This is a genomic window from Pseudomonas sp. MS15a(2019) (genome assembly GCF_013277805.1).
GTDB classification, from domain to species: Bacteria; Pseudomonadota; Gammaproteobacteria; order Pseudomonadales; family Pseudomonadaceae; genus Chryseomonas; species Chryseomonas benzopyrenica.
Genome location: NZ_VBTN01000001.1, coordinates 1 through 55,959, shown reverse-complemented (window position 1 = coordinate 55,959; position 55,959 = coordinate 1). Strand labels below are relative to the sequence as shown.

General features: G+C 65.7%; 50 protein-coding genes and 1 pseudogene (1 of these 51 only partly in view). 27 read left to right on the top strand and 24 right to left on the bottom strand.

What is annotated here, in order from left to right:
- From FEZ61_RS00250 to FEZ61_RS00240, 3 genes are all read right to left on the bottom strand, one after another.
- On the bottom strand, positions 1-583 hold the beginning of the coding sequence (locus FEZ61_RS00250; RefSeq protein ID WP_173146700.1) for a response regulator. It extends 1,829 nt beyond the left edge of the window; 583 of the gene's 2,412 nt are visible here — the first part of the coding sequence; its start codon is at positions 581-583; its stop codon lies off the left edge, out of view.
- Positions 584-685: 102 nt separating this feature from the next.
- Positions 686-1,147, bottom strand: a complete 462-nt coding sequence (locus FEZ61_RS00245; RefSeq protein ID WP_017638932.1) for a response regulator — start codon at positions 1,145-1,147, stop codon at positions 686-688.
- Between the two features lie 8 nt (positions 1,148-1,155).
- Positions 1,156-3,405: an ATP-binding protein gene (locus tag FEZ61_RS00240; RefSeq protein WP_017638933.1), complete on the bottom strand. Its 2,250-nt coding sequence runs from the start codon at positions 3,403-3,405 to the stop codon at positions 1,156-1,158.
- A 214-nt stretch (positions 3,406-3,619) separates the two neighbouring features.
- Between FEZ61_RS00240 and FEZ61_RS00235 the strand changes: the two genes are divergently transcribed.
- Positions 3,620-4,645, top strand: coding sequence for an alpha/beta hydrolase (locus FEZ61_RS00235; protein WP_173146698.1), 1,026 nt, complete (start codon positions 3,620-3,622; stop codon positions 4,643-4,645).
- Positions 4,646-4,750: 105 nt separating this feature from the next.
- Here the strand turns inward: FEZ61_RS00235 and FEZ61_RS00230 are convergent, their stop codons facing one another.
- From FEZ61_RS00230 to FEZ61_RS00220, 3 genes are all read right to left on the bottom strand, one after another.
- A complete protein-coding gene (locus tag FEZ61_RS00230; protein ID WP_173146696.1) occupies positions 4,751-9,598 on the bottom strand; it encodes an NAD-glutamate dehydrogenase in 4,848 nt (1,615 codons plus the stop codon).
- 192 nt (positions 9,599-9,790) lie between these two features.
- Positions 9,791-10,000, bottom strand: coding sequence for a SlyX family protein (locus tag FEZ61_RS00225; protein ID WP_017638936.1), 210 nt, complete (start codon positions 9,998-10,000; stop codon positions 9,791-9,793).
- The gene (locus FEZ61_RS00220; protein ID WP_017638937.1) at positions 9,997-10,413 is read right to left on the bottom strand and encodes an HIT family protein; all 417 of its coding nucleotides are present in this window, start codon (positions 10,411-10,413) and stop codon (positions 9,997-9,999) included. Before FEZ61_RS00220 ends, FEZ61_RS00225 begins: the two co-directional genes overlap by 4 nt.
- 368 nt (positions 10,414-10,781) lie before the next feature.
- Between FEZ61_RS00220 and FEZ61_RS00215 the strand changes: the two genes are divergently transcribed.
- Both FEZ61_RS00215 and FEZ61_RS00210 read left to right on the top strand, forming a co-directional pair.
- Positions 10,782-12,098 carry an OprD family porin gene (locus FEZ61_RS00215; protein ID WP_173146694.1) on the top strand — a complete coding sequence of 439 codons (1,317 nt, stop codon included), beginning with the start codon at positions 10,782-10,784 and terminating at the stop codon, positions 12,096-12,098.
- A gap of 154 nt (positions 12,099-12,252) precedes the next feature.
- Positions 12,253-13,959, top strand: coding sequence for a proline--tRNA ligase (locus FEZ61_RS00210; protein WP_173146692.1), 1,707 nt, complete (start codon positions 12,253-12,255; stop codon positions 13,957-13,959).
- A 16-nt stretch (positions 13,960-13,975) separates the two neighbouring features.
- Here FEZ61_RS00210 and FEZ61_RS00205 read toward each other — a convergent pair whose 3' ends face one another.
- The gene (locus FEZ61_RS00205) at positions 13,976-14,263 is read right to left on the bottom strand and encodes an acylphosphatase (protein WP_173146690.1); all 288 of its coding nucleotides are present in this window, start codon (positions 14,261-14,263) and stop codon (positions 13,976-13,978) included.
- Positions 14,260-15,510: a YihY family inner membrane protein gene (locus FEZ61_RS00200; RefSeq protein ID WP_173146688.1), complete on the bottom strand. Its 1,251-nt coding sequence runs from the start codon at positions 15,508-15,510 to the stop codon at positions 14,260-14,262. Before FEZ61_RS00200 ends, FEZ61_RS00205 begins: the two co-directional genes overlap by 4 nt.
- A 91-nt stretch (positions 15,511-15,601) precedes the next feature.
- Between FEZ61_RS00200 and arsC the strand changes: the two genes are divergently transcribed.
- Positions 15,602-15,955 (top strand): arsenate reductase (glutaredoxin), encoded by a 354-nt coding sequence (gene arsC / locus FEZ61_RS00195; RefSeq protein ID WP_068385227.1) that lies wholly within the window; start codon positions 15,602-15,604, stop codon positions 15,953-15,955.
- A complete protein-coding gene (wrbA, locus tag FEZ61_RS00190) occupies positions 15,952-16,551 on the top strand; it encodes an NAD(P)H:quinone oxidoreductase (RefSeq protein WP_173146686.1) in 600 nt (199 codons plus the stop codon). Before arsC ends, wrbA begins: the two co-directional genes overlap by 4 nt.
- A 15-nt stretch (positions 16,552-16,566) precedes the next feature.
- Here wrbA and hda read toward each other — a convergent pair whose 3' ends face one another.
- Positions 16,567-17,271: a DnaA regulatory inactivator Hda gene (hda, locus tag FEZ61_RS00185; RefSeq protein ID WP_017638945.1), complete on the bottom strand. Its 705-nt coding sequence runs from the start codon at positions 17,269-17,271 to the stop codon at positions 16,567-16,569.
- A gap of 97 nt (positions 17,272-17,368) precedes the next feature.
- Positions 17,369-18,457 (bottom strand): DUF2066 domain-containing protein, encoded by a 1,089-nt coding sequence (locus FEZ61_RS00180; RefSeq protein ID WP_068385222.1) that lies wholly within the window; start codon positions 18,455-18,457, stop codon positions 17,369-17,371.
- A 285-nt stretch (positions 18,458-18,742) separates the two neighbouring features.
- Between FEZ61_RS00180 and purM the strand changes: the two genes are divergently transcribed.
- The 3 genes from purM to FEZ61_RS00165 are packed head-to-tail and all read left to right on the top strand — an operon-like array spanning position 18,743 to position 21,198.
- Positions 18,743-19,804, top strand: a complete 1,062-nt coding sequence (purM, locus tag FEZ61_RS00175) for a phosphoribosylformylglycinamidine cyclo-ligase (protein ID WP_017638947.1) — start codon at positions 18,743-18,745, stop codon at positions 19,802-19,804.
- Complete coding sequence (gene purN, locus FEZ61_RS00170) at positions 19,801-20,469, top strand: phosphoribosylglycinamide formyltransferase (protein ID WP_173146684.1); 669 nt, start codon at positions 19,801-19,803, stop codon at positions 20,467-20,469. The genes purM and purN overlap by 4 nt, the downstream gene beginning before the upstream one ends.
- A gap of 15 nt (positions 20,470-20,484) precedes the next feature.
- Positions 20,485-21,198, top strand: coding sequence for a DUF3108 domain-containing protein (locus FEZ61_RS00165; RefSeq protein ID WP_068385216.1), 714 nt, complete (start codon positions 20,485-20,487; stop codon positions 21,196-21,198).
- A gap of 63 nt (positions 21,199-21,261) precedes the next feature.
- On the opposite strand, the gene FEZ61_RS00160 is transcribed toward FEZ61_RS00165, so the two are convergent.
- Entirely contained in the window at positions 21,262-21,630 is a 369-nt protein-coding gene (locus FEZ61_RS00160; protein ID WP_064306687.1) for a GFA family protein, read from the bottom strand.
- Positions 21,630-22,115 (bottom strand): GNAT family N-acetyltransferase, encoded by a 486-nt coding sequence (locus tag FEZ61_RS00155; RefSeq protein WP_337192793.1) that lies wholly within the window; start codon positions 22,113-22,115, stop codon positions 21,630-21,632. Before FEZ61_RS00155 ends, FEZ61_RS00160 begins: the two co-directional genes overlap by 1 nt.
- Before the next feature lie 177 nt (positions 22,116-22,292).
- Between FEZ61_RS00155 and FEZ61_RS00150 the strand changes: the two genes are divergently transcribed.
- Positions 22,293-22,472, top strand: coding sequence for a hypothetical protein (locus FEZ61_RS00150; protein ID WP_133859723.1), 180 nt, complete (start codon positions 22,293-22,295; stop codon positions 22,470-22,472).
- A gap of 223 nt (positions 22,473-22,695) precedes the next feature.
- Here FEZ61_RS00150 and FEZ61_RS00145 read toward each other — a convergent pair whose 3' ends face one another.
- The 3 genes from FEZ61_RS00145 to FEZ61_RS00135 are packed head-to-tail and all read right to left on the bottom strand — an operon-like array spanning position 22,696 to position 26,431.
- On the bottom strand, positions 22,696-24,921 hold the full coding sequence (locus FEZ61_RS00145; RefSeq protein WP_017638953.1) for a xanthine dehydrogenase family protein molybdopterin-binding subunit: 2,226 nt from the start codon (positions 24,919-24,921) through the stop codon (positions 22,696-22,698).
- Complete coding sequence (locus FEZ61_RS00140; protein WP_064306689.1) at positions 24,918-25,904, bottom strand: xanthine dehydrogenase family protein subunit M; 987 nt, start codon at positions 25,902-25,904, stop codon at positions 24,918-24,920. Before FEZ61_RS00140 ends, FEZ61_RS00145 begins: the two co-directional genes overlap by 4 nt.
- Positions 25,901-26,431 (bottom strand): (2Fe-2S)-binding protein, encoded by a 531-nt coding sequence (locus tag FEZ61_RS00135; RefSeq protein WP_173146682.1) that lies wholly within the window; start codon positions 26,429-26,431, stop codon positions 25,901-25,903. Before FEZ61_RS00135 ends, FEZ61_RS00140 begins: the two co-directional genes overlap by 4 nt.
- A gap of 316 nt (positions 26,432-26,747) precedes the next feature.
- Here FEZ61_RS00135 and paoA point away from each other — a divergent pair, with 316 nt between their 5' ends.
- From paoA to FEZ61_RS00120, 3 genes are read left to right on the top strand one after another with little or no spacing between them, the layout of a single operon-like run.
- On the top strand, positions 26,748-27,416 hold the full coding sequence (gene paoA, locus FEZ61_RS00130; RefSeq protein WP_017638956.1) for an aldehyde dehydrogenase iron-sulfur subunit PaoA: 669 nt from the start codon (positions 26,748-26,750) through the stop codon (positions 27,414-27,416).
- Positions 27,413-28,393, top strand: a complete 981-nt coding sequence (locus FEZ61_RS00125) for a xanthine dehydrogenase family protein subunit M (protein WP_160922821.1) — start codon at positions 27,413-27,415, stop codon at positions 28,391-28,393. The genes paoA and FEZ61_RS00125 overlap by 4 nt, the downstream gene beginning before the upstream one ends.
- Positions 28,394-28,403: 10 nt before the next feature.
- Positions 28,404-30,626, top strand: coding sequence for a xanthine dehydrogenase family protein molybdopterin-binding subunit (locus FEZ61_RS00120; protein ID WP_173146680.1), 2,223 nt, complete (start codon positions 28,404-28,406; stop codon positions 30,624-30,626).
- 16 nt (positions 30,627-30,642) lie between these two features.
- Here the strand turns inward: FEZ61_RS00120 and FEZ61_RS00115 are convergent, their stop codons facing one another.
- A complete protein-coding gene (locus tag FEZ61_RS00115) occupies positions 30,643-31,539 on the bottom strand; it encodes a DMT family transporter (protein ID WP_068385188.1) in 897 nt (298 codons plus the stop codon).
- Between the two features lie 22 nt (positions 31,540-31,561).
- A complete protein-coding gene (locus FEZ61_RS00110) occupies positions 31,562-32,464 on the bottom strand; it encodes a DMT family transporter (protein WP_064306693.1) in 903 nt (300 codons plus the stop codon).
- A 104-nt stretch (positions 32,465-32,568) separates the two neighbouring features.
- Between FEZ61_RS00110 and FEZ61_RS00105 the strand changes: the two genes are divergently transcribed.
- The 5 genes from FEZ61_RS00105 (at position 32,569) to FEZ61_RS00085 (ending at position 35,556) form a co-directional block, all read left to right on the top strand.
- The gene (locus tag FEZ61_RS00105) at positions 32,569-33,525 is read left to right on the top strand and encodes a LysR substrate-binding domain-containing protein (protein ID WP_017638961.1); all 957 of its coding nucleotides are present in this window, start codon (positions 32,569-32,571) and stop codon (positions 33,523-33,525) included.
- 53 nt (positions 33,526-33,578) lie between these two features.
- Entirely contained in the window at positions 33,579-33,959 is a 381-nt protein-coding gene (locus FEZ61_RS00100; RefSeq protein ID WP_173146678.1) for a lysozyme inhibitor LprI family protein, read from the top strand.
- A gap of 70 nt (positions 33,960-34,029) precedes the next feature.
- Positions 34,030-34,686 (top strand): DUF2726 domain-containing protein, encoded by a 657-nt coding sequence (locus FEZ61_RS24560; RefSeq protein ID WP_173146676.1) that lies wholly within the window; start codon positions 34,030-34,032, stop codon positions 34,684-34,686.
- A gap of 16 nt (positions 34,687-34,702) precedes the next feature.
- Positions 34,703-35,029, top strand: coding sequence for a hypothetical protein (locus tag FEZ61_RS00090; RefSeq protein WP_160922814.1), 327 nt, complete (start codon positions 34,703-34,705; stop codon positions 35,027-35,029).
- A 53-nt stretch (positions 35,030-35,082) separates the two neighbouring features.
- Positions 35,083-35,556 (top strand): GNAT family N-acetyltransferase, encoded by a 474-nt coding sequence (locus FEZ61_RS00085; protein ID WP_173146674.1) that lies wholly within the window; start codon positions 35,083-35,085, stop codon positions 35,554-35,556.
- A 362-nt stretch (positions 35,557-35,918) separates the two neighbouring features.
- On the opposite strand, the gene FEZ61_RS00080 is transcribed toward FEZ61_RS00085, so the two are convergent.
- Positions 35,919-36,935 (bottom strand): LacI family DNA-binding transcriptional regulator, encoded by a 1,017-nt coding sequence (locus FEZ61_RS00080; protein WP_173146672.1) that lies wholly within the window; start codon positions 36,933-36,935, stop codon positions 35,919-35,921.
- A gap of 186 nt (positions 36,936-37,121) precedes the next feature.
- On the opposite strand from FEZ61_RS00080, the gene FEZ61_RS00075 reads away from it, so the two are divergent.
- Both FEZ61_RS00075 and FEZ61_RS00070 read left to right on the top strand, forming a co-directional pair.
- Positions 37,122-37,655 (top strand): gluconokinase, encoded by a 534-nt coding sequence (locus tag FEZ61_RS00075; RefSeq protein ID WP_064306699.1) that lies wholly within the window; start codon positions 37,122-37,124, stop codon positions 37,653-37,655.
- 203 nt (positions 37,656-37,858) lie between these two features.
- On the top strand, positions 37,859-39,211 hold the full coding sequence (locus FEZ61_RS00070) for a GntP family permease (RefSeq protein WP_017638968.1): 1,353 nt from the start codon (positions 37,859-37,861) through the stop codon (positions 39,209-39,211).
- A 4-nt stretch (positions 39,212-39,215) separates the two neighbouring features.
- Here FEZ61_RS00070 and FEZ61_RS00065 read toward each other — a convergent pair whose 3' ends face one another.
- From FEZ61_RS00065 to FEZ61_RS00055, 3 genes are all read right to left on the bottom strand, one after another.
- Complete coding sequence (locus FEZ61_RS00065; RefSeq protein ID WP_173146670.1) at positions 39,216-40,769, bottom strand: alkaline phosphatase D family protein; 1,554 nt, start codon at positions 40,767-40,769, stop codon at positions 39,216-39,218.
- Positions 40,770-40,831: 62 nt separating this feature from the next.
- On the bottom strand, positions 40,832-41,134 hold the full coding sequence (locus FEZ61_RS00060) for a putative quinol monooxygenase (RefSeq protein ID WP_064306701.1): 303 nt from the start codon (positions 41,132-41,134) through the stop codon (positions 40,832-40,834).
- Between the two features lie 88 nt (positions 41,135-41,222).
- Positions 41,223-41,627: an RcnB family protein gene (locus FEZ61_RS00055; protein ID WP_017638971.1), complete on the bottom strand. Its 405-nt coding sequence runs from the start codon at positions 41,625-41,627 to the stop codon at positions 41,223-41,225.
- Between the two features lie 325 nt (positions 41,628-41,952).
- Here FEZ61_RS00055 and FEZ61_RS00050 point away from each other — a divergent pair, with 325 nt between their 5' ends.
- The 5 genes from FEZ61_RS00050 to FEZ61_RS00030 all read left to right on the top strand — a co-directional run bounded on the left by FEZ61_RS00050 (position 41,953) and on the right by FEZ61_RS00030 (position 47,818).
- Positions 41,953-43,344, top strand: a complete 1,392-nt coding sequence (locus FEZ61_RS00050; protein ID WP_064306702.1) for an MFS transporter — start codon at positions 41,953-41,955, stop codon at positions 43,342-43,344.
- A gap of 122 nt (positions 43,345-43,466) precedes the next feature.
- Entirely contained in the window at positions 43,467-44,762 is a 1,296-nt protein-coding gene (locus FEZ61_RS00045; RefSeq protein ID WP_064306703.1) for an NCS2 family permease, read from the top strand.
- A gap of 60 nt (positions 44,763-44,822) precedes the next feature.
- Entirely contained in the window at positions 44,823-45,911 is a 1,089-nt protein-coding gene (gene trmA / locus FEZ61_RS00040; RefSeq protein ID WP_173146668.1) for a tRNA (uridine(54)-C5)-methyltransferase TrmA, read from the top strand.
- 298 nt (positions 45,912-46,209) lie between these two features.
- Positions 46,210-47,046: an AraC family transcriptional regulator gene (locus FEZ61_RS00035; RefSeq protein ID WP_173146666.1), complete on the top strand. Its 837-nt coding sequence runs from the start codon at positions 46,210-46,212 to the stop codon at positions 47,044-47,046.
- A gap of 163 nt (positions 47,047-47,209) precedes the next feature.
- Positions 47,210-47,818 carry a LysE family translocator gene (locus FEZ61_RS00030; RefSeq protein WP_064306706.1) on the top strand — a complete coding sequence of 203 codons (609 nt, stop codon included), beginning with the start codon at positions 47,210-47,212 and terminating at the stop codon, positions 47,816-47,818.
- 240 nt (positions 47,819-48,058) lie between these two features.
- Here FEZ61_RS00030 and FEZ61_RS00025 read toward each other — a convergent pair whose 3' ends face one another.
- Positions 48,059-48,979 carry a Gfo/Idh/MocA family oxidoreductase gene (locus tag FEZ61_RS00025; protein ID WP_173146664.1) on the bottom strand — a complete coding sequence of 307 codons (921 nt, stop codon included), beginning with the start codon at positions 48,977-48,979 and terminating at the stop codon, positions 48,059-48,061.
- A gap of 50 nt (positions 48,980-49,029) precedes the next feature.
- The gene (locus FEZ61_RS00020; RefSeq protein WP_017638978.1) at positions 49,030-49,914 is read right to left on the bottom strand and encodes a LysR family transcriptional regulator; all 885 of its coding nucleotides are present in this window, start codon (positions 49,912-49,914) and stop codon (positions 49,030-49,032) included.
- A gap of 102 nt (positions 49,915-50,016) precedes the next feature.
- On the opposite strand from FEZ61_RS00020, the gene FEZ61_RS00015 reads away from it, so the two are divergent.
- The 3 genes from FEZ61_RS00015 to FEZ61_RS00005 all read left to right on the top strand — a co-directional run bounded on the left by FEZ61_RS00015 (position 50,017) and on the right by FEZ61_RS00005 (position 55,514).
- Positions 50,017-51,165, top strand: a complete 1,149-nt coding sequence (locus tag FEZ61_RS00015) for a YbfB/YjiJ family MFS transporter (protein ID WP_173146662.1) — start codon at positions 50,017-50,019, stop codon at positions 51,163-51,165.
- Positions 51,166-51,317: 152 nt separating this feature from the next.
- Entirely contained in the window at positions 51,318-52,964 is a 1,647-nt protein-coding gene (locus FEZ61_RS00010; RefSeq protein ID WP_017638980.1) for an acetolactate synthase large subunit, read from the top strand.
- A 636-nt stretch (positions 52,965-53,600) separates the two neighbouring features.
- Positions 53,601-55,514 carry a methyl-accepting chemotaxis protein gene (locus FEZ61_RS00005; RefSeq protein WP_173146660.1) on the top strand — a complete coding sequence of 638 codons (1,914 nt, stop codon included), beginning with the start codon at positions 53,601-53,603 and terminating at the stop codon, positions 55,512-55,514.
- A gap of 315 nt (positions 55,515-55,829) precedes the next feature.
- Here FEZ61_RS00005 and FEZ61_RS24300 read toward each other — a convergent pair.
- Positions 55,830-55,959: pseudogene (locus tag FEZ61_RS24300) on the bottom strand (IS110 family transposase); the annotation flags it as partial.

Sequence of the window (55,959 nt, the reverse complement as noted above, 5' to 3'; positions counted from 1 at the left end):
CGCACAGCCGTGCGAACACCTCGAGATCGACCACCGCATCGGCTGGCAGGCCGAACATGGCCTTGCAGCGTTCGTCCCAGACCAGGGTACGGCTGGCGGGCAGGTATTCCCACATGCCCAGTCGCGAGGCGTCCATGGCCAGGCGCGATCTGACCTCGAGACTGTGCAGGGCTTCTTCGGCCCGACGCCGCTCGCGGCGCTCGTGCACCACCAGCAGCGCTCGCTCGACGGCCTTGGCCAAGAGCTCCATGCTCTGCTTGAGCACATAGTCGTTGGCCCCTAGGCGCATCATTTCCACGGCGTGCACTTCACCGAAGATGCCCGAGACGAAGATGAAGGGCGTTTCCGGAGCCAGCGCTCGCGCCACCCGCAAGGCCTCGGCACCCGAGAAGCCTGGCAGGATGATGTCGGAGAGGATGATGTCGTAGGTCTGCTGGCTCAAGGCCAGGGTGAGACCGGTACGCTCATAGACGATCTTGGATTGCAGCTCGAATCCATGTCTTTCCAGCTCGATCAGAATCAGCTCGGCATCGAGCTTGCTGTCTTCTACCAGCAGGATCTTGATCTGTTTCGAGAGAGGCATAAACGGGCGTCGGCCTTGAATCTGTTCGCTCAGGGGAACCGGTTCGCGCATGTCTGCCTGTCGCGGATAACTGGATACGGATGAACTGAGCTTGCTCACTCGCTAGCGGCCAGTCCGCCTGGTGACACGTCGCGATCCTGGGGGCGGCTCATTGAGCACAGCCCAGAATACGCCGAGATCACTGATCGCGGCGACGAAATCACGAAACTCGACCGGTTTGACCACGTAAGCGTTCACGCCCAGTTCGTACGCCTTCTCGAGATCAGGTTCTTCGCGTGACGACGTCAGCATGACCACGGGGATGCTGCACAATTCGGGGGTACCGCGCACCAGTTCGAGCACCTCGAGGCCATCGACCTTGGGCAGCTTGAGATCCAGTAGCATCACCGCCGGATTACCAGGCTCCCGGTCAGCATGAGGCTCTCGCCGCAGCAGATAGTTCACCGCCTCGGCGCCGTCGCGGAGCACCACGACATCGTTGGCCAGCTGGCTGCGCTCCAGAGCTACCAGAGTGAGCTCCAGATCGTGCGGATTGTCTTCGACCAGCACAATGGGTTTGAGCATGAACAGAACTACCTTTTGTGTACCGGCGACGGTCGTTGTTTGGGAAGGGCGAAATAGAAGGTAGCGCCCTCGCCGATGGCGCCCTCTGCCCAGACACGACCGTCATGGCGTTCGATGATGCGTCTGACGCTGGCCAGGCCGATGCCGACCCCTTCGAATTCGTCGGCGTGGTGCAGGCGCTGGAAGACGCCGAACAGCTTGCCCACGTAATCCATGTTGAAGCCGACGCCGTTGTCCCGGACAAAGACGATGTCCTCGGAATCGCTCGGCAAGGTGCCGATCTCGATCACCGCGGGGTCTTCGTAGCGACTGTATTTGATGGCATTGGCCAGCAGATTGCGCAAGGCGAGATGGACAAAGGCGGCGTCGGCGATGACCACCGGCAGGGGGCCGATGTGCCACTCCACCTGACGCTCTTCATAGTCCGGCGCCATTTCTTCACGGATGGCTTCCACCAAGGCCGTGAGGTTGACGTCGGAATAGCGAATAGCGGCCCGGCCCATCTGCGAAAAACTCAGCAGATTGTCGACCAGGCTGCCGGCGAAGCGCGCCGAGGAGCCAATGTTCTCCAGGAAGCGCCGACCGCGATCCGACAACTTGCCGCCTTCGATGTCGCCCAGCAGCTCGGCATAGCCGGCGATATGGCGCAACGGCGCACGCAGATCGTGGGAGACGCTGTAGGAGAAGGCCGCCAGCTCCTTGTTGCTGCGTTGCAGCTCTTCGGCCAGCTCGGCCATTTCTTCGGCCTTGCGCAGGACGATCCCGCGCACCGCGTTGCGCAGTTCGATGGCGCTTTCCAACTCCAGGGGGGACCAGGGCAGCGACAGACCACGTACCGTCTCCTGCCACAGCGCAAAGCTCTGTCGCGGCGACAGGCGCCCATCGCTGCCTTCCTGCTTGGTCGGGCGCCCCGCCCAGTTGACCACCTGGACCAGCTCGCTGCGGAACCAGATCAGGTAGTGGGAATGCAGTTCGGAAATGGGTACGGCGAGGACTCCGGCGGCATACCCGGCGAGCTCGGGCAGCTCGGCGATGTCCTTGGCCACGTTATCGGTGACGTAATGATCCTTGACGTTGACCGACAGCCATTCGACCAGGCTGTCCACCACCTCGCGCGGCGGCACCTGACCGATCAGCTCGGTACCGTCGGAGGAGATGATGGCGGCACCCTGGGCCCGGGCGAAATCCAGATAGACCTGCGGCAGTTCCAGCAGCCCCTGGCAGACACTGTCGCGGTCGGCCATGGCCGACAGCATCTGCACCATGGATTGGCGCAGGGCCAGACGGCGGTCGGATTCCGCGTGGGTCTCGGCCGCATCGATCTGCAGCGACAGCACCCGGCCGAACAGCTCGCAGGCGGTACGCGTCTGGAACGACACCCGCTGGGGCTGACGATCATGGCAGAGCACCAGCCCCCAGAGGCGGTCGCCGACCACGATGGAGATGGACATGGATGCCAGGGTGCCCATGTTTCTCATGTACTGCAGATGCACCGGTGACACGCTGCGCAGCTGCGCGAAGCTGAGATCCAGCGGTTGCCCGGTCGATGGATTGATCGGCGGCTGCAGCGGCGAGGGCTGATAGCAGGCATTGCCGATCACCCGAATACGGTTGGCCAGGTACAGGCGCCGGGCCTGGGCCGGAATGTCCGAGGCGGGGAATCTCAGCCCCAGGTAGGTGGGTACCCCTGGCGCGCACTCCTCGGCCAGGACCTGACCATGACCGTCGTCGTCGAAGCGATAGATCATGGTGTGATCGAAACCGGAGATACGCTTGGCTTCGCGCACGGCGAGCGTGGCGATGGCGTCGACGGTTTCCGCCTGATGCAGTTGCTCGATGAATACCCGCACCATGGGATAGAGGGTATTGAGGCCGAGTCGACTGTCTACCGGCGCCTCGAACTCGACGATCAGCACCCCGCCGAAACGATGCATGAACAGGGCGAAGGTCTGCTGTCGCGGTCCCAGGGTCACGTCACCCTGATAGATGGGATTCTGCTCTTCCTGGGCCAGGGCGCCGAGCATCGCGGGCAGATCCCGATCCGGCAGCAATTCGCCCAGGGTGCGTCCCAGCACCTCCTCCACGGCGATCCCGAGGTACTCGAGCACATTGGCGCTGGCCTGCACGATGCGCAGATCCGGCTCTTCCACGGCGAACAGGAAGCCATGTTCCTGGATACTGCCGGGAATGTGGATCGGCTCATTGGCACAATCGGCCAGAGCATCGGGCTGCGTCTTGGAGGGTGACTCGAGCGCCAAACCGGGAACCTCGTGTGATCGGGGAGAAACGCAGGAAAGAGGTGCGCAAAAAGGGAATCAAGAATCGTCCAGACTACCAGACCCTGGGCGGGAGGCGAAGCGAAACGGCACCCACCCTGACCACCTGCTCAAAAGGCGATAGCCCGTCCGGGGCAAGCCGGAATCTTCACCCCTGGCGTCTGGTCGGACCTGGTTTAGCCCCAGGAATCCATCCATGTCCCTGCGCCTCGCCCTCCCCCTGGCCACTCTGTTGCTGAGCCCACTCACTCAGGCGCAGTCCGTCTATGGCGAACGTCTCGAAGGCTTCGACTACGACTTTCCGGTCAAGACCTTCAGCTTCGACTCTCAGCGCCAAGCGTTGGAGATGGCCTATCTCGATGTCGCGCCGAGCGGAAAACCGAACGGCCGGACCCTGGTCCTGCTGCACGGCAAGAACTTCTGTGCCGGTACCTGGGCACAGAGCCTCCAGGTGCTGAGCGCTGCCGGCTATCGGATCGTGACCCCGGATCAGATCGGTTTCTGCAAATCCAGCAAGCCGGCGCACTATCAGTACAGCTTCCAGCAACTGGCCGCCAATACCCGCGCCCTGCTCGACCACCTGGGCATCGCCCGGGCGACGCTGATCGGTCACTCGACCGGCGGCATGCTGGCGACCCGCTATGCACTGCTCTATCCCGAGGCCACCGAACAGCTGGTACTGGTCAACCCCATCGGCCTGGAGGACTGGAAGGCCCTGGGCGTTCCCTATCGCAGCGTCGACCAGTGGTACGCCCGGGAACTCAAGACCTCCGCCGATGGCATCCGCGACTACGAGCGCAGCACCTATTACGCCGGCCAGTGGTCGCCGGACTACGACCGCTGGGTCGACATGCTCGCGGGTCTCAACAACGGGCCGGGCAAGGAGCGGGTGGCGTGGAACTCGGCACTGATCTACGACATGATCTACAGCCAGCCGGTGGTCTATGAATTCGCGCGATTGCGCATGCCCACCCTGCTGCTGATCGGCCAGCGCGACACCACGGCCATCGGCAAGGATGCCGCGCCAGCCGAGCTCAAGGCACAGTTGGGTCGCTATCCCGAATTGGGCAAGGCGGCGGCGCGGCGTATCCCCCAGGCGACCCTGGTGGAATTCGAGGATCTGGGCCATGCGCCCCAGATGCAGGCGCCGGAACGCTTTCACCAGGCACTGCTGCAAGGGCTGAGTACCCTCAAGGCTCCCTCGGCGCCGCCCAAACCCTGACCCGCTTCCGCCGGTAAAAAAGGCGGCGCACCCGCGGTACGCCGCCTTTTCATGGCGCTGTCGGATCAGGGCGCCCGCGAAATCCAGTCGCGGGTACCCGTCGCCTCAGACGCTGCTGCTGGCCAGATCCGCCAGTTCACGACTGGCGACGCTGTACATCGCATAGTCCTGGCCGCTGGCATTGCGCAGATCCACCAGCAGGCCCCGCCAGCGCTCCACCGCCGCCCGATGGCGTTCCAGCCACAGTGACAACCGGGCTTCCGGATCGCTCGGCGCCTCGCTCAGATTGAGCATGGCGACGGTGATGGTGCGCTGCTGCACATCCACCTCGTCGCGGAACGCCTCGCGGGCCAGGGCCTGCCAGGCATTGGCCACCGGCAGCTGGTTGAGTTGCTGCTGATACCAGGCCAGATCCAGCACATCGCCCGCCGCGAACCAGGTGGCCGCCACCGCCAGCGGATCCTGGGCAGTGACCTCCGCCGCCTGGATCACCGGCAGCAGCGTATAGATGTGGTTGGTCCCGGCGACCACGCGCGCCAGCAGCTCGGGTACGCCCGCTTCGGTATAGGCGCGGAAGCGCTCTTCCCAGTCCTGGCGCGGTTCGCCCTGCAGCAGTTCATCCAGGCGTACCCCCAGGGCGGCGATGCGTGGCCCGAAGAAGGCCGCCACGGCCCCGGCATCCAGGCCGTTGCGATGGCTGCGCAGGAACCAGCGGGTGGCCCGGCGCCCCAGGCGCATCAGTTCGCTCATCAGACGCAGCTGCAGGTCAGCCGGCACCTGATGATCCAGGGCTTCCACCTGACGCCACCAGTGCGGCAGGTGCAGCACGTCGCGCATCACCACATAGGCCCGGGCGACATCGGCCGCGCTCATGCCGGTGGATTCGCACAGGCGCTGCACGAAGGTGATGCCCATGTGGTTGATCAGGTCGTTGGCGATCTGGTTGGCGACGATCTCGCGCTTGAGGCGGTGGCGCGCCATGGCCTCGGGAAATTGCTCGGTCAGGCGTTGCGGGAAGGCGCCCTGCATGTCGCGGGCGAGGTACTCATCATCCGGCACCGAAGAGGCTAGCAACTGTTCCTTGAGGTCGATCTTGCTGTAGGAAATCAGCACCGACAGCTCGGCCCGGGTCAGCCCCTGTTCCTTGGCCGCGCGTTCGGCGAGCACCTCATCGCTGGGCAGGAATTCGAGGGTACGATCCAGCTTGCCGCGCCCTTCGAGATCCACGATCAGCCGTTGGTACTCGGCCAGGTGGGTCCGCGCGCGATGCTCCGCCAGGGACAGGGCCCCGGTCTGCATGTAGTTGTTGGCGACCACCAGCTCGCCGACCTCGTCGGTCATCTCGCCCATCAGCGTATTGCGCTGCTTGACGGTCATGTCGCCGGCGGAGACCACATCGCCCAGCAGGATCTTGATGTTGACCTCGTGGTCGGAGCAGTCCACGCCCCCGGCATTGTCGATGAAGTCGGTGTTGCAGGCGCCGCCGTGCAGGCCGAATTCCACCCGCGCCAGCTGGCTCATGCCCAGGTTGCCACCCTCGCCGATCACCTTGGCACGCAGGTCGCAACCGTCCACGCGCAGACCGTCGTTGGCCTTGTCGCCGATATCGGCGTGGGTTTCGAAGCTGGCCTTGACGTAGGTGCCGATGCCGCCATTCCAGATCAGGTCCACCGGCGCCTTGAGCAGGGCGTTGATCAGCTCGTTGGGCGTCAGGTGATCGGCGGTCAGGTCGAAGCGCGCCTTCATCTCGGGGCTGATGGCGATGCGCTTGGCACTGCGCGGGAAAATGCCACCGCCCTGGGAGATCAGGCTGGCGTCATAGTCGGTCCAGCTCGACCGCGGCAGGTTGAACAGCCGCTCGCGCTCGACATAGCTGCGCTCGGCGTCCGGGTTGGGATCGATGAAGATGTGCAGGTGGTTGAAGGCCGCCACCAGCTCCAGGCTGCGCGAACGCAGCAGGCCGTTGCCGAAGACGTCGCCGGCCATGTCGCCGATGCCCACCACGGTGACCGGATCGGTCTGGACATCGATGCCGCGCTCACGGAAGTGACGCTGCACGCTGACCCAGGCACCCCGCGAGGTGATGCCCATCTTCTTGTGGTCATAGCCCGCCGAACCACCGGAGGCGAAGGCGTCGTCGAGCCAGAAACCGTAGTCCTGGGCGATGCCGTTGGCGATGTCGGAGAAGGTCGCGGTGCCCTTGTCGGCCGCCACCACCAGATAGGGATCGTCGCCGTCGTAGCGCACCACCGCGGCCGGCGGCACCACCTCGCCATCCTTGAGATTGTCGGTGATGTCCAGCAGACCGCTGATGAAGATGCGGTAGCAGGCGATGGCCTCGGCCTGGATCTCGTCACGGGAGCCACCGGTGGGTAGCCGGCGCGGCACGAAGCCACCCTTGGCGCCCACGGGCACGATCACCGAATTCTTGACCTGCTGCGCCTTGACCAGGCCCAGCACCTCGGTGCGGTAGTCTTCCTCGCGATCCGACCAGCGCAGGCCGCCACGGGCGACGTTGCCGAAGCGGAGGTGCACCCCTTCCACGCGTGGGCTGTAGACGAAGATCTCGTAGCGCGGCACCGGGCGCGGCAACTCGGGAATGGCCTTGGGATCGAGCTTGAAGCTGAAGTAGGCCTTGGGCTTGCCGGCGGCATCGGTCTGGAACACGTTGGTTCTCAGGGTCGCCTTGATCAGGTCCAGATAGCGCCGCAGGATGCGGTCTTCGTTGAGCACCGCGACGTCGTCGAGGGCGCTGAGGATGGCCTGCTCCAGCCGCTGCTGCTTGTCGTCCAGGTCTTCGCTGGTCATGCGCCGCGCCAGATAGAACTTCATGCGGAACAGCCGCACCAGTTCCCGGGCGATATCGACATGGGCGTTGAGGGTGGCGGCGATGTAGCCGATGTCGAAGCCGATGCGAATCTGCTTGAGATAGCGCGCATAGGCGCGCAGCACCGCGACGTCGCGCCAGGGCAGCCCGGCAGTCAACACCAGGCGATTGAAGCTGTCGTTTTCCGCCTGGCCTTCCACCACCTGGACGAAGGCATCCTGGAAGGTGTCGTTGAGTTGCTGCAGATCCAGCTCGAGGCCGGCCACGGTGGTGAAGGCGAAGTCATGAATCCAGTAGCGGCGGCCATTGCGATGACGCAGCTCGTAGGGGAATTCGCCGAGCACGCGCAGGCCGAGATTTTCCAGGATCGGCAAGACGTCCGACAGCGCCAGGGGCGTGTCGGCGTGGTAGAGCTTGCAGTGCAGAATGTTGTCGCCGGTCTGGGTCAGCGGCTGGTAGAAGCCCATGGCCAGACGGCGATCGTCCTTCAGGGCCAGCAGGTGCCGCATGTCCACCACGGCCAGGTGCGGCGCGAAGCGCTCGCGGTAGCCGGCCGGGAAACCCAGCGGGTAATCGGCCAGGATGGAGGTGCCCTGGGCTTCGCCGAAGCTATCCACCATCAGGCTGGCGAAATCGTCCTTCCAGCTGCGGCAGGCCTGCACCATCTCCTGCTCCAGGCGCGCCGGATCGACATCCTGGGGCTGCAGGGGATCGACGCGCAGGATGAACTGCACCCGCGCCAGCACGGATTCGGAGAAGAAGGTCCAGAATTCGCAGTCGGTGCCGTGCAGGCGATCCATGAGGATCTGCTGCATGCGCTGGCGGACTTCGGTGGAGTAGATGTCGCGCGGCACATAGGCCAGGCAATAGAAGAACTGGCCATAGGGATCGCGACGCAGGAAGACGCGCACCTTGCTGCGTTCCTGGATCTGCACGATGGCCATGGCGGTGCTGAAGAGATCGTCCACCGGGGTCTGGAACAGATCGTCCCGCGGCAGGCCTTCGAGCACCTGGGCCAGTTCCTTGCCCAAGTGGGCGCTGCTGTCGAAATCGGCGCGGCGGCGCACCTCGTCGACCTTGCGGCGGATGTAGGGAATCTCGCGCACGCTGTCGTTGTAGACGCTGGAGGTGTAGAGGCCCATGAAGCGATGCTCGCGCACCACCCGGCCATTGGCGTCCACCTCGCGCAGGGAGACGAAATCGGGGTAGGCCGGACGATGCACCCGGCTCGGGTCGGCCGCCTTGGCAAAGGACAGTAGCACCGGCTCGCGCAGGTAACGCAGCGGATCACCGGACAGGCTGATCTCGGCCGTCTCGGGACGGCCGCGCAGACGCCGCGACAGCCCCAGCAGGGAGTCGGGCACATAGCGTTGCACCGCGGTCTCGCCATCGCCTTCGACGGTGAATTCCTCGTAGCCGAGGAAGGTGAATCTGTCGTTGCGCAGCCAGTCGAGGAAGGCCTTGACCTCGGCCAGCTCCCCCTCCTCCACGCCCGCCGGACGCCGATCCAGCCAGGTCAGCAGGTCGCCGACCTTGGCCTTCATGGCGGCGAAGTCACCCACGGTCAGGCGGACCTCGCCGAGGATCTCCTGCAGCGCTGCCTCCAAGGCGCGCAACTCGCTGGTTGCCGCGCAGCGGTCGATCTCGAGGAACATCAGGGCTTCGCGGGTCACTCCTTCGCCCTGCTGGCCCTTGGGCAGCAGCTCGAGCAGACGACCCTGGGCATCTCGACGGACGCTGAGAACGCTGTTCTGCAGGGTATGGACGCTGTAGCCCTGTCGATTGAGTTCCATGCGCACCGAGTCCACCAGGAACGGCGAATCGGCGTGCAGTACCTCGACCACGGTGTGGCTCGATTGCCAGCCGTGTCGCTCGTAATCCGGATTGAAGACCTGCACCCGCGGCTCGGCCGGATCGAAGACGTCCAGCAGGCGCCAGGCCGACAGCACGCAGCCGACCAGATCGGACAACCGACGTTGGGTGAGTTCTTCCAGCGGGACGATGCCGAAGAACTGGGCGGTGAAGCGATCCAGCTGTTCGAGGGTATCCCCTTCGACATGGGCCGCGAGGGCATTCTTGAGTTGTTGTTGGAAATCCGCTTGGCTGGCAGCGGTGAAAAACGCCATAACCGTACTCCGTCCTGAAGGTGCTGTGGGCTTCGCTCCGCAGAGGACAGGCCTCTCCCGGAGCGAGTTCCACAAGGGACGAGGCCGGACTGCACCAAAAAAGTGCAAGGATGCAGTGCCGCTAGAGTAGCCGGCAAAGCCGCCTGCGCACGTACGTCAGGGCGACAACAAGATTCAGCTGCGGAACGGATCTCAATAGTGTGGCGGCGGGGCTTCGTCCGGCATGCCGCCACCCCCTGCGCTCTGCAACTCCGCCTGGCGTTCGGCCAGCAGGCGGATCTGCGCCGCGCAACGATCCAGGGTCCGCTGCTGCTCGACGATGATGTCGTTGAGAGTCTGGATGGTGTCGTCCTGGAATGCCTGGCGCATCTCCAGGTCGGCGATACGTTCTTCGAGGGTCATGCCTGTGCCTCCTGTTCGAGCAGCCCCTGCCAGCGCTGCGCGGCCGCGCGGCCGGCGGCTTCGCCATAGGGCTCACGTGGCGAGTGCCCCCATACCGGGCCGGGCCAGGCCGGATCACCCTCCTGCCGCAGCAGAACATGCAGGTGCAATTGCCTGACGATGTTGCCCAGGGCACCGATGTTCAATTTTAGATCTGGCTGAGCGCCACGCAACACCTGGGCAACAAGTGTCACCTCTCGCCACAGTTGCACCTGATCCTGGGGTGACAGATCGAGGACCTCGGTAACACCTTCGCGCCGGGGTACCAGCACCAGCCAGTCATAGCGGCGATCGTTCAGCAGCAACACCTGGCACAGCGTCAAGGACGCCACTTCCAGGGAATCGCTCGCCAGTCGTGGATCGATTTGGAACATCTCATCTCCTGCCAACACAGGTCAGCACTAAAAGTGTGCATGACTTTGGGTGAATGAAACCTTTGGTGTCACAAAGGTGCAATCAGTCCTTCCGAAACTGCCCATTGCCTGGAGAACAACCGAGCGATAGACAGGCGGGCACAGGAATTGCCGTTTTGTGCACGCTTTTTGCTATCACGATCCGGGTACGACGATCGGAAGGGAACTCTTAAAGAATTTTCTTAAGAGTCTTGGTTAATCCGCTCATCACACGCAAAATTTTGATGAAGCCTATCGCCCCTCCAAGAGAGGTGCTATATGTGCCGCCATTAGAACAAACAGCCACGGCTGACACGATGGCTGACTTTCAACCCAAAGGAGCATTTCTGATGCAAGCGATGAAGTGGAGCATTCTCGCCCTGGCCGTAGCCGCAGGGACCACTCAACTGGCTTTCGCCGACCAGCAGTCCGAATCCAAGGGCTTTGTCGAAGACAGCAAGCTGACCCTGTTGAACCGTAACTACTACTTCAACCGGGATCTCAAGAACGGCGCCAACGATCGTAAAGATTGGAGCCATGGCTTCCTGATGAACTACGCATCGGGCTTCACCCAAGGCACCGTGGGTGTCGGCGTGGACGCCTTCGGCTACCTGGGTCTGAAACTGGACGGCGGCCGCGGCCACGTCGGCTCCGGCAACCTGCAGATCGACAGCGACGGCCGCAACAAGGACGAGTACTCCACCGCGGGCGCCGCAGTGAAACTGCGCGTGTCCAACACCGTCCTGAAGTACGGCAACGTGCAGCCCACTTCCCCGGTCTTCGCCGTGGGTGGCAGCCGCCTGTTCCCGCAGACCGCTACCGGCTTCATGCTGACCAGCGAAGAGATCGAGAACCTGTTCCTGGAAGCCGGCCACATCACCGCTGCCCGTGACCGCACCAACACCTACCACGACGGCAACCTGGGCTCGACCTACGCTTCCGGCATTACTTCCAGTTCCGGCGACTACGTGGGTGGCAAGTACAAGATCAACGATCAGCTGAATGCGTCGCTGTACTACGGCCGTCTGGAAGATCTGTGGAACCAGTACTACGCCAACGTCAATTTCGTGCAGCCGCTGAGTGCCAACCAGGCCCTGACCTTCGACTTCAACTACTACCACACCAAGGACACCGGCAGCGCCAAGCTGGGCGACTTCAGCAACAACGCCTACTCCCTGGCCGCTGCCTACAGCATCGATGCCCACACCTTCACCCTGGCCTACCAGGGCGTGAGCAGCGATGCGCCGTTCGACTACGTTGGCGTGGGTGGCAAGGGTACTAACACCGGCAACGGTGGCGACAGTATCTTCCTGGCCAACTCCATCCAGTACTCCGACTTCAACGCCTCCGGCGAGAAGTCCTGGCAGGCGCGCTACGACCTGAACATGGCGACCCTGGGCGTACCCGGCCTGAGCTTCATGGCCCGTTACATCTACGGCCATGACATCGACGCACCCAAGGCCAGCACTCAATACGCCAACATTGGCTACCAGGATGGCGACAAAGAGCGCGAGACCAACGTCGAAGCCAAATACGTCCTGCAGAGCGGCCCGGCCAAGGACCTGTCCTTCCGTATCCGTCAAGCCTGGCACCGTGGCGACGCCAGCACCGGCGGCACCGTCAACGAGTTCCGTCTGATCACCGAGTACCCGCTGAACATCCTCTAATAGAAGTCAGCCCTACTCGCACGATCCAGCAGCCCGGCATTCGCCGGGCTGCTCTTTTCCGGCCCTCGGTCGGCGCCACCCGCGTCCCTGTACGCCCTGCCCCACCCCACCGTACAATGCCGGTCCCGTCTCGATGCCGACAGACCGCCTAGCCATGCGTACCAGCCAGTTCCTGCTGTCCACCCTCAAAGAAACCCCTTCCGATGCCGTGGTGATCAGCCACCAGCTGCTGCTGCGTGCCGGCATGATCCGCAAGCTGGCCTCCGGTCTCTACACCTGGTTGCCACTGGGCCTGCGCGTGCTGCGCAAGGTGGAAGCCGTGGTGCGTGAGGAAATGAACGCCACCGGCGCCCTGGAGGTGCTGATGCCGGCGATCCAGCCCGCCGAGCTGTGGCAGGAATCCGGTCGCTGGGAGCAGTACGGCCCCGAGCTGCTGCGTCTGAAGGACCGTCATCAGCGCGATTTCTGCGTGGGCCCGACCCATGAGGAAGTCATCACCGATCTGATGCGCAACGAGCTGAACAGCTACAAGCAGCTGCCAATCAACCTGTACCAGATCCAGACCAAGTTCCGCGACGAGATCCGTCCGCGCTTCGGCCTGATGCGCGGTCGCGAATTCGTGATGAAGGATGCCTATTCCTTCCACCTGAACCAGGCGTCGCTGCAGCAAACCTACGACGCCATGTACCAGGCGTACTGCAATGTCTTCACTCGTCTGGGTCTGAATTTCCGTCCGGTGCAGGCCGACAACGGCTCCATCGGCGGCAGCGGCTCCCATGAATTTCATGTGCTGGCCGGTTCCGGCGAAGACGACATCGCCTTCAGCGACAGCTCCGACTACGCCGCCAACATCGAGAAGGCCGAGGCCCTGCCGCGGGAAACCGCGCGGGGCGCCGCCACCGAAGAATTGCGCCTGGTCGATACCCCCGACACCAAGACCATCGCCGACCTGGTGGAGAAATTCGGTCTGGCCATCGAGAAGACCGTGAAGACCCTGGTGGTTCGCGGCGCCGAGGAAGGCAAGCTGGTCGCCCTGGTGGTGCGTGGCGATCACGAACTCAATGAGATCAAGGCAGCCAACCTGCCGGAGGTCGCCAGCCCCCTGGTGTTCGCCACCGAGCCCGAGATTCGTGCCGCCATTGGCGCCAGCCCCGGCTCCCTGGGCCCGATGAATCTGTCGATTCCCTGCGTCGTCGATCGCTCGGTCGCCCTGATGAGCGACTTCGGCATCGGCGCCAACCAGGAAGACAAGCACTACTTCGGCGTCAACTGGGAGCGCGATCTGCCACTGCCCCAGGTCGCCGACCTGCGCAACGTGGTGGCCGGCGATCCGAGTCCGGATGGCCAGGGCACCCTGGTGATCAAGCGCGGCATCGAAGTGGGTCATATCTTCCAGCTGGGCACCAAGTACAGCGAGGCCATGAAGCTGTCGGTCCTGGGCGAGGAAGGCAAGCCTACCCTGTTGACCATGGGCTGCTACGGCATCGGGGTATCCCGCGTGGTCGCCGCTGCCATCGAGCAGAACCATGACGAGCGTGGCATCCGCTGGCCGGCTGCCCTGGCACCGTTCAACGTCGCCCTGGTGCCGATGAAGTACGAGAACGCCGCGGTGAAGGAAGCGACCGATCGCCTCTATGCCGAACTGAAGGCCGCCGGCTTCGATGTGCTGCTGGACGACCGTGACAAGAAGACCAGCCCTGGCGTGAAGTTCGCCGACATGGAGCTGATCGGCATCCCCCATCGCCTGGTGGTGGGTGAGCGCGGCCTCAATGAAGGCCTGGTCGAGTACAAGGGCCGTACCGACAGCGACAGCCAGAACGTCGCCCTGGCCGAGATCGTCGGCTTCCTCAAGGCCCGCTGAGGGCTACCGTTCCAGGTCAGGCGTCCGTGCGCCTGACCTGGAAGTCGGTAAAGCCTGCGCAGGCAACCTCCTCCAGCTCCACCTCGGTCACCCGCGCCGCTGCCGGTCCCTGCCAGAGCCACTCTTCCAGTCTGGCGAGCGCCTCGGTCGGGCCTTCCAGATGGCACTCCACCCGGCCATCGGCCAGATTCCGCACCCAGCCCGTGACGCCCAGCCGCTGCGCCTCCTGCCGCGTGCTCTCGCGATAGTAGACGCCCTGAACGCGGCCACTGATCAGGCCATTTCGAGCCGATCTTTCCGTCATTGCGAGGCTCCCCGCTCTTCCAGCACTGGCGCGACCTTGAGCCAGTGAGCCACGCTCCCGGCCAGCAGTTCATGACGCTGCGCCTGCAGTCGGGTGAAGGCCTCCTGCAGCTGCGGATACCAGTCACCGGGAAAGCGTTCGGCGGGCGGCCAGCAATCCGGCGCGGGCGGCGCCCAGGGCGCGCGATCCAGCAGATCCAGGAGCGCATAGCCATGCAGATCGCGGCAAAGCACCCAGTGACCGCTGTCGTTCTGGCACACCAGGCGCTCCTGCTGCAGGAAGGCCAGCACCGCGTGCCATTCGTGCTCCGGCAGCTTCCAGCCCGCCTGGTGCAACCGCCCCAGGTGCAGACTGGAACCGCTTTGCTGTCGCTCCAGAAAGGCCCGCAGCACGGCGAGCAGGATGAAGAACGCCGGCAATGGTGCGCGCCGCCAATGATGGGTGGTGGACAGGCTGCAGACCACCTCCGCCCCCAGCAGCACGATCAGCCAGCAGACATAGATCCACACCAGGAACAGCGGCACTGTGGCGAAGGCGCCATAGATCAGCTGGTAGCCGGGAAAGTAGAAGACATAGAGACCGAACAGACTCTTGGCCGCCTCGAACAGCACCCCGGTCAGGGCACCGCCGATCAGCGCGTGGCGTAGGGGTACCCGTGTGTTGGGCACGGCGGCGTACATCAGGGTGAAGGCGGCGATGCTGAACAGCAGTGGCGTGACCTTGAGCAGCATCTGCGCACCAGACATGCCGTAGGAGCCAAAGACCAGGGCCACCGAGGCCAGATAGGTGCTCATGGCGAAACCGGCGCCCAGCAGCAGGGGGCCCAGGCTGAGCACCGCCCAGTAGAGCAGGAAGCTGGAGACCCCGCGCCGCGGAATGCGTACTCGCCAGATGTCGTTGAAGGTCTTTTCCACCGTCACCAGCATGAAGAAGGACGTCACCGCCAGCAGGGCCACGCCCAGCCAGGTCAGGTGCCGCGCCTGCTCGATGAAGTTGCGCAGGTATTCTTCCAGGGTCGCCCCGGTGGAGGGCACGAAATTGCGGAAGATGAAGGCCTGGATCTGCACTTCCGTGCCCTGGAAGGCGGGTATCGCCGAGAGCATGGCGAAGGTCACGGTCATCACCGGGACCACCGCGAACAGGGTGGTATAGGTCAGGGCCGCGGCATTGTTGGGCGCGCGGTCTTCGATGAAGCGGTCGGCGAGGTAGCGAACGAAGGACAGCAGTTCACGCAAGCGGGCCGGCATTGGCGGTTCCTCGAAAGGCACGGTCAAGGGCTGGCGCGGCAGTCCTCGCCAACCCGCTACAATGGCCATCTTACCTTCTATGGATCAGCCCATGAGTGAAATCGTCCTCTATCACAATCCGCGCTGCTCGAAATCGCGGGCGGCGTTGGCGCTGCTGCAAAGCCGCGAGCTAGCCGTGTCGGTGGTGCCCTACCTGGACACGCCGCCGGATGCCGCGACCCTGCGCGCACTGCTCGCCAACCTGGGCCTGGAGGCGCGCCAGTTGCTGCGTACCGGCGAGGAGATCTATCGCGAATTGAACCTCGCCGATCCGACGCTGGACGAAGACGCCCTGATCGCGGCCATGGCTGCCCACCCCAAGCTGATCGAGAGACCCATCGCCGTGCGCGGCTCACGCGCCGTCGTCGGTCGTCCCCCCGAGCGTGTCCTGGAGATCCTGCAATGACCCCCGAAGCCTATGTCCTGGTGCTCTACTACAGCCGCCATGGCGCCACCGCCGAGATGGCCCGCCAAGTCGCCCGCGGGGTGGAAATGGGCGGCATGGCCGCGCGCCTGCGTACCGTGCCGGCGGTGTCCACCGAGTGCGCCGCCGTCGCCCCGGCGGTGCCCGAGCAGGGTGCGGTCTACGCCACCCTCGACGACCTGCGCGAATGCGCGGCCCTGGCCCTGGGCAGTCCGACGCGCTACGGCAACATGGCCGCCGCCATGAAGTATTTCCTGGATGGCACCAACAGCCTCTGGCTGACCGGCGCCCTGGTGGACAAGCCTGCCGGCGTCTTCACCTCCACCGCCAGCCTGCACGGCGGCCAGGAGAGCACCCTGCTGTCCATGGCCCTGCCGCTGCTGCACCACGGCATGCTCATCACCGGCCTGCCCTACAGCGAGAGCGCCCTGCTGGAAACCAAGGGGGGCGGTACGCCCTATGGGCCGAGTCATTTCGCCGGGGCGGATGGCAAGCGCGCGCTAGACGAGCAGGAAACGGCGCTGTGCCGGGCCCTGGGCAAGCGCCTGGCGACCCTGGCGGGGCGCCTGCAAAAGTAGCGGTAGCCGGCACGGCTACCAGCCCATGATTTCCTTGACGAAGGGAATGGTGAGCTTGCGTCGCGCCTGCAGCGAGGCCTGATCCAGGCGTTCGAGCATGTCGAACAGGGCGTCCATGCTGCGGGTGTTGCGCGAAAGGATGAAGCGGCCGACCTCGTCGGTCAGGTGCAAGCCGCGGCGGGAGGCGCGCAGCTGCAGGGCGCGCAGCTTGTCTTCGTCGGACAGGGGTCGCAGCTGGAAGACCAGCGCCAGGGTCAGGCGCGACTTGAGATCGGCCAGCTGCACCGGCAACTGCCGCGGCGAGGCGGTACTGGAGATCAGCAGCCGCTTGCCGGCATCGCGCAGTCGATTGAACAGATGGAAGAGAGCCTCTTCCCAGCGCCGCTGGCCGGCCAGGGCGTCGAGATCGTCGAGGCAGACCAGTTCGCACTGCTCGAGATTGTCGAACAGCTCGACGCCATAGTCGGCCAGTTCACCCATGGGCAGGTAGATGGCCCGCTCGCCCAGTTCCTCCAGGCGGTGACAGGCCGCCTGCATCAGATGACTGCGACCGGCGCCGGCGCCACCCCAGAGATAGATCAGACTTTCCGTCCAGCCGGCATCGGCGTCGCAGAGACGCTCGACATAGCCGAGCGCCGCGGCATTGGCGCCAGGGTAGTAATTGACGAAGGTGGCGTCGTCACGCAGACGAATGCCCAGGGGCAGCTGTAAAGGCATCATGCCAGCTCGAACGGCTCTTGGCAGTTTCGCGAGGGCGCCAAGTCTAACCAAATCCCGGGTCCCTCGCAGCAGCCGCTTCAGTCTTGGGTGTCGGCCCTCATGGCCAGCGGAAATACAGGGTGGTACGCGCCGGCTGGGCGGACGGCGCCGGCTGGGCTGCCGGAGCGGTCGGCGTGACGGTGGCGTCCACCGGAGCACCCGGCGTCGCCGGTGCGGGGGACGCGGGGGCGGCCGGCGCGGAAGTCGGCTGCAGACCGGCCAGGCCAAGCTGTGCCTGGAGCTGGTCGGGATTGCCCGTCAGGTCATAGGTCAGTTGAGTACCTTCGACTTTCACCAGGCGGCTCGACAGGGGCTCCAGGACCTTCTGCAGCTGGGCATAGCGTTCGAAGTTAGAGTTGTCGGCGACCAGGGTCAGCGGCTGGGTGGTGCCAGGGCGGGAGACGAACTTCTTCGACAGGCGCCCGGCGACGTCCTGCAGGACGGCTGCGGCCAGGGCGTCCTGGTCGGCTGCCTGACTGCTGCCCTGCTCGGCAGCGCCGTTGTTCCACAGGCGCCACTGGGCTTGCCAGCCGTTACCCTGGGGCTTGGCGTGCACCGCCAGCAGGGCATTGGCGCCATAGCGCTCGGAGGCTTGGCGCAGGGCGGTCGGGTCGTTGGCGTCGATGTTGGCGGCAGTGCCGGCCAGTTGCTCGTTGAGATCGGCCAGCGGCAGGCGGATCGGCAGGCCGGCGCGCTGGGCGCCACGCTGGACGCCGGTGCTGGCGGGCTGGCCATCACCTACTAGGGTCGCCCCGCTGTCGGCGTCGTTGAGCCACCAGATCATCACCACCGGACGATTGGCGCCCCATACCGAGAGCCCCGCCTGACCCAGGGCCCGCTCGGTGGCGGCCGGGTCGAAGTTGGCCACCAGCACCTCCGGCGGGCCGGCGTCATAGCTGTACTGGCTGATCAGGGATTCGGGTGCCGCCAGGGCACTGGCGAGACCCGGGGTCTGGCCGGCCTGGGGGTTGCCGGTCAGGCGTCCGGCCAGCACCTGCAGGGCGCGCTTGAGGGCGGCATTGCGCTCGTCCGGTTGTTGCGAGGTCACCGGCTCGCGGACCTGGTAGAGGTTGTCCACCACCTCGGCATGGGCGAGCGGACTCAGGACCAGCAGCGAAGCGAGCAACGGAAGGACGAGACGGCGCATGGCGATTCCATAGAAAGGGCAAGGGGCATACCTTAAAAGCCGCCCGACCCGCGAGCAAGGGCACTGGGTCGCGGGTGGCGCAGAAGGTAGTAGCGAACATTGCCCACCCGGCGAACGGATGGGCGATCAGGCTCAGACCCCAGGGCGCTGGCCGGGTGCCATCGCCACTTGGACCGGAGGCCGCGGCGGGCCGCGTGCTTTGGCACGGCTTCTGGTAAAATCGCCCGCCTCATTGCCGGCTGGCGCCAGCCGGCTCGTTTCGCCATTAGCCAAAGGCCAGGATTCATGAGCAAACAACCCCAGCTGAGCTACAAGGACGCCGGTGTAGACATCGACGCCGGTGAGGCTCTGGTAGAACGCATCAAGGGCGTCGCCAAGCGCACCGCCCGCCCGGAAGTCATGGGCGGCCTGGGGGGCTTTGGTGCCCTGTGCGAGATCCCGGCAGGCTATCGCCAGCCCGTGCTGGTCTCCGGTACCGACGGCGTCGGCACCAAGCTGCGCCTGGCCATGAACCTGGCCAAGCACGACAGCATCGGCATCGACCTGGTCGCCATGTGCGTCAACGACCTGGTGGTCTGCGGCGCCGAGCCGCTGTTCTTCCTCGACTACTACGCCACCGGCAAGCTCAACGTCGACGTCGCCGCCCAGGTGGTGACCGGCATCGGCACCGGTTGCGAACAGGCTGGCTGCTCCCTGGTGGGTGGCGAGACCGCCGAGATGCCCGGCATGTACGAAGGCGAAGATTACGACCTAGCCGGCTTCTGCGTCGGCGTGGTGGAAAAGTCCGAGATCATCGACGGTTCCAAGGTGACCACCGGCGACGCCCTGATCGCCCTGCCCTCTTCCGGCCCGCACTCCAACGGCTATTCGCTGATCCGCAAGATCATCGAGGTGGCCGGCGCCGACATCGAGAACATCCAGCTCGACGGCCAGCCGCTGACCGAACTGCTGATGGCGCCCACCCGCATCTACGTCAAGCCGCTGCTCAAGCTGATCAAGGACACCGGCGCGGTCAAGGCCATGGCCCACATCACCGGCGGCGGCCTGCTGGACAATATCCCACGGGTACTGCCCGAGGGTGCCCAGGCGGTGCTCGACGTCGCCAGCTGGCAGCGTCCGGCGGTATTCGACTGGCTGCAACAGCAGGGCAACGTCGACGAGACCGAGATGCACCGTGTGCTGAACTGTGGCGTGGGCATGGTCATCTGCGTGGCCCAGGATCAGGTCGAAGGCGCCCTGCAGGTGCTGCGCGCCGAGGGCGAGCAACCCTGGGTCATCGGCCGTATCGAACAGGCCGCCGAGGGCGCCGACCAGGTCGTGCTGAACAATCTGAAACAGCACGGATGAGCCCTGCCGACTGCGCCGTGGTGGTGCTCATCTCCGGCCACGGCAGCAACCTGCAAGCTCTGATCGACGCCGCGACCCCGCCCGTGCGGATCGCGGCGGTGATCGCCAACCGCGCCGAGGCCTATGGCCTGGAGCGGGCCCGGCAGGCCGGGATCGCCACCCAGGTGATCGACCACCGCGAGCATGCCGATCGCGACAGCTTCGATGCGGCCCTGGCGGCTGCCATCGACGCCCAGGGCGCCGATCTGGTGGTGCTGGCCGGCTTCATGCGCATTCTCACGCCGACCTTCGTGCGGCGCTACCAGGGTCGTCTGCTCAATATCCATCCCTCGCTGCTGCCACTCTACAAGGGCTTGCACACTCACCAGCGTGCCCTGGATGCCGGCGATGCCTGGCACGGCTGCAGCGTGCACTTCGTCACCGAAGAACTGGATGGCGGTCCGGTCGTCCTGCAGTCGCGGGTGCCGGTACAGGCCGAAGATACGGCGGAGAGCCTCGCGACACGGGTACACGCCGCCGAGCACCTCCTTTATCCTGTGGCCGTGCGGTTGTTCGCCGAAGGTCGTCTGCGGCTGGGTACCCTGGGTGCCGAGCTCGATGGCGAGGCACTGCCGCCTACCGGGGCCACGTTGCCGTCGCTGACGGCCGCGGCCTCCCTTTCCTGATCCAAGGAGAAACTGATGCGACGTCTGTTGTTCCTATTGGCCACCCTCTGCAGTGCCTCGGCCTTCGCCTTCGACCTGCAGCCGTTCACGGCCAGCTACACCGCCGACTGGAAGCAGATGCCGGTCAGCGGCTCGGCCGAGCGCTCGCTGCAGAAGGAAGCCGATGGTCGCTGGGAGCTGAAGTTCGAAGCCTCCATGCTGGTCGCCGGCCTCAACGAGTCCAGCACCTTCCGCCGTGAGGGCGAAGCCTTCCTGCCGGACACCTACCAATACAAGCGCAGCGGGCTGGGCAAGAGCCGCGAGAGCGAACTGACCTTCGACTGGGCCGGCAAGAAGGTCACCGGCAAGGACAAGGATGATCCGGTCAATCTGACCCTGGATCGCGGTCTGCTGGACAAGTCGACCTACCAGCTCAAGCTGCAGCAGGACGTAGCGGACGGCAAGAAGAGCATGAGCTACCAGATCGTCGACGGCGACAGCATCGACACCTACGACTTCCGCGTCATCGGCCCGGAGCGCATCCGCACCCCGCTGGGTTTGTTCGATGCCATCAAGGTGGAGCGCGTGCGCGATCCCACCAAGAGCAGCCGCAAGACCGAACTGTGGTTCGCCAAGGATTGGGACTACTTGCTGGTGCGGCTCTACCAGCAGGAGAGCGACGGCAAGGAATACCAGACCAGCCTCAAGGAAGGCTCGGTCAACGGGCGCACGGTGAAAGGCGCCAACTGATCCCGGTAGTTGCAAAGACGCCCTCTTCGAAGGGCGTTTTCTTTTCAGTTGGGACCCGTCCGCTCAGGGATTCCACCAGCCCGGTCGCTGGTCGGCGAAAGAATGAAAGAGCGGCACAACGTCATCGTCGAGTCGATCCAGGCTACCCACCGCCAGGGCGAGAGTCGGACCGTCATCCACGGCGCCCAGCGTGGAACCGCAGTGCGGGCAGAAGGCTCGGCATGTCGTAGCCGAGGAGCGCCAGAGGGCCGGCTCGCCACCCGGACCGGTCCAGCGCAGCTGGGCCTTGTCCAACTCGATCCAGACCTGCGTCGGCGCTCCGGAATGCCGGCGGCACTGCTCGCAGGAACAGCTGTGGGGATCCCGTGGCGAGCCTGTCACCAGATAACGAATCTGGCCGCAGAGGCAGCCACCGGTGCGCGTGCTGTCCATCAGGAGATGCCTCCTTGGTCCTGTCCAGGCGTGCGGGATTTCTCGTAGCGGACATCCGTCCCCTCAAAGGAGACGACCCTGTGCCAGCCGTGGGACCGATAAAAGGCATTCGCCCGTACCGCCGGGCGCCCATCGGTGACCAGCCAGATCAGGGCATGACGGCGGAATAGCGCGGTCTCGGCGGCTGCCAGCAGACGGGCACCGAAACCCTGGCCTTGCCAGTCGGGTCTGACGAACAGAGCGAAGACCTCGCCATTCGCCAGATCGACCAGGCTGAAACCCACCACCTCGCCTCCCACCTCCACCACCCAGGCACAGGGCTCGGCGGCGAGCAACTCGGCGATCGATTCAGGGGTGATGCCCAATTCAGCGAGTTGCTCCCGGGTAAGGGCGTTGTCCGTGACCGCGGTACGGATGGCGAACAGCGCCTCTATGTCGGCCAGGGTGGCAAGCCTCAACTGAGCGGAGGCAGCGCAAGCGGTCACAGGGATTCTCCTGATGTCGGCATAGAGCGATGCCGATGATGACCATGAGCAGCGCGACAGATTGTCGCAGAAGTTGTAACGACTTGTTGCCGAGATACGCCTTGGTCCTGAAGCGAAACGCTCTAGTATGGGTTTTCAAGCCCTGCCGTAGCGCGGGCTCGACCAAGGAGATACAGCATGACCATTACCGTAACCGAACGTGACGAAGACCATATGTCCCGCGAAGCCCGTGGCCTGGGCATGCATCTGTGGGACGTGAAGCAGGAAGGGGAATTGGTCGGCGTCTACCAGAGCGAAGCCGATGCCCTGGAATACAAGGAGCAGATCGAACACGAAGGCGCGTCGCACGCCGAGTGAGTCGAAAGACCTTTTTACCGACTGCCTGAAAAAGGCCCGTCTCTTGGAGGCGGGCCTTTTTCGTTCCTGGGGACTTGGTTGTTGGGCTTCGCTGCGCTCAGCGCCAACCTACGGTAGCCTCACCGTAGGTTGGGTTGAGACGGCTCCATCGTCGAAGCCCAACGCCGCGGACTCGACCGCAAAGCGTTGGGCTTCGTCATGCTCCACCCCTCTACAGCCGAGCCTAGTGCAGCAGCTCGTCGGCGAAGACCTTGTCCAGGGTTATCGGCAGATCCCGCACCCGCTTGCCGGTGGCGTGGAAGATGGCGTTGGCGATGGCCGGCGCTACTCCGACGATACCGATCTCGCCGATGCCCTTGGCGCCCAGCGGATTGACGATCTCGTCGTGTTCCTCGACGAAGATCACCTCCAGCTGATGAACATCGGCCTGCACCGGGAAGTGGTACTCGGCGAGGCTGTGGTTCATCCAGCGGCCTTCGGTGGTGTCCATCATCCCCTCTTCCTGCAGGCCCATGCCGATGCCCCAGACGATGCCGCCGGCCACCTGGTTCTCGCCGGTCTTGAGGTTGAGGATACGACCCGCAGCCACAGCGGTGACTACGCGACTGACTTGGACGCTGCCGAAGTCCTCGTCCACCTTGACCTCGACGAACACCGCCGAGTGGGTACCAGTGGCGTAGTTGTCGCGCTCTTCCGCCGGCTCGGCGCTGGCCAGGGTTTCCATGGACGGCGAACCCGAAGCCTTGAGGATGGCGGTGAAGTCGACGCGCTGGGCCGGATCGGTCTTGAGGCTGATGCCGCCGTCGGCGAATACCACCTGCTCCAGTTCGGCCTTGGCCAGCGGCGAATCATCCATTTCCTTGGCCGCATCCAGCAATTGCTGACGCAGCTGGTCGCAGGCCAGTTTCACGGCGGTGCCCACCGAAGACACGGTAAAGGAACCACCTTCCAGCGGCGCCTTGGGCAGGGTGGAATCACCGAGTTTGAAGGTCACCTTGTCCAGCGGCAGACCAAGGTTCTCGGCGGCGATCTGGGTCATCACCGTATAGGTGCCGGTGCCGATATCGGCGGTCGCACTGGCTACCACCAGGCTGCCGTCGATGTTCATCACCGCCTTGGCGGTGGCGGGTTGCTGCATGGCCTCCCAGACCCCGGTCGCCATGCCCCAGCCGACCAGCTGGTTGCCGTCGCGCATGGAACGCGGCGCCATGCTGCGCTGCTCCCAGCCGAAACGCTCGGCGGCCTGGCGATAGCATTCCAGCAGCTCCTTGCTGGAATAGGGCTTGTTCTTGGCCGGATCGACATCGGTGAAGTTGCGAATACGCAGCTCCAGCGGATCGATGTCGGCGGCATAGGCCAGTTCGTCCATGGCGCTTTCCAGCGCATAGACACCCAGTACGGCGCCCGGCGCGCGCATGTCCAGCGGGGTGTAGACGTCCAACGCGGCCAGCTGGTAGGCCAGCTTGACGTTGGGGCAGGCATAGAGCGACGCCGACCAGACCAGCACCATCTCGGTGAAGTCTTCGAAGCGCGAGGTGATGCCCAGGGCGCTGTGATCGATGGCCTGCAGCTTGCCGTCGCTGTCGCAGGCCAGCTTGACCTGCTGATAGGTCTCGGGGCGATAGCCGAAGGTGAACATCTGCTGGCGGGTCAGGGTGACCCGTACCGAGCGCTTGAGCTGCAACGCGGCCATGGTCGCCAGCACCAGCTGGTACTGCGGACGCAGGCCGGAACCGAAGGCGCCGCCGACGAAGGGCGAGATGACCTTCACGTCGCCTTCGCCCAGACCGAAGATGCTGCTGACGAACTGGGCGCTGTTCTGCACGCCCTGTGTCTTGTCGTGCACCGTCAGCTTGCCGTCCTTGTGGTAGATGACCGTCGAGGCGTGCATCTCCATGGGGTTATGGAATTCCGCCGCGGAGTGGTATTCGGCTTCGATGCGGGTAGGCGCCGCAGCCCAGGCTGCCGGGGCGTTACCCCGATTCTCCGGCAACTCCATGGGCGCTTCGTGGGCCTGGTCGCGAGCCTGGGCCAAGTCGGTGGCGTGCTCCTCTTCGCTGTATTGGGCGCGAATCAGCGCGGCGGCGTGACGTGCGGCCTCGAAGGTCTCGGCCACTACCAGGGCGATGGGCTGGCCACTGTAGAGGATGCGATCGTTGTACAACGGCCGAAAGGGCTTGCCGTCAGCCGCATCCATGTCGGTATAGCTCTCGTCATAGCTGGCCATCTTGGGTCGATTGAGGTGGCTGAGCACCTCGATCACGCCCGGCTGGGCCAGGGCTTCGCTAACGTCCAGGCCGAGCAGGCGACCCTTGGTGATGGTGGCGTTGACCACGAAACCAAAGGCCAGATCCGGCACGCTGAATTCGCCGGCATACAGCGCCTGGCCGGTGACCTTGAGCGGACCGTCGACGCGGGGAACGGCTTTTTGCAGATGGACGACGGTCATTGCAGGGTACCTCCGGCGGCTTCGGTAAGGGCACGGATGATGGCGCGCCGGGCCAGTTCGATCTTGAAGCTGTTATGGGCGAAGCCCTGGGCGCCTTGCAGCAGGCGATCGGCCAGTTGACCGAAGGCCGCCTTGTCCGCGACCTGGCCAACCAGCGCCTGCTCGGCCTCCGGCAGCCGCCAGGGCTTGTGGGCCACGCCACCCAGGGCGACGCGGACCTGCTTGATGCGCTCGCCGTCCAGTTCCAGGGCTGCCGCCACCGAGACCAGGGCGAAGGCATAGGAGGCGCGGTCGCGGATCTTCAGGTAGGCGCTGTGGGCCGCCAGGCTTTCCGCCGGCAAGGTCACGGCGGTGATGAGTTCGTCGGCCTCAAGGTTAGTGTCGCGCTCCGGGGTGTCGCCGGGCAGGCGGTGGAAATCGGCGAAGTCGATGACGCGATCACCCTGGGGCCCGCTTACCTCGACCTTGGCCTGTAGGGCGGCCAGGGCCACGCACATGTCCGAAGGGTGGGTGGCGATGCACTGCTCGCTGTGGCCGAGGATGGCGTGGATGCGATTCTGCCCTTCACGAGCGCCGCAGCCGGAGCCGGGTTCGCGCTTGTTGCAGGGGGTGCCCACGTCATAGAAGTAATAGCAGCGGGTGCGCTGCAAGAGGTTGCCGCCGGTGGAGGCCATGTTGCGCAATTGCGGGGAAGCGCCGGCGAGGATGGCCTTGGCCAGCAGCGGATAGCGACGCTGCACCTCAGGGTGGTAGGCCACCTCGGCATTCTTGACCAGGGCGCCGATGCGCAGACCGCCTTCGGCGATGGTCTCGACCTCGCGCAAGGGCAGACCGTTGACGTCGATCAGCTGCTCGGGGCGTTCGACGTTTTCCTTCATCAGGTCCAACAGGTTGGTACCGCCGGCGATGAAATGGGTCTGGGGGCCGTGCTGGCGGATGGCATCGGGCACGGCATTGGGCTTGGCGTAACCGAAGCGGTTCATTCGCGGCCCTCCCCTTGCTGGCAATCCGGACGCGCCCGTTCGATGGCAGCGCGGATGTTGCGGTAGGCACCGCAGCGGCAGAGGTTGCCACTCATCTGCTCGGCCACCTCGGCCTCGCTGTGGGCGTGGCCCTCCTTGAGCATGCCGATCGCTGAACAGATCTGGCCGGGGGTGCAGTAGCCGCACTGGAAGGCATCTTCGGCAACGAAGGCGGCCTGCATGGGATGCAGCTGGTCACCCTGGGCCAGGCCTTCGATGGTGGTGACCTCGGCACCATCCTGCATGACCGCCAGGGCCAGGCAGCTGTTGATGCGAGTGCCATTGACCAGCACCGTGCAGGCGCCGCACTGACCATGATCACAGCCCTTCTTGGTGCCGGTCAGGTCAAGGTGGTCGCGCAGGAGATCGAGCAGGGTGGTCCAGGGTTCGACGGCCAGCTGCAGCTGCTTGCCGTTGAGGGTCAGGGCGATGGTATGGGACTCGGGTTCGGCCAGGGGCTGAAGCTGGCGCACGGGGGTGGCGTTCATGGCGGACCTCACGGTTAAAGCCGCGGGGTGCAGATGCCCCCGTGGTCGGAATAGGTGGTGGCAGCGAAAGGCCACCTCAGGTAAGGGACTGTTGCCGACCGGAAGCGGTTCAGCACCCCTGCCCAGCGGTATTCAACGTGACGTTGAGGGCTGTTCAGCGAAGCGTTGGGAAGGCCGTTCCAGAGGTTTTCGCCGCGGTCAGGACACATCTGGTATGGCGCTTCGTTGCGCCAACGGCCCAGTGGCCTGAACCCCGTCCCCAAAGGGGCAGTCATCAGAACTCCCGTGATGCGCCTCCAACGATGAGAATCCAACCATGGCTTCCGACTCCGATGCACCCTGGCGCCTGTCCCGGCGCCAGTTCCTCGGCACTTCCGCGGTGCTGGTGGCGACCAGCGCCATTCCCGGCTACACCTTTGCCCAGGCCAGCGGTGGCGCGCCCCTGACGCCCCAGGCCATCGCCGCCCGTCTGCCGCAACTGCTGCCGCTGACCCTGCAGATCAATGGCGAGGCGCGCCGGCTCAAGGTCGACAGCCGCACCACCCTGCTCGATGCCCTGCGCGAAAACCTGCACCTCACCGGCACCAAGAAGGGCTGCGACCATGGCCAGTGTGGCGCCTGCACCGTGCTGGTGAATGGCCAGCGCATCAACAGCTGCCTGAGCCTGGCGGCCATGCACGAAGGCGACGCCATCACCACCATCGAGGGCCTGGGCAACGCCGAGCGCCTGCATCCCATGCAGGCCGCCTTCCTGGCCAAGGACGGTTTCCAGTGCGGCTATTGCACGCCCGGGCAGATCTGCTCGGCGGTGGCCCTGCTCGACGAGGTCAAGGCCGGCATGCCCAGCCACGTCTCGGCACGCCTCGATGGCCCCATGCGGCTGAGCGAGGAAGAGATCCGCGAGCGAATGAGCGGCAATCTCTGTCGCTGCAGTGCCTATCCCAATATCGTCGCGGCCATCCAGATGGCGGGGGGACAGGCATGAGAGTCTTCGACTATCGGCGTGTCCAGAACGAGGCCGACGCCAGCCGCCAGGGCGTCCAGGCGGGCAGTCGCTTCATCGCCGGGGGTACCAATCTGCTGGATCTGATGAAGCTGGAGATCGAGACCCCCAGTCAGGTGCTGGACATCAATCGCCTGCAGCTGGATCAGATCCGCGCCACCGAGGACGGCGGCTTGCGCATCGGTACCCTGGTGCGCAACTCCACCCTGGCTGCAGATCCTCGGGTGCGCGAGCGCTATCCAGTGCTGTCGCGCGCCTTGCTGGCTGGCGCCTCGGCGCAGTTGCGCAACAAGGCCACCACCGGGGGCAATCTCTTGCAGCGCACCCGCTGCTCCTACTTCTACAACACCGCCATGCCCTGCAACAAACGCCAGCCCGGCAGTGGCTGTGCGGCCCTGGGCGGCTTCAATCGGATGAACGCGGTGCTTGGCGCCAGCGACCAGTGCATCGCCGTGCACCCCTCCGACATGGCGGTGGCCATGCGGGTGCTGGACGCCACGGTGGAAACCCGCGAAGCCACTGGCCGCACCCGGCGCATTCCTATCGCCGACTTTCATCGCCTGCCCGGGGACACCCCGCAGATCGAGACGGTGCTGCAACCCGGCGAACTCATCACCGCAGTGACCCTGCCCCCGCCACCGCCCGGCATCCAGGTCTATCGCAAGGTGCGCGATCGCGCTTCCTATGCCTTCGCCCTCGTGTCCATGGCGGCCATCGTCGAGTTCGACGGCACGCGCATCCGCAGCGGTCGCGCCGCCTTCGGCGGTCTGGCGCACAAACCCTGGCGCGTGGCGGCGGCCGATCAGGCCTTTGCCGGCCAGGCGGCGGACGGTGATCTCGCCGCCGTGGGCGATGCCCTGCTCGCCGGCGCCCGTGGCTATGGCCACAACGACTTCAAGCTCGAGCTGACCCGCCGCATCCTGCGCGCCGGGGTGGCCGACGCCCGCCAACAGGCCTGAGGACAGCAGCATGGAAATGAATGAACCCGCTGGCCGCAACCTGATCGACGAGAATCGCGGCGGCCTGATCGGCAAGCCCATCGATCGCGTTGACGGCCTGCTCAAGGTCACCGGCCAGGCGCCCTACAGCTTCGAATTCCGCAACGATCGCGTGGCCTATGGCTTCATCGTCGGCGCCACCATCGCCAAGGGCCGCATCGCTCGACTGGACACCTCCGCCGCCGAAAGCGCGCCGGGCGTACTCAGCGTGCTGACCTACCGCAACGCCCCGCGCCAGGCCGCCCGGGAGCCGGACAACAGCGGCCGCTTCACCCGGCCCAAGCCCTACCTGGACAGCGACCAGGTGCGCTATTTCGGCGAACCCGTGGCCTTCGTGGTGGCCGAGACCTTCGAGGAGGCACGCCTGGCGGCGGCCCTGGTGGAGATCGACTACGCCGCCGAACCGGGCGCCTTCGATCTGGCCGCCAACCTCGGCCAGGCGGTGAAGCCACCGGATGGCGACCAGCCCACCGACACCGCCTCGGGCGATGTCGACGCCGCCTTCGCCCGGGCACCGGTCAAGCTCGACGAGCGCTATACCACGCCCTACCACATCCATGCGCAGATGGAGCCCCACGCCAGCCTCGCCCAGTGGGACGGCGACCGGGTGACGATCTATTGCTCCACCCAGTTCGTCGAGCAGGCGCAGAGTTGCGTGGCCAATACCTTGCAACTGCCCAAGGAGAACGTCCGCATCGTGGCGCGCTACATCGGCGGTGGTTTCGGCGGCAAGCTGCCGATCTATGCCGATGCCCTGATCGGCGCCATGGCCGCCCGGGCGATCGGTCGGCCGGTCAAGGTCACCCTCACCCGCCAGCAGATGTTCCAGATCACCGACCACCGCTCGGCCACGGTGCAGCGCATCCGCCTGGGTGCCGACCGTGATGGCCGTCTCCTCGCCATGGCCCACGAGGGCTGGTCCCATTCGGCGCGTGGCCTGACCTACTACGAACCCACCGGTCTGTCCTCGCGTACCCTCTATGCCGGCGATGACCGCCTGGTGGCGCACCGCATGGTCGAGCTGGACCTGCCCGAATCCGGCTCCTGCCGCGCGCCCGGCGAAGCCGTGGGGATGCTCGCCAGCGAAAACGCCATGGACGAGCTGGCGGTCATGCTCGCGCTCGATCCCATCGAGCTGCGCATCCGCAACGAGCCCAGCCAGGACCCGGAAAAGCACATCCCCTTCTCCTCCCGCAAGCTGGTGGAGTGCATGCAGGACGGCGCCCGCCGCTTCGGCTGGAACCAGCGCAATGCCACGCCCGGCCAGGTGCGCGACGGCGACTGGCTGATCGGCATGGGCATGGCCGCGGCCAGTCGCGCCAACATGCTCAGGCCATCCCAGGCCGGGGTCCGCCTGGAGGCCGATGGCACGGCCACGGTCAAGACCTCGATGACCGATATCGGCACCGGGACCTATACCATCCTGGCGCAGATCGCCGGCGAGTCGCTCGGCTTGCCGGTGGAACGGGTCAAGGTGCTGCTGGGCGACAGCGACGATCCGGCCGGTGCCGGCTCCGGCGGTTCCTTTGGCGCCGCCAGTTCCGGCTCCTCGGTCTATGTCGCCTGCGAGAACCTGCGCGTTAAGGCGGCGCAAGCGGCGGGCCTCGATCCGGCCAGCGCCCGTTTCGTCGGCGGCCGGCTGATCGCCGACAACGGCAGTCGCGACCTCGCCGAACTGGCGCGCGAGCATGATCTCCAGGCCATTGGCGAGATCAAGCCGGGGCAGACGCTCAAGGACTATTCCCAGCAGGGCTACGGCGCCTTCTTCGCCGAGGTGGGGGTGCACGCCCTCACCGGCGAGATCCGCCTGCGGCGCATGCTCGGGGTGTTCGCCGCGGGGCGCATCCTCAACGAGAAGACCGCCCATTCGCAGATGCTCGGCGGGATGATCTGGGGGGTGGGCAGCGCCTTGCACGAAGACGGGGTGATCGATACCCGTCACGGTCACTTCGTCAACCATGACCTGGCCGACTACCACTACCCCTGTCACCTGGACATCCCCGCCATCGAAGCTCATTTCCTGCCGGAAGTGGACGACAAGGCTAACCCGCTGAAGATCAAGGGCGTCGGCGAACTGGGCATCTGTGGCGCAGGAGCCGCCCTCACCAACGCCGTCTACAACGCCTGCGGGGTGCGCATCCGCGACTATCCGCTCACGGTGGACAAGGTGCTGGCCGGGCTCAAGACGGCTTAGCCGTAGGCGGCGCGGTTCAGCGCGCCGCCTTGCTTCCCGCCCGGGTCGCCAGCAGCACCCCGCCGATGGCGATGACCATGGCCACCCAGGCCAGCGGTGGCAGCGTCTCGCCGAGCAGCAACCAGGCGCTCAGGGCGGCGCCTGGCGGCACGCAGAAGAACAGTGCACTGACCCGTGCCGCCTCGCCAGCGCGGATCATCCACACCAGCAAGCTGATGGCCAGCAGCGAATTGGCCAGCACCAGATAGGCCAGGGCGCCAATGAAGGCCGGCGCCCAGTGCACCGGCGTGTGCTCGAACAGCAGCGCCAGGGGCGCGCAACACAGCAGACCGACGCTGTACTGCACCAGGTTGTTGGTGACCGGATGCTGGGCCACGCCCAGGCGCTTTTCGTAGAGTACGGCGCTGGTCATGCCCAGCAGCGCGCCCACCGCCAGGAAGATGCCCGCCACGGACTCCACGGCGACGCTCGCCCGCGCCAGGATCACCCCGATGGCGCCGAGCAGTCCCAGGGCCAGCCCCAGCCACTGCAGTGGCGCCACCCGCTCGCCCACCAGCAGCGGTGCGCCCAGGGCCACCAGGATGGGTTGCAACGAGGCGACCATGGCCACCACGTTGGCCGAGGCGCCCATCACCAGAGCGCCATAGCTCATGCCGAAATAGACGCCCTGGATCAGAAAGCCCACCACGGCCAGATTCGCCCACTCCCGCCGCGTACGCGGCAGTGGCGGGCGCAGGATGAGGAAGGCGACCAGCAGCACGCTGAAGGCCAGGGCATAGCGCATCGCCAGCAGGGTGAAGGGTGGTGCATAGGCCAGGCCCACCTTGGACACGGCGAATCCGGCGGACCACAGGGCCAGGAACACCAGGGGAATGAGGCGCAGCAACCAGGGATGCAGCGAGGTGGACGACATCGGATTCTCAAGGCCAGGCGAGTCAGCGGGACGCAGCTCGCGAGCGGGAAGGATAGCTGACGATCAGCAGACCGCTGAGCACCAGGGCGGCACCTGCAAGAAAACCAGGGCCTGGGGTCTCGTCCAGCAGCCAGACGCCCATCAGCACCCCGAACAGCGGCGTCAGCAGGGTCAGCACCCCCAGGGGCGCGGCGCGATAGCGACTGAGCAGCACGAACCACCCCAGCAGACTGATGCCGGCGACGATGAACACCTGGAACGCCAGACTCGACCAGGCCAGGGAGTCGAGTGCTGCCAGATCCAGGTGTTTGCCGAGCGGGAGGGCCAGCGCCAGGAGCACCACCCCAGTCACCCCGAGTTGATAGAACAGGGTGCGCAGCGGCGGCGCCTCGGCCAGGGCGCTGCGGCGGATCAGCACCGTGGTGGCGCCCCAGGCGGCGCCGCCGATCAGGCCGATCAGATCGCCCTGCCAGCTGGTGCCGCCGCTCGGCTTGCCAATCAGGAAGGCACAGACCACGCCACTGGCCGCCAGCACCATGCCCAGCCACTGACGCCCCGACAGCCGTTCCCCAGGCACCAGCCAGTGCAGGCCACAGGCGGCGAACAGTGGCGCCGTGTAGATGAACACCACCATGTGCGCGGCGCTGGTGTATTTCAGGCCCACCGCCATGCAGAGGAACTCCAGGGCGAACAGCGAACCGGCGAGCAGTCCGGGAATCAGCGTCTGGTCGCGCCCCAGGCAGCGGATGCCGCGCCAGCGTGCCAGACCGTAGAGCAACCCGGCTGCCAGCAGCGAACGCCAGCCGATCTGCAGCAGCGGGTCGACCTGTTCGGCGATGGCCTTGATCGCCGTCTGCTGCAGGCCCCAGACCAGGCAGAGCGCCAGCATGACCAGCACGGCCGTGGCATCCAGCTCCTTGCGCATGAGCGTCGCTCCACGAATAAGTGAGCCTAAATGGTGACGGTGGCTGAACAGGTCAGACAAACGATGTTTAATGGGTGTCAGGCTCAGGAAAACTAAGGCTCAGCGTGACCACTCCCCTTCCCCTCAACGCCCTGCGCGCCTTTGCCGCCGCCGCGCGGCACCAACAGTTCGCCAGGGCCGCGGACGAGCTGCACGTCACCGCCGGCGCCATCAGTCGGCAAATCCGCCTGCTCGAAGCCGAGCTGGGGCAACCGCTGTTCGAGCGTCTGCCCCAGGGGGTGCGGCTTACTGCCCAGGGTCGCGCCCTCGCGGCCGAGATCGCGCCGCATCTCGACGGCCTGGCCCGCGCCGTGGCCCGGGCACGGGTCAAGAGCAGTGTCCTGACCGTCAGCGCGCCGCCCACCTTCGGTCAGGAGTGGCTATTGCCGCGCTTGGAAGACTTCCAGCGACAGCATCCGGACATCGAGGTCTTTCTCGACGCCTCGTCCGCCATCGTGCCCCTGGGCACCGAGGGCGGTGCCCAGGCGGCGATCCGCTATGGCCGGGGCGATTGGCAGGACGGCGAGACCCGCCTGCTGCTGCGCGAATGGATCTTTCCGGTGTGCAGCCCGGCGCTGATCCCGGCGCCGCTGGCAGAACCCGCCGCCTTGCTGGACTATCCGCTGCTGCATGCCGAATGGCCCGGCGGCTGGCGCTCGGGGCGTCCCAGCAGCCGCTTCAACGCCTGGCAGGATTGGTTCGCTAGCCAGCAGGTGCCCCTAGGCGACAGCCTGCGCGGCCCACGCTATTCACTGAGCGGCATGGCCCTGCAACAGGCGGCGGCCGGCAAGGGCGTGGCCCTCGGCGGCTGCGTGCTGGCCCAACGGATGCTCGCCAGTGGCGCCCTGGTCCGCCCCCTGCCGGATCGGTTCAACCAGCTCTCGACCCAGGCCTACTTCCTGGTGCTGCCCAAGGGGCCGGTGGACGCCCCGGTGCAGCGCTGGATCGACTGGCTGCTGGTGCAGATCCGCCACTTCCGCGACACCCAGGGCGAGACCCAGGAGACCGGCGGCGCTTGGTGAGCGCCCTCCCCTTGCGGCAGTCTGAAGGGACTGCCGTCCAGATAGCTGCCTCCATGTCCGCCTTTCGCCTGTCCTCGCTGCTGCTCGTCCTGACCATTCCAACCCTGGCGCTCGCCGCCGAACAGCCGCCTGCCGACTGCGACCGCCAGGGCAGCGAGGCCCAGTTGGCGGCCTGCGCCGCCGGGGATCTGGCCGCGGCCGAAGCCCGGCTGGCGGACGTCTACAGCCGACGGCTGGCTGCCACCGCCCCCACGCAACGACCCGCCTTCGAGCGACTGCAACAGCTCTGGCAAGACGATCGAGCGCCCCGCTGCGCCACCGCCACCCGCGGTTTCCAGGGCGCCATGCAGCAGCTGCAGTACCTGAGCTGTCTGAAGTCGGTGACCCTGCTGCGCCTGGACGATCTGCAACGGCAACTACCGCGGCGCGACTGACGTTTCGTCGCCGCCGCTGCTGTCCGGCGCCGGAACTCACTATCATGGCGCCCCGCTGTTGGAGTTCGAGATGTACGAGCGTTACCTGCCCCTGCTGGTCCCGGCCGGACTGCTGCTTCTGGGGGCGCTGTGGTGGTGGCAGCGCCGGCGCCAGGCCGCCTTTCCCTACCGCCAGGTCGAAGCCCTTTTCACTCCCGCCGAACAGGCCTTTCTCACGGTGCTCGACGAAGCCGTGGGCGACGACTACCGGGTGTTCGGCAAGGTGCGCATCGCCGATGTGGTCCAGACCCTGCCGCTGCGCGACCGCCGCCGCTATCTGATCGCGCAGAACCGTATCAACTGCAAGCACTTCGACTTCGCCATCTGCCGCCGCGACGACCTCGCCGTACACGCGGTGGTCGAACTCAACGACAGGTCGCACCTGCAGCGTCATCGGCAGCAACGCGACCGCTTCGTCCGCGCGGTGTGCGAGGCCGCCCAGTTGCGTCTGGTGGAGATCCCGGCGGCGGCGCGCTATTCCGCCAGTGCCGTACACGACGCCGTGTTCGGCGGGCGCCGGCCGCGTAACCGAAAGGTAGCGCCCAACCAGGCGCTGGCGCCGGAGTGCCCCGAGTGCCAGGCGCCCATGGTCCGCCGCCGTGCGCGCAGCGGTCGCCACCAGGGGCGGGAATTCTGGGCCTGCTCGAACTACCCGGACTGCCGCGCCCTGCTCGACATCGACGACTGACCAAGGGGCCCCTGCCATGCGCTATCCCACCACTCCAGACGGTCGTTATTTCGTGGTCAGGGGCCGGCTCTGGCGCTGTACCGATCCCAGCCTGCCCGCCGACCGCCGCGACGCCCTGACCCATGAGCTGATGGACGCCCGCCGCCAGGTGGGCGTGGCCAAGCGCCAGGGTGACGACGCGGCCCTGCGCACCGCCCGCGCCGCGGTGGACGCCGCCAAGCATGCCCTGGGTGAACGCGGACCGGTCTGGTGGACTGATGGCGCACCCGACTACAACCGTCGGATGGCCAAGAACACGCCCTATGCCGACTGGTACCAGCAGCTGGCGGCGGAGGCTTCCTGACCTGCGCCGTGCGGCGTAAGGTGGAGGGTCGACTCCTCTTGCGAGCACCGCTCTTGCGTATCCGTCCCGCCTTCGTCACCGACCTCGCCGCCATCTGCCGCCTGGCCGAACAACTCGCCGAGCAGCATCACCGACAGGCCCCGGCGACCTTTGCCGCGCCCTCCGGCGGCTGGCGCGACCAGGACTACTGGGCCGCCCAGCTGGAGCCGGACGATGGGGTGATGTTCGTCGGCGAGGCCAGGGGCGAACTGGTGGGCTTCGTCACCGCACGACTGTCTGATACCCGCTCGATTTCCTTTCTGCAGCCCTTGGTCCTCTGCCGGATCGGCACCCTGGTGGTGGCCGCCAACCACCGACGGCTGGGCGTGGGCGCATGGTTGCTGGAAGCCGTGGAAGCCTGGGCCCGGGACAACGACGTCGACGAATTGCGCCTGGAGGTCATGGAATTCAACGAAGATGCCCAGGCGTTCTATGCACGCCAGGATTTCCACGGCCAGTCACGGATCCTGGCCAAGGCCTTGCGGTAGATTGGCGCTAGCGAATCGCGGCCATGGGCCGCTCCTACGGTCGGCACGAAGCGGTAGGAGCGTGAGTGGCTCGGCCCCGTAGGTTGGCGCTGAGCGTAGCGAAGCCCAACATGGCCAGATCGAGACTCTGCCGTTGGGCTTCGACGATGGAGCCGTCTCAACCCAACCTACGCGGGCACCGTAGGTTGGTGCTGAGCGTAGCGAAGCCCAACATCGCCGGACCCCTGTTGGGCTTCGACGATGGAGCTGTCTCAACCCAACCTACGTCGCGTGGCGGGCACGGGCACCGTAGGTTGGCGCTGAGCGTAGCGAAGCCCAACGTTGCCGGATCGAAGCCCCGCTAGTAGCCCTCGACGCTGACCCTATACACTCTCCCGGCTCACCAACTCGAACCCCAGGTCCACGCAGGTCGGTTGGCTGCGACCGTCGAGCAGGCCCAGCAGGAGAGTCGCCGCCTGGCGCCCCACCGCGGCGCGCGGGGTCTGGATGGAGGTCAGCCGGGGCACCGTGTGCGCCGAGCCGGGCAGGTCGTTGAAGCCCAGCACCGAGACCCGCTCCGGGATGGCGATTCCCAGCCGCTGGGCCTCGAACAGCGCGCCCTGGGCCAGGTCGTCGTTGCAGAAGAACAGGCCGTCGACATCCGGCCGGCGGGCCAGCAGCTCGCGAAACTGCTGGGCGCCCAGGCCCACGGACGACGGCTGCGAATCCAGCACATCCAGACTCGGATCGTAGCAACCCGCCTCGCGCAGCACCTGGCGAAACCCTTCGCCCCGGGCCAGCGCCCGCGGGTCGAGCTGGGCGGCGACATAACCCAGCCGCTTGCGCCCCGCCGCCAGCAGATGGCACGCCGCGGCAGCGCCGGCGGCATGCTGGGAAAAGCCCACGCTGGGCGCCCCGCCAGCCGGATCCAGCTCCATCATGTGCACCCGCGGTACCCCACTGGCCGCCAAAAGCTGACGGGCGGCGTCGGTACGGTCGAAGCCGGTCAGCAACAGGCCCCGGGGCTGATAGGCCAGGTAGTTGCGGATCAGCTTCTCCTCTTCCTGGGGATCGTAGTGGTAGTTGCCGATCAGCACTTCCAGGCCACGGGGGCGCAGGACCTCGTGGATGGCCTCCAGCGGCTCGATGAACAGATGGTTGGACAGCGAGGGGACCAGCACCACCACCGAGTGCCCCTGGGCCGAGGCCAGGGCGCGGGCGGCCGGATTGGTGACATAGCCGAGACGCGCGGCGGCTTCCTGCACGCGGGTGACCAGCTCGGGCGCCACGCTGGCGACACCACGCAAGGCCCGCGAGGCCGTGATGGGGGAAACACCGGCCTGCAGCGCCACCTCGGTGAGGGTGGGCCGACCGGAACTACGAGAACCCGTTCGATTCATTGTTATGGTTTCAGGCTTGTCAAGGACGGAGAACGCGCCTAAGGTAGCGCTGTCTCACCAGACACTACAAGCCTGGCGTGTCCTTCAGGAACACGTCGGCATTCGGCCTAACAAGATCGACAAGAACTGGAAGCCGCTCCCTTTTTCATTTTTCGGGGTAGCGCTGTCTCCAGACCGGAGGTGACGATGAACACTCCCATTCCCGCGCTCGTGGTCATGGGCGTCGCAGGCTGCGGCAAGAGCAGCGTCGGCGCGGCCATTGCCGAGCAGGACGGTGGCCGCCTGATCGAAGGCGACGCCTTCCACCCCGCCGCCAACATCACCAAGATGAGCGCCGGCATTCCCCTCAACGATGAAGATCGCGCCGGCTGGCTGACTCGCCTGGGTGAGGAACTGGCCGCTGCCGTGGCCGCGGGCGAACGTCCCGTACTCACCTGTTCCGCGCTCAAGCGCCGCTATCGCGACCAGCTGCGCCAGGCCGTGCCCGGTCTCGGTTTCGTCTTTCTCGAACTGACCCGCGAGACCGCGGCCCAGCGCGTCGCCAATCGTCCAGGGCACTTCATGCCCGCCAGCCTGATCGACAGCCAGTTCGCCGCCCTGGAAGCACCCCACGGTGAACCGGCTACGCTGGTAGTGGACGCCCGCGATCCGCTGGCCGCCATCGGCACCCAGGTGTCGGCCTGGTGGACCACCTCGGCGCGCCTGGCCCAACCGGCCTGACTAGACAGCGCTACCCATTCCAACCCTTAGGGTCTGTTCAAAGTCTCGCGAGCTAGAGACAAACAAGACGAAAAGGGCTGAGGAAGCGGAGTTTACGAAGGGTAAATGAGCATTCCGAAGCCCTTTTCAACGCAGTTTGGCCGACGCGCAGCAGACTTTGAATAGGCTCTTACAACGCCCACAACAACAATAGGAGAGGCACCATGTTCGGCATGGACCACAACAGCTTCCTTCTGCTCGACGCCCTGGTCACCATCATCGGCCTGGTGCTGCTGATCACCAAGTTCAAGGTCCATCCCTTCATCGCCTTGACCATCGCCTCGGGCTTTCTCGGCCTGACCTCCGGAATGCCGGTGGAAAAGGTCATGAAATCCTTCCAGGACGGCTTCGGCGGCGTGCTCGGCTTCGTCGGCATCCTGCTGGGCCTGGGCACCATGCTCGGCAAGCTGATGGCCGATTCCGGAGGTGCCGACCAGATCGCCCAGACGCTGATCCGCGCCTTCGGCATCAAGCGCGTGCACTGGGCGATGATGTTCGCCGCCTTCCTGGTGGGCATTCCACTGTTCTTCGAGATCGGCTTCGTGCTGCTGGCGCCTCTGGTGTTCATCGTCGCCCGCCGTACCGGGCTGTCGCTGGTCAAGCTGGGCATCCCACTGCTGGCCGGCCTGTCCGCCGTGCACGGCCTGGTGCCGCCGCACCCGGGTCCGCTGCTGGCGGTCGGGGTGTTCGGTGCCGACATCGGCAAGACCATCTTCTATGGCCTGCTGGTCGGCCTGCCCACCGCCATGATCGCCGGTCCCATCTTCGGTGCCTGGATCTCCAAGCGCATCCCCGGTTCGGCCAACGCCGAGCTGGTCGCCCAGATCGCCCAGGAGACCGACAACCGCAACCTGCCGGGCTTCGGCATCACCGTGTTCACCGTGCTGCTGCCGGTGATCCTGATGCTGCTCAAGGCCTTCGCCGACATCTTCTTCGCCGCCGACAACCACTTCCGCATCTGGATGGACTTCATCGGCCACCCCATCACCGCCCTCCTCGCCGCCCTGCTGCTGAGCTTCTACAGCTTCGGCACCGCCTGCGGCTTCTCCCGCGAGAAGATCGTCAAGCTGCTCGACCAGAGTCTGGCCCCGGTGGCGGCCATCGTGCTGATCGTCGGCGCCGGCGGTGGCTTCAAGCAGATGCTGGTGGCCAGCGGCGTCGGTGAGGTGATCGGCAACCTGGCGGTGCAGACGCAGATCTCGCCGATCCTGCTGACCTGGCTGGTGGCGGCGGTGATCCGCGTGGCCACCGGTTCCGCCACCGTGGCGACCATCACCGGTGCCGGCATCGTCGCCCCCGTGGTGGCGCTGGTGCCCGGCGTGAACAAGGAACTGCTGGTGCTGGCCGCCGGCGCCGGTTCGGTGATCCTCTCCCACGTCAACGACGCTGGCTTCTGGTTGGTAAAGCAATACTTCAACATGACCGTGGCCGAGACCTTCAAGACCTGGTCGATGATGGAAACCATCCTCTCGGTGGTGGCCCTGGCCTTCATCATGCTGCTGTCGCTGTTCGTCTGAGCCGTTAGATAGGGACGGCCCCTGGCCGTCCTCCCTCCACCACGAAACTCGCCCGGTTGCTGCGCTCGGCATCCGGACGGGTTCGGTCACTGATGGTGCGCAGGTCCACCTGCAGTCGTTCCCGCGTCAGTTCCAGGGCCAGATAGCCGCGCTGCCGACTGTCGAAGAAGCGCACTTGGGGATTCTCCGGCAACAACGCCTGGAAACGTCGGTAGTCCGGGCCGTCCGAGGTGATGGACGTGCCGACGAATTCGCTCGCCACCACCGGACTCCGCTCGTCTTCCGGATCGCGGTGCAGATCCGTCACCCAGAACGAATGGATATCGCCGCCCAGGGTTACCGGATTGGCCAGGCGGCTGTCGGCCATGGCCGCGAGCAGCCGCTCGCGAGTCGCCGGATAGCCGTCCCAGCCATCGGTCCAGCGCGCCGGATCGCCATCCGGCAGGCGCTGCCGCAGGGGTGCCAGCAGGAGATCCTGGGCGATCAGATTCCAGCGGGTGGCATTATGGCGAAAGCCATCCAGCAGCCAGCGCTCCTGCGCCTGCCCGAGCATGCTGCGCGCGGCGTCGCGCAGACCCGGGCAATCCGGGGCGACCAGCTGGCCACCGCGGGTCCTGGCCGTGGCGCAGGCCGGCTCGCTGCGGTACTGGCGACCATCGAGCAGATGGATCTCGGCCAGGTCGCCAAAGCGCCACCGGTCATAGAGGCGCAGCGCTGTGCCCTGGGTGCGCCAGCTACGCAGGGGTACGTGCTCGCGAAAGGCCTGGTAGGCCGCCTGCCGTCGCGCGGCGAAGGCGGCCAGGCTGACCTGAGGATCCGCCGACCAGGGACCGGAATAGTCGTTCTGCACCTCGTGATCGTCCCAGGTGATGACACTGGTGACCTTGGCGTGCAGGTATTGCAGATCGGGATCGGTGCGGTACAGGGCGTGGCGCCGCCGGTAGCTGGCGAGGTCCCGTGCCTCCGGCAGGCCGTGTCGGCGTACCGTCGGCAGGTGCAGGGGTACGTTGCCCTCATAGAGGTAGTCGCCCAGGAAGAGCGCCAGATCCGGCTGCTCGTCGGCCATATGCCGGTAGGCACTGAAGAAGCCTTTCTCATAGTGGGAACAGGAGGCGGCCACCAGCTTGAGACGCTGCGGCGCACTGGCCGAAGGCGGCAAGGTGGTGGCCTGGCCGATCCGACTCCGATGCCCCAGGGCGGTGAAGCGATACCAGTAGGGGCGCCCCGGGCGCAGATCGACCAGGGTGATCACCAGGCTGAAAGCCGCCTGAGGCCGCGCCTGGGCCATGCCGCGCTGCACCACCTGGCGCAGCCCCGGATCCAAGGCGACCTCCCACTGCACCTCGACCGGGCTGCGCAGACCGCCCAGGCCATCTGCGGCCAAGGGATCAGGTGCCAGCCGTGTCCAGATGACGAAGCCATCGACGGCAGGATCGCCACTGGCAACGCCCAGGGTGAAAGGATCGGCTTGCGGTTCGCGAGCGCTGCAACCGGCGAACCAGGGCGCGCTCAGACCCAGGCCGAGCAGGCCCAGCGCTTGACGTCTCGAGGTGTTCATCCAGGCCTCCGCGAAAAGAGGCCAGGGTGGCTCAGGCAGGTGACAACAGGATGTCGCCGAACTCAGGCCAGCGGCAATTCTTCCAGGATCATGACCTGCGGCGCCTCGCTGAGCAGACCGTCGAGATCGCTCAGCAGCTGTTTGAAGTGCGCGGTTTCTTCGTGCTCGGCGAGGGCTTCGCGACTGGCCCAACGCTCGATGAAGACATAGCGCCCCTCATGGCTCGGATCGCGATGCGGGGTATAGAAGTGGCAGGCGGGTTCAGCGCGGGAAGGCGCGACGATGGCGCGCATCGCGTTTTCGACGGCCGCAGCTTGGCCAGGCTTGGCCTGCAGAATGGCGACGATGCGGATTTCACTGGTCATGCGGGAGACTCCGAAAAGGGTGTTTCAGCATGCCGCCTGGACACCCCAAACACTACGGGGCCGATCACCCGGCCCCGGCCACGATGGCTTACTGCTTGGCTTTGACGATCTTGTCGATCACCGCGTTGCTGCGCTTGATCAGCACGTAGTCGGAACCGATCTTCACCCATTGGCTGTCTTCGCCCGGCTGTTCCAGTCCGTGCTTCTTCCAGTCCTTGATCACGTACTCATCGCGGATGTACTTGCGTGGCGCCCGGCCACCCTCTTCGAGTTCAAAGGTAGGATGATCAGGGTCGTGGGTAACAGCCTCGTCGCTCTGATTGGCATCCTTCTTGTTGACCTTGTTCTGGTACTGCGCGTTGGTGGGCTCCGAAGCCGCCTTGTCGGCGGCCGGCTTGGTCGGCGTCATGGACTCGGGCGCGGCCTGGACCTGCAGGGCACCTGCCAGGACGACGGTACCCAGAGCCAGGGAGAGCAGCGATTGCTTGATCATGGGGGTGTTTCTCCTCTGCGTTCGAGGTTTTGACCCCGCGCTCAGCGGAAAAGCTCCACGACTACCTGCGGACGCACCGTTGGCCTTACCAGCGTTCGTCCCGATCGGTCCTGCAGGATCAGCCCCCACCCTTGGCTATCGTTCACATCCTTCATGCAACGAATCCCTGGTGGCGACTACAGCTGGCGAAACCGTCTCATCTCGACGCTGGCAGTCTGGCTGGCAGGTGCCGGCGATTCCTCGACCTTTATCGGTAAGCCAGGGCTGGCGAGCCTTGCAGCACCTCAGGCAGAGTAGCCCACCTCTTTTCCGGACGCGCGCACTCATGGAACGCTGGAAGATTCTCGCCGGCCTGGTGAGCTTCACCTTCTTCATGGAAAACCTGGACGCCACCGTGATCGCCACGGCCCTGCCGCAGATGGCCCTGTCCTTCGGCCGTGATCCGGTGGACCTCAACCTGGGCATCAGCGCCTATCTGCTGGCCATCGCCGTGGGTATCCCGGTGAGCGGCTGGATCGCCGAGCGCTTCGGTCCGCGACCGGTCTTTACCCTGGCCATCGGCGTCTTCACCCTGGCCTCGCTGCTGTGCGGGATAGCCCAGTCCCTGGAACACTTCATCGCCGCGCGCATCCTTCAGGGGCTCGGCGGCGCCCTCATGGTCCCCGTGGGCCGCCTGGTGGTGCTGCAGGTGACGGAGAAGCACGAACTGGTGCGGGCCATCGCCCTCATTACCTGGCCCGGCCTGGTGGCGCCCGTGCTCGGTCCGCCCCTGGGTGGCCTGATCACTACCTATGCCGACTGGCGCTGGATCTTCTACCTCAACCTGCCATTGGGCTTGATCGCCCTGGTGCTGGCCTGGCGCCTGGTGCCGGCCGACATCCCCACTCAGCGGCATCCGCTGGACTGGCGCGGTTTCCTGCTGCTGGGCGGGGCCTGTGTGGCCTTCATGTGGGGCGTGGAGCGCCTCGGCCAGAATCAGGGCAGCCTGGGTAGCAACCTGGCCTGGATGGGCATAGGGCTGATCCTCGGCACCAAGGCGGTGCGTCACATGGCCCGTATCGAACGACCGCTGATCGATTTTGGCACACTGCGCATCCCCACCTACCGCGCGGCCATCCTCGGCGGCGGGCTGTTCCGCATCACCATCGCCACCGCGCCCTTCCTGCTGCCGCTGATGTTCCAGCTGGCCTTCGGCCTGGACGCCTTCCAGGCCGGCCTGCTCCTGTTGGCCCTATTCGCCGGCAATCTCGCGGCCAAGCCCTTTACCACCGCCACCATGCGCCGCTTCGGTCTGCGCACCATCCTGATCGTCAATGGCCTGCTCAGCGCTCTCAGCCTGCTGGCCTGCGGCCTGCTCACCCCCGGCTGGCCGCTACCGCTGATCTTGCTCTTGCTGTTCTGCAGCGGGGTGTTCCGCTCACTGCAATTCACCGCCAGCAATGCCCTGGCCTTCGCCGACATCCCCAAGGACCGCCTGGGGCATGCCTCCACCCTCTTCAGCACTAATTTCCAGCTGGCCATGGGCCTGGGCGTGGCCATCGCCGCCCTGTTGCTACGCGCCTCGATGGAGTGGCACGGCCATTTCGACCCGCAATTGGCAGACTTTCGGCTAGCCTTTTGCATCGTGGCCGTGCTCGGCATCCTGAGCACCCTGGATGCCTTCCGCCTGGCCCGCAATGCCGGCGATTCGGTCAGCGGCCATACCTCTGGAAGTTGACCAACCGGACAGTGCTCGACGCGATGCCGATTGGGGGGTAGGTCCTAGCGTCTTACCCGTGTTTACCGACCTGTTATGATGCGCGCCTTTTTCCGATCAGACCGGCGCGCACGAGGCATCCCATGCTGGAAAGACTCTTCCAACTCAAGGCCCACAACACCTCTGTCCGCACCGAACTGCTGGCTGGGGTCACCACCTTTCTGGCCATGGCCTACATCCTGTTCGTCAACCCGAGCATCCTCGGCGCCACCGGCATGGACAAGGGCGCGATCTTCGTCGCCACCTGCCTGGCCGCCGCCATCGGCTCGGCACTCATGGGACTGATCGCCAACTACCCCATCGCCCTCGCCCCGGGCATGGGCCTAAACGCCTTCTTCACCTACACCGTGGTCCTGCATCTGGGCCATACCTGGCAGGTGGCGCTGGGCGCGGTGTTCCTCTCGGCGCTGATGTTCTTCCTGCTGTCGATCTTCCGCATCCGCGAATGGATCATCAACAGCATCCCGCTCCCGCTGCGCTCGGGCATCGCCGCCGGCATCGGCCTGTTCCTGGCGCTGATCGCCCTGCAGACCGCCGGCATCGTGGTGGGTAATCCGGCGACCCTGGTGGGCCTGGGCGACCTGTCCAAACCCGGTCCGCTGCTGGCCATCCTCGGCTTCTTCCTGATCGTCGCGCTCGAAGCGCGCAAGGTCACCGGCGCGGTGCTGATCGGTATCCTGGTGGTCACCGTGATCGCCATCGCCTTGGGCGTCAGTGCCTTCGGCGGTCTGGTGTCCATGCCGCCGTCGCTGGCACCGACCTTCCTCCAGCTGGACATCCGGGGCGCCCTGGACGTCGGCCTGATCAGCGTCATCTTCGCCTTCCTGTTCGTCGACCTGTTCGACAACTCCGGCACCCTGATCGGCGTCGCCAAGCGCGCCGGCCTGATGGGCAAGGATGGCCACCTGCCGAAGATGGGCCGCGCCCTGATCGCCGACAGCTCCGCCGCCATGTTCGGCTCGCTGCTGGGCACCTCCACCACCACCAGCTACATCGAATCCGCCGCGGGGGTTTCCGCGGGGGGGCGTACCGGCCTCACCGCCGTGGTGGTCGCGGTGCTGTTCCTGCTGGCGCTGTTCTTCGCCCCCCTGGCCGGCAGCGTGCCGGCCTTCGCCACCGCCCCGGCGCTGTTCTTCATCGCCGTGCTGATGACCTCGGGGCTGGCCGAGATCGAGTGGGACGACCTGACCACCGCCGCCCCGGTGCTGGTCACTGCCCTGGCCATGCCGCTGACCTATTCCATCGCCAACGGCATCGCCTTCGGCTTCATCGCCTGGACCGTCATCAAGCTGCTGTCCGGCCGCACCCGCGAGCTGAATTCGGCACTGATCGTGCTGTCGATCCTGTTCGTCATCAAGCTGGGCTGGTTCAACGCCTGACCCCTCTCCTCGGGGCTCCGGCCCCGAGGTCTCCCCGCCTCACCCTGCCCCGGATCTACCATGTCCCAACCTTCCTTCGCTCCTGCCGACTACCAGGCTCAACTCGACGCCAAGGCCAACCGCTTGCGCGAACTGCTGGCGCCCTTCCAGGCTCCCGAGCCGGAGGTCTTCGCCTCGCCGCTGCAGCACTACCGGCTGCGCGCCGAATTCCGCCTGTGGCGGGAGAACGAGGAACGCCACTACGCCATGTTCGCCCCGGGCGACAAGCACACGCCGATCCTCATCGAAGACTTCCCCATCGCCAGCCAGCGCATCAATGACCTGATGCCGCGCCTCAAGGCCGGCTGGCAGGCGGACGTGGCGCTGTCGTTCAAGCTGTTCCAGGTGGAATTCCTCACCACCCTGGCCGGCGATGCGCTGATCACCCTGGCCTACCACCGGCCATTGGACGCCGCCTGGCAAGCCGCCGCCGAGCGCCTGGCCGCCGACCTCGGCGTCAGCCTGATCGGTCGTTCCCGCGGCCAGCGCCTGGTGATCGGTCGCGACCATGTGCTCGAAGAACTGGAGGTGGCCGGGAAAACCTACCGCTATCTGCAACCCGAGGGCGGCTTCACCCAGCCCAATGGCACGGTCAACGGCAAGATGCTCGCCTGGGCCCATACCGCCCTGGGCGCGCGTGACGACGATCTGCTGGAGCTCTATTGCGGCAACGGCAATTTCACCCTGCCGCTGGCCAGTCGGGTGCGTAAGGTGCTGGCCACCGAGGTGAGCAAGACCTCGGTCAACGCCGCCCTGCACAACCTGGCCAGCAATGGCGTGGACAACGTCACCCTGGTGCGCCTCTCCGCCGAGGAACTGACCCAGGCGCTCAACGAGGTCCGCCCCTTCCGCCGCCTGGCTGGCGTGGAGCTCAAGAGCTACGACTTCGGCACCGTCTTCGTCGACCCGCCCCGCGCCGGCATGGACCCGGACACCTGCGAACTGACCCGCCGCTTCGAACGCATCCTCTATATCTCCTGCAATCCCGAAACCCTGGCCGAGAATATCGCCCAGCTGCAGGACACCCACCGCATCACCCGCTGCGCCCTGTTCGACCAGTTCCCCTGGACGCACCATATGGAAAGTGGGGTGCTGCTAGAGCGACGTTGATACGCCCGCGTGGAAAAGGCTGCGCCGTTTTCCACCCTACGCCGGGGCTGAGCGCCCCTCTCCCTCGGGAAGAGGGCTGGGGGTGAGGGAGGCTACTGAGCCGTAGGTTGGGCTGAGACGGCTCCACCGTCGAAGCCCAACAGCCAAGCCCTGTTAGGCTTCGCTTTGCGCAGCCCAACCTACACGAGCCCCGCCTTGACGCCCCTCTCTCTGGGAGAGGGCAGTTTCAAAGGCTCAACGTGGCGACAATCAGCGCTAAAAAACGCATGCTGAGCCTTCCGATCAGTCAGGATCGATCATGGCGCCCAGCAAATCCTCTTTCGTGCGACCGCTGCCCTGCAAGCAGCCAGGCATTGAGGCGATGGTGGCCGATACGTCCTGCACCTTTGCCCGTCATACCCATGACGACTTCGGTATCGGCCTGATCCACCGGGGCGCGCAGAAATCCCTGAGCGGTCGAGGGCTGGTCGAGGCCGGTCCAGGAGATGTCATTACGGTGAATCCCGGCGAGGTACACGACGGGACGCCCTTTGATGAAACCGGCCGCGCCTGGCGCATGCTCTATCTGCATCCCAGCCTGGTCGCCGACGTGGGACAGGATGTTCTCGGGCACGCCCGCCAGGTGGAATTCAGCCAACCGCATATTGCCGATAGACGCCTGTCACAGGGCTTCGCCAACGCCTTCATCGCTACGGTGAGCCCGGACAGCGAGGCCAGCCCCTTGGCATGGGAACAAAGCCTCATCCTGTTGCTAAGTGGTTTGCTCCAGCCTCGACTACTGGAAAGCTGTGCCATTCCAGCCGGTATTGTCCGGGCACGAGAGCAGCTCGATGAAGCTCCGCTGAAAGCACCTACCCTCGCCCAGTTGGCTGAGACTGCCGAGCTGAGCCGCTATCAGTTGCTCCGCGCCTTCACCCGAGCAACAGGACTTACCCCCCACGCCTATCTCACTCAACGCCGGCTGCAGCAGGCACGCCGGCTGATCTTGGGGGGCATGTCGTTGGTCGAAAGCGCTGCGGCTTCGGGCTTCGCCGATCAGAGCCATCTCACTCGACTGTTCAAGCGTACCTACGGTTACCCGCCCGGTGCCTACGCCAAGGTATCAGTCAGCCTGCAATTTCGTTCAAGACGCTGAATGCCAACGCCGGCCAGGCTAAGACCCTGTTTCCCTGACAGGTATCAGCCGTGCACGCACTCAAAGATTACTTCCCGGCCTCGCGCCAGAAAGCTACAGACATCGACCTTGGTGCCTGGGTAGCCGTGATAGGCCAGGCGTTTTCCGGGGCGAGTCAACAGTCATGACACTCGACTTCTTGCTGACTACCTTCATCGTGGTCGCGTCGCCAGGGACAGGCGCCCTGCTGACGATAGCGGTCGGCACTACCTATGGACGCCGCGCCGCGCTGTTGGCCGCCGCAGGTTGTACCCTCGGAATCCTGCCTCACCTGCTGCTGACCCTTTGTGGCCTGACAGCGCTGCTGCAAGCCCGGCCGCTAGTGCTGGAGGGCCTGCGCTATCTGGGAGTGGCCTATCTGCTCTACCTGGCCTATCGGCAGATCCGCAATGCCAGCGCCTGGAGCACGGGCGCCACCTATCCCAACGGGGATCGAAAGATCATCCGGCAAGCCGTCCTGCTGAACCTGTTCAATCCCAAGCTGACCCTGTTCTTTCTTGCCTATCTGCCGCAATTCCTGGACCGGCAATCTGCCGCGCCGCTCACCCAGGCGCTGCTTCTGTCAGGGGTGTTCATGGGCATGACGTGGGTGGTATTCACCCTGTACGGCCTGCTTGCAGCGCAGATGAGGACGCGCCTGGTTGCCAGCCCGCGCCTGGCGCAAGGCCTGAGTATCGGTTTCGCCTGCGCCTTTTTCAGCATGGCCATCCGTTTGTTGTGGACGAGCCTATGAGGGGATGCGAGGCGTAGCCCTGTTGGGCTTCGCTGCGCTCAGCCCAACCTACAAGAGCCCACCATGACGCCCCTTCTCCCTTGGGATAGGAGACCGAGCCGTAGGTTGGGCTGAGACGGCTCCATCGTCGAAGCCCAACAGCCAAGCCACCTGTTGGGCTTCGCTTTGCTCAGCCCAACCTACAAGAGCCCACCATGACGCCCCCTCTCCCTCGGGGAGAGGGCCGGGGTGAGGGAGGCCCTACTCGTGAAACTCCGCCACCGTCTCGCGCCGGCCATAGAGAAAGGCGTCGGCCACGTGGCGCAGCGGGGCCACGTCCACGTCGGAGCGGTTCTGGGCGACCAGCTCGGCGAAGCGGGCATAGAGGCCGGCGTATTCCCGGTCGGGGCCCTGGTGGGTCAGCTGGCCGTCCAGGTACAGCTCGCTGCCGCCCTTGCTCAGGGTCAGGCGACCGCCATCGGTGTCGACGTGGATGTCCCAGGTCTGGGGGCCGGTCTGCAGGAAGTCGAGGTCGGCGGCGATGGGCACGCCGGCGCTGTCGACGAAGGCCAGTTGCGCGGCCACCGGGGTCTGGCAGTTGCCGGGAACCTGCAGCGTCGCCTCCTTGAGAAAGAACGGCCGCGGCAGGAGGGCGGTGACGATGGACAGGGCATTGATGCCCGGATCGAAGACACCCATGCCGCCCGGTTCCCAGATCCAGGCCTGACCCGGATGCCAGACGCGCACGTCTTCCTTCCACTCGATGCGCACCGCCTGGATGCGCTTGCCTTCCAGCCATTGGCGGGCCGGCTGCACGCCCTGGGCATAGCGCGAATGCCAAGTGGCGAACAGCGACAGCCCCGCCGCCTCGGCCTGGCGGGCCAGGGCGTCCACTTCGCTCAGGGTCGCGCCCGGCGGCTTCTCCAGCATCACGTGCTTGCCGGCGGCCAGGGCCTCGCGCGCCTGTTCGTAGCGCACCGCCGCTGGCGCGCAGAGCGATACGGCGTCGATGGCCGGGCCGTCTTCGAGCAGGGCGCTCAGGCTGGGATAGTGGGCGACGCCGTCGAGCTGGGCGTTGCGGCTGGCCACGGCGACCAGCTCGTAGTCGGGATTGGCGGCGAGCGCCGGCAGGTGCTGGTCACGGGCGATCTTGCCCAAACCGACGATGGCTATTCTTATCATGATCGTCCTCGGTAGACGGTAGGAGTCCGCCGTCTAGGATCGGGCAATCATCACACCAAAGCAACAGCTTCGCGGTCGGTCTGCAGGCTCTCGCGCAACTCCAGCCAGCTGCGCAGATTGGCCCCCTCACGGCCCTTGCGCCACATCAGCCAGGTGGTGGCCTGGGCGAAGCGCGCCTGGATCGGGTGCCGCTGCACCCGCTCGCGCCCCGGCAGGCTGTCGAGCATGGATTCCGGCATCAGCGCCACCCCACCGGTGATCACGCAGGCCAGCATGCTGTGGTAGGACTCGATCTCCATCACCGGGCCGCTGGGCACCCCGGCGGCGGCGTACCAGGTGTCCAGGTAGCGTCTATAGGAGCAACCGGCGCGAAAGCCGAACACCGGACGCCCGGCCACGTCGGCCGGTGAGCGCACCGGGCCGAGTTCCAGCCCGGTGATCAGCACCAGGCGTTCCTCGAACCAGGGCTGGCCCTCCAGCGCCGCATCGGGCGCCGGGCCGTCCACCAGGGCGGCGTCCAGGCGACCGGCCAGCAGGCCTTCCACCAGTTCGCCGCTGGGGCCGCTGTGCACCTGCAGATTCACCTTGGGATAGCGCTGGTGGTAGCGCGCCAGCAGTCCCGGCAGATGGATGGCTGCGGTGCTGAACATGGAACCCAGGACGAAGGTGCCAGCCGGCTCCCCGCCCTGCACCGCGCTGCGTGCCTCGTCGGCCAGGGCGAACAGGCGATGGGCGTAATCCAGCAGCCGGTGGCCGGCGGCGGTCAGGTGCAGCCGCTGGCGTTCGCGTAGGAACAGCTCCACCCCCAACTTGTCTTCCAGCTGGCGCAGGCGCGTGGAGAGATTGGAGGGCACCCGGTTGAGCCGCTCGGCGGCCCGTACCAGCGAGCCCTCTTCAGCCACCGCCTGGAAGATGCGTAATTCGGCGAATTCCATACCTTTCTCTTTAGCTGAACATCTATTTCTCTATTATTCGTTTTTATTGATTAACTTCAAGGCCTAGGCTGTCAGCATCCACCTGTTATTGGAGCCTTTTCGATGACCGCCACCACCCGCCTGCTGGCCTGCCTGCTGGCCCTGGCCACCGCCATGGGCATCGGCCGCTTCGCCCTGACCCCCGCCCTGCCCCACTTGATCGCCGAGGGTCAGATCGACCTCACCGGCGCCAGTCTGCTGGCTGCGGCCAACTACCTGGGCTATCTGCTCGGCGCCCTGGACGCGCTCTTCGCCCGTCGCACCCATGCGCGCCTGGTCGGGGGACTTTGGCTCTGCGCCGGCCTGACCCTGGCCTCCCTGCTGGTCGATGGCCTGGCCGCCCAGGCGCTGTTGCGCTTCGGCACCGGCCTGGCCAGTGCCTGGGTGCTGGTGATGGTGACCGGTCTGAGCCAGCCCCTGGCCGCCGAGGCCGGACGGCCACGCCTGGGCGCTCTGGTCTTTACCGGTCCCGGGGTCGGCATCCTCATCAGCGGCCTGATGGCCCTGGTCAGCAATCGCCTGGGTGGCGATTCCAATCAGCTGTGGCTGAGCTACGGCCTGCTCGCCAGCATGGCCACCCTGGCACTGCTGCCGCTGCTGCCACGGCGCGGTCCCGCCACCCCGCTGCCTACCACCGCCGCGGCGCCGACCAAGCGCTCGCCGGCCTTCAACCGCCTGATCCTGGCCTATGGCCTGGTGGGCGTCGGCTACATCCTGCCGGCGACCTTCCTCTCGCAGATGGCCGCCAGCCGCTTCCACGGCCAGTGGCAGGCCGACCTCTTCTGGCCCGGCTATGGCCTGGCGGCAGCCCTGGGCGTGGTGCTGGTGAGCCTGCGTCGCCCGGGCACCGATACCCGCCGCTGGCTGATCGCCACCCTCTGGCTGCAGGCCGCGGGTGTGCTGCTCTGCCTCCTGCCGGGCAGCCTGGCGCTGTTCCTCGGGGTGCTGCTCTGTGGCGGCCCCTTCCTCGCCTGCATGCAGCTGGTGATGCAGTACGGCCGCGAGCTGGCACCGGCCACGCCGCAACGCAACGCCGGGGTACTGACCGCCAGCTTCGCCAGCGGCCAGTTGCTCGGTCCCTTGTTCGGCGCGGTGAGCAGTCACTTTGCCGGCGACCTGCAACCGGCCTTGGTGATCGCCGCCCTGGGCCTGCTGTTCGCCGGGCTGCACCTGCGCCGCGCCAAGGCATCGCTACAACGCTGCCTCGCCTGAATCGTTTCCGCTGCGGCCATTCGTCACAGAAGTAAAACTGGGTGGTTCCTTGTTTTGAAATGTTTCGCCGTTCCTGAGTACAGTGACCGCCGCGCCTCATAGAGGAGGCGCTTCAGGCGCTCGCCACCCACCCTACAAGGAACACAACACTCATGATGAAGGCCTCCGATCTGGTCGTTCGCTGCTTGGAAAACGAGGGTGTGGAATACATCTTCGGCATTCCCGGCGAAGAGAACCTGGACCTGCTGGAATCCCTGCGTCGCTCCTCGCAGATCAAGCTGATCCTGACTCGCCACGAGCAGTCCGCCGGCTTCATGGCCGCCACCTACGGCCGCTTCACCGGCAAGACCGGTGTCTGCCTTTCCACCCTCGGTCCAGGCGCCACCAACCTGGTCACCGCCGGCGCCTATGCCTACCTGGGCGGCATGCCGATGCTGATGCTGACCGGCCAGAAGCCGATCAAGAAATCCAAGCAGGGTCGTTTCCAGATTCTCGACGTGTGCCGCATGATGGCGCCGCTCACCAAGTACACCCACCAGTTCGCCTCCGCCGACAACATCCCGTCGCGCATCCGCGAGGCCTTCCGTCTCGCCGAGGAAGAAAAGCCCGGCTCCGTGCACCTGGAACTGCCGGAAGACATCGCCGACGAGCACACCGAAAGCCTGCCGGTACCGCCGAGCCTGAGTCGTCGTCCGGTCGCCGAGGCCAAGGCCATCGCCGCCGCCGTCTCCAAACTGGAAAACGCCCGCAGCCCGGTGCTGGTATTGGGCGCCGGCGCCAACCGCAAGATGACCGCGCGGGTGCTGCGTCAGCTAATCGAGAAGACCGGCATCCCCTTCGTCACCACCCAGCTGGGCAAGGGCGTGGTCGACGAGCGCCATCCGCGCTTCCTGGGCAACGCCGCCCTCTCCGCCGGTGACTTCGTGCACCGCGCCCTGGAGTCCGCCGACCTCATCGTCAACATCGGCCACGATGTGATCGAGAAGCCGCCGTTCTTCATGACCCGCGGCGGCACCGAGGTCATCCACATCAACTTCCGCTCCGCCGAAGTCGATCCGGTGTACTTCCCCCAGGTCGAGGTGGTCGGCGACATCGCCAACGCCATCTGGGAGATCAAGGAGCGCATCGAGGTCCAGCCCACCTGGGACTTCGACCGCCTGCTGACCATCCGCGAAGCCAACGAGGCCCACGTCGCCGAAGGCGCCACCGATGACCGCTTCCCGGTCTACCCCCAGCGCCTGGTGGCCGATCTGCGCAACGTGCTGCCGTCCGACGGCATCGTCGCCCTGGACAACGGCATCTACAAGATCTGGTTTGCCCGCAACTACAAGGCCTACATGCCCAACACGGTGCTGCTGGACAACGCCCTGGCCACCATGGGCGCGGGCCTGCCGTCGGCCATGGCCGCACGCCTGGTCCATCCCAACACGCCTATCGTGGCGGTGTGCGGCGACGGCGGCTTCATGATGAACAGCCAGGAGCTGGAAACCGCGGTGCGCCTGAAGATGAACCTGGTGGTCATCATCCTGCGCGACGATGGCTACGGCATGATCCGCTGGAAGCAGGCGCAGATGGGCTTCGAGGACTTCGGCCTGGACTACGGCAACCCGGACTTCGTCCGCTACGCCGAAAGCTACGGCGCCCAGGGCCATCGCGTGGAAAGCGCGGCGGCCTTCGCCCCGCTGGTGCAGCACTGCCTGGACACCCCTGGCGTCCACGTCATCGACTGCCCGGTGGACTACTCCGAGAACGACCGCATCCTGCACCAGGACATCAAGGAGCGCAGCGCGGCGGTCTGATCGAGTAGGTCAGTCAGGTAAGGGAACGCCCCGGCCATGAGGTCGGGGCGTTTTTGCTTGGGCCCACGACGGCGTCCCGAACGCCTCGCCGCGCCAGCCCACCCAGGTCGTCGCCATGGGCAAGCGTCTTGGTAATTGCCATGAAGGGAGGCGTCTTATCAGGCTTTCAGCACGCCTTACCTGTGAAAAAGGACGACTTTTCCTTGTATTTAGTCAAACTATTCAGCAAGTTTTATCAATAAAATCAAAAAGATACGATGTGAGATCTCCACCAGAACAGGCCGCATATCCCGGTAATTGTGCAGCCTATCGCTTGGCTTTAAACCTTCCAGCAATCGCGCCTCTATTAAGGAGACCTTAAGCACCGTCGTGGCTGTACCCCCTCATCCGCTGCTTTCCTCGGCGCGGGACCGCAATCGTCTGATTGCCCGTCCGCGCCTGCAGGCGGCAGGGCGAGGTCAGGTCTTGCCCAAGGCGCCTAGGGGAATACCCGTGGTTACTCGCACAAGATGCCAAGCGCCCTTCGCGCCCACCGGCCCTGCCGGTAGCTGACGAAACAGAGGCTGCCGTAACCCTCAAGAAGACGCTGGCCCCGTGGCCGGCGTCATCCAGAGCTCCGCTATCCAGGTAGTCCAAATGCAGCAAAATGGCTGGAATGTATTAAGCAATCTCACCGTCAGGGCCAAGCTGGCCCTCGGCTTCGCTCTGCTCATCGGCATGATCCTGCTGGTGGCCTACACCGGCTGGTCGGCCACCGATACCTTGCGCGATCGCAGCGAACGCATGAACGACATCGCCGGTTACAGCACCGTGGCCCGTGACATGCGCATTGAGCGACTGGTGTACTTCACCAAGGCCGATGATGCCCAGGCGGCCAAGTGGCTCGCCGCCCTGGAAAAGACCGAAGCCCAGTTGCACGGCATCGCTCCGCATTTCAAATCTCCGATTAATCAGACCCTGCTCGATGAGGCGGACAACACCCTCAAGCGTTATCGCGACTTCTACGATCAGACGATCGCCGCCACCCGCGAGCGGGAAGCCATCCGCAAGGTCGCCAGCGCCGCGGCCGAGGCCGCCAACACCCATCTGCTCACCCTGGCTGAAGCGGCGAACGGCGAGACCGGTCGCCCCGCCGATCGCCAGCAGCTGGCAGCGCTCTTCATCAGCGTGCAGCGGATGCGAGTGGATTTCCGTGGCTATGCCACCGCACCGAACAAGGATAGCGAACAGAAGGTGCGCGACTCCGTCAACGCCGCGTTCTCCCAGGCCAAGGCGCTCGGCGCCACGGCTCTGCCGGCCGAGACCGTGCAGAAGTTGCTCGGTGAAATCTCCGGTTACGGGCAGCGCCTCGAACAACTGGTGGCAGCGCAGGCGCAGGTGGACCAGGCTCAGGGCGGCATCACCACCACCATCACCACCCTGCTCTCCATCGCCGACAAGCTCACCGCCATCCAGCAGGAATTCCGCGCGGCCGACGTGGCCAATGCCCGCCAGTTGCTGTTGATCTGGCTGGCAATCGCCATCGCCCTGGGCCTGGCCTGTGCCTGGCTGATCACCCGTTCCATCGTCAAACCCTTGCAGGACACCGTGGCGCTGGCCGAAATGGTCGCCAGCGGCGACTTCACCCATCAGCAGCAGGTCACCCGCAAGGATGAACTGGGCGCCCTGCAGACCAGCATGCAGCGCATGACCGGCAACCTGCGGCGTCTCATTGGCGAGGTGCGTGACGGTGTCGTCCAGGTAGCCAGCGCTGCCGAGCAGTTGTCGGCGGTCACCGAGCAGACCAGCGCTGGCGTGCAGTCGCAAAAGGTCGAGACCGACCAGATCGCCACCGCCATGCAGGAAATGACCGCCACCACCCACGAGGTGGCGCGCAACGCTGGCGAAGCGGCCAAGTCCGCGCTGGACGCCAGTCGCCAGGCCCAGCAAGGCGATCTATCGGTCAGCAAGGCAATCGACCAGATCGAGCTGCTGGCCCGGGAAATGGCGTCGACCAAGGCGGCCATGGCCACCCTCCGTGGCCACGCCGACAGCATTGGCGGCGTACTCGACGTGATCAAGGCGGTGGCCGAGCAGACCAACCTGCTGGCGCTCAATGCCGCCATCGAAGCCGCCCGTGCCGGCGAGGCGGGACGTGGCTTTGCCGTGGTCGCCGACGAGGTCCGCGGCCTGGCCCAGCGTACCCGCTCCTCGACGGACGAGATCGCCCAGCTCATCACCGGTCTGCACCAGAGCACCGACCGCATGGCGACGGTGCTCGACCATAACGTGCAGTTGACCGACAGCAGCGTCGGTCTGTCCCGCGAGGCGGGCGAGATGCTCAAGCGCATCACCCAGTCGGTGAAAGACATCGAGTCGATGAACGAACAGATCGCCTGCGCGGCCGAGCAGCAGAGTTCGGCCGGCGAAGAGATCAGCCGCAACGTCACCAACGTCCGCGACATCTCCGACCAGACCGCCGCCGCCAGCGAGGAGACGGCCTCGTCGAGCATGGAGCTCGCCCGTATCGGTGTGCGCCTGCAGGAGATGACGACACGCTTCAAGGTGTGATCCTGGCGGGCGCTCCTTCCCCTCACCCGGTCCTCTCCCCAAGGGAGAGGGAGCGCCTGGGATGGACTTCCAGGAGGAAGGAAAACGCGGCACAAAAGGTAGGTTGGGCTGAGCACAGCGAAGCCCAACGTCAGTCAGGTGAAGGCTGGGCCGTTGGGCTTCGACGGTGAAGCCGTCTCAGCCCAACCTACGGCTGGCTCTACCCGAGGGAGTGGAAAGCACCTGTCATGCCTGGTGTTGCGTGGAAAACGGCGCAGCCTTTTCCACACTGGCACGAGGTAGATACCATCTCTCCCATCAATCACAACAGGTCCTCTAAAGGGCCTGTCGTGGTTGATAAGGTCGCTGCGTCTTGAGCACGCCATAGGCGATCTGCAGCAGTTTGCGCATGGCAGCGCCCAAGGCGCTCATTCGGGCTTTGCCGCGTGCCAGTAGTCGTTCATAC

Excerpts from the sequence above, each read along its gene's own strand:
- FEZ61_RS00245 (WP_017638932.1), bottom strand. The coding sequence starts at position 1,147 with ATGCTCAAACCCATTGTGCTGGTCGAAGACAATCCGCACGATCTGGAG.
- FEZ61_RS00235 (WP_173146698.1), top strand. The coding sequence starts at position 3,620 with ATGTCCCTGCGCCTCGCCCTCCCCCTGGCCACTCTGTTGCTGAGCCCA.
- FEZ61_RS00230 (WP_173146696.1), bottom strand. The coding sequence starts at position 9,598 with ATGGCGTTTTTCACCGCTGCCAGCCAAGCGGATTTCCAACAACAACTC.
- FEZ61_RS00225 (WP_017638936.1), bottom strand. The coding sequence starts at position 10,000 with ATGACCCTCGAAGAACGTATCGCCGACCTGGAGATGCGCCAGGCATTC.
- FEZ61_RS00220 (WP_017638937.1), bottom strand. The coding sequence starts at position 10,413 with ATGTTCCAAATCGATCCACGACTGGCGAGCGATTCCCTGGAAGTGGCG.
- FEZ61_RS00215 (WP_173146694.1), top strand. The coding sequence starts at position 10,782 with ATGCAAGCGATGAAGTGGAGCATTCTCGCCCTGGCCGTAGCCGCAGGG.
- FEZ61_RS00210 (WP_173146692.1), top strand. The coding sequence starts at position 12,253 with ATGCGTACCAGCCAGTTCCTGCTGTCCACCCTCAAAGAAACCCCTTCC.
- FEZ61_RS00205 (WP_173146690.1), bottom strand. The coding sequence starts at position 14,263 with ATGACGGAAAGATCGGCTCGAAATGGCCTGATCAGTGGCCGCGTTCAG.
- FEZ61_RS00200 (WP_173146688.1), bottom strand. The coding sequence starts at position 15,510 with ATGCCGGCCCGCTTGCGTGAACTGCTGTCCTTCGTTCGCTACCTCGCC.
- arsC (WP_068385227.1), top strand. The coding sequence starts at position 15,602 with ATGAGTGAAATCGTCCTCTATCACAATCCGCGCTGCTCGAAATCGCGG.
- wrbA (WP_173146686.1), top strand. The coding sequence starts at position 15,952 with ATGACCCCCGAAGCCTATGTCCTGGTGCTCTACTACAGCCGCCATGGC.
- hda (WP_017638945.1), bottom strand. The coding sequence starts at position 17,271 with ATGATGCCTTTACAGCTGCCCCTGGGCATTCGTCTGCGTGACGACGCC.
- FEZ61_RS00180 (WP_068385222.1), bottom strand. The coding sequence starts at position 18,457 with ATGCGCCGTCTCGTCCTTCCGTTGCTCGCTTCGCTGCTGGTCCTGAGT.
- purM (WP_017638947.1), top strand. The coding sequence starts at position 18,743 with ATGAGCAAACAACCCCAGCTGAGCTACAAGGACGCCGGTGTAGACATC.
- purN (WP_173146684.1), top strand. The coding sequence starts at position 19,801 with ATGAGCCCTGCCGACTGCGCCGTGGTGGTGCTCATCTCCGGCCACGGC.
- FEZ61_RS00165 (WP_068385216.1), top strand. The coding sequence starts at position 20,485 with ATGCGACGTCTGTTGTTCCTATTGGCCACCCTCTGCAGTGCCTCGGCC.
- FEZ61_RS00160 (WP_064306687.1), bottom strand. The coding sequence starts at position 21,630 with ATGGACAGCACGCGCACCGGTGGCTGCCTCTGCGGCCAGATTCGTTAT.
- FEZ61_RS00150 (WP_133859723.1), top strand. The coding sequence starts at position 22,293 with ATGACCATTACCGTAACCGAACGTGACGAAGACCATATGTCCCGCGAA.
- FEZ61_RS00145 (WP_017638953.1), bottom strand. The coding sequence starts at position 24,921 with ATGACCGTCGTCCATCTGCAAAAAGCCGTTCCCCGCGTCGACGGTCCG.
- FEZ61_RS00140 (WP_064306689.1), bottom strand. The coding sequence starts at position 25,904 with ATGAACCGCTTCGGTTACGCCAAGCCCAATGCCGTGCCCGATGCCATC.
- FEZ61_RS00135 (WP_173146682.1), bottom strand. The coding sequence starts at position 26,431 with ATGAACGCCACCCCCGTGCGCCAGCTTCAGCCCCTGGCCGAACCCGAG.
- paoA (WP_017638956.1), top strand. The coding sequence starts at position 26,748 with ATGGCTTCCGACTCCGATGCACCCTGGCGCCTGTCCCGGCGCCAGTTC.
- FEZ61_RS00125 (WP_160922821.1), top strand. The coding sequence starts at position 27,413 with ATGAGAGTCTTCGACTATCGGCGTGTCCAGAACGAGGCCGACGCCAGC.
- FEZ61_RS00120 (WP_173146680.1), top strand. The coding sequence starts at position 28,404 with ATGGAAATGAATGAACCCGCTGGCCGCAACCTGATCGACGAGAATCGC.
- FEZ61_RS00115 (WP_068385188.1), bottom strand. The coding sequence starts at position 31,539 with ATGTCGTCCACCTCGCTGCATCCCTGGTTGCTGCGCCTCATTCCCCTG.
- FEZ61_RS00110 (WP_064306693.1), bottom strand. The coding sequence starts at position 32,464 with ATGCGCAAGGAGCTGGATGCCACGGCCGTGCTGGTCATGCTGGCGCTC.
- FEZ61_RS00100 (WP_173146678.1), top strand. The coding sequence starts at position 33,579 with ATGTCCGCCTTTCGCCTGTCCTCGCTGCTGCTCGTCCTGACCATTCCA.
- FEZ61_RS24560 (WP_173146676.1), top strand. The coding sequence starts at position 34,030 with ATGTACGAGCGTTACCTGCCCCTGCTGGTCCCGGCCGGACTGCTGCTT.
- FEZ61_RS00090 (WP_160922814.1), top strand. The coding sequence starts at position 34,703 with ATGCGCTATCCCACCACTCCAGACGGTCGTTATTTCGTGGTCAGGGGC.
- FEZ61_RS00080 (WP_173146672.1), bottom strand. The coding sequence starts at position 36,935 with ATGAATCGAACGGGTTCTCGTAGTTCCGGTCGGCCCACCCTCACCGAG.
- FEZ61_RS00075 (WP_064306699.1), top strand. The coding sequence starts at position 37,122 with ATGAACACTCCCATTCCCGCGCTCGTGGTCATGGGCGTCGCAGGCTGC.
- FEZ61_RS00070 (WP_017638968.1), top strand. The coding sequence starts at position 37,859 with ATGTTCGGCATGGACCACAACAGCTTCCTTCTGCTCGACGCCCTGGTC.
- FEZ61_RS00065 (WP_173146670.1), bottom strand. The coding sequence starts at position 40,769 with ATGAACACCTCGAGACGTCAAGCGCTGGGCCTGCTCGGCCTGGGTCTG.
- FEZ61_RS00060 (WP_064306701.1), bottom strand. The coding sequence starts at position 41,134 with ATGACCAGTGAAATCCGCATCGTCGCCATTCTGCAGGCCAAGCCTGGC.
- FEZ61_RS00055 (WP_017638971.1), bottom strand. The coding sequence starts at position 41,627 with ATGATCAAGCAATCGCTGCTCTCCCTGGCTCTGGGTACCGTCGTCCTG.
- FEZ61_RS00050 (WP_064306702.1), top strand. The coding sequence starts at position 41,953 with ATGGAACGCTGGAAGATTCTCGCCGGCCTGGTGAGCTTCACCTTCTTC.
- FEZ61_RS00045 (WP_064306703.1), top strand. The coding sequence starts at position 43,467 with ATGCTGGAAAGACTCTTCCAACTCAAGGCCCACAACACCTCTGTCCGC.
- trmA (WP_173146668.1), top strand. The coding sequence starts at position 44,823 with ATGTCCCAACCTTCCTTCGCTCCTGCCGACTACCAGGCTCAACTCGAC.
- FEZ61_RS00035 (WP_173146666.1), top strand. The coding sequence starts at position 46,210 with ATGGCGCCCAGCAAATCCTCTTTCGTGCGACCGCTGCCCTGCAAGCAG.
- FEZ61_RS00030 (WP_064306706.1), top strand. The coding sequence starts at position 47,210 with ATGACACTCGACTTCTTGCTGACTACCTTCATCGTGGTCGCGTCGCCA.
- FEZ61_RS00025 (WP_173146664.1), bottom strand. The coding sequence starts at position 48,979 with ATGATAAGAATAGCCATCGTCGGTTTGGGCAAGATCGCCCGTGACCAG.
- FEZ61_RS00020 (WP_017638978.1), bottom strand. The coding sequence starts at position 49,914 with ATGGAATTCGCCGAATTACGCATCTTCCAGGCGGTGGCTGAAGAGGGC.
- FEZ61_RS00015 (WP_173146662.1), top strand. The coding sequence starts at position 50,017 with ATGACCGCCACCACCCGCCTGCTGGCCTGCCTGCTGGCCCTGGCCACC.
- FEZ61_RS00010 (WP_017638980.1), top strand. The coding sequence starts at position 51,318 with ATGATGAAGGCCTCCGATCTGGTCGTTCGCTGCTTGGAAAACGAGGGT.
- FEZ61_RS00005 (WP_173146660.1), top strand. The coding sequence starts at position 53,601 with ATGCAGCAAAATGGCTGGAATGTATTAAGCAATCTCACCGTCAGGGCC.